Raw genomic sequence first — 57671 nt, 5'->3', positions numbered from 1 at the left:
CTCCAACACTTCGCGTTCACGGTCGCTGAGGAAGCTGAGGACGGAGCGAATTTGCTCGCGCAGCAGCTCTTTCGAGGCGGCGTCCACCGGTTCCACGACGCTTTCGTCGGGGATAAAATCGCCGAATTCGGTGGCTTCTTCGCCGTTGCCCACCGGCGTTTCCAGCGACATGGGGTCCATAGAAATACGCAGAATGTCGCGGATTTTACTGACGGATTGGCGATATTTGCGGTTCAACACCGGGTCCAACGGCTCTTCGCTGTCCATTGAACGGCGGATTTCGTCTACCTCATCGGGCGTCATGTAGTCCAATTCCAGGGCCAATTCTTCAACGGAGGGTTCGTGGCCCAGGCGCTGCACCAATTCGCGCTGCATCCGTACGATTTTGTTGATGGTTTCGTACATATGGACGGGGATGCGGATGGTGCGGGCCTGATCGGCGATGGCCCGGCTGACGGCCTGCCGAATCCACCAGGTGGCGTAGGTGCTGAATTTGTACCCTTTGGTGTGATCAAATTTCTCCACGGCGCGCAGCAGGCCGACATTGCCTTCCTGAACCAGGTCCAGCAGGTGGATGCCACGCCCCATGTAGCGCTTGGCGACGCTGACCACCAGGCGCAAGTTGGCTCGCGTCAGGCTGACTTTGGCTTCTTCGGCCAGGTGGAAGATCATAAATTCGTTGTATTTGAGGGCGACGTCGTCTTCTTCCATGCGGGCAAGGAAATAGTTCAGGTCGGGCGGACGGCCGTTTTCGGCATAATATTCGCCAATCATCCGGGAACGGTTGATGGGCAGCAGATACAGGGCGGTGAATACGGAAAAGCAGCTTTCAGCCAGTTCAGTCCATACCTCATCCTGCCCCCAGTTGCCATCGTTGAGGTAAGAGCGGATGTAGGAATGACGGCCGTCTTGCCAGCTCTGCCGTAAATGCTGTGCCTCATCCACCAGCCGGCTAAAATCTGGCGATTCCACTCCCAGCCGGGCGCTGGCCGTCAGAACGCGCTGCCACCCTTCCCAAAGCTCAGCATAATTGGCGATCATCAGGCGAAAATGGACTCTGGGACCTTCGGCTTCTTCGCCGTTCAGGTTTTTTGTCAGCCGTTCCATTTCCACCGCCGCTTTCAGCTGCGTAGACAACCAGATTTCTTGCTCCGACGTCAGCAGCGGGACCTGACCGATTTCTTTTAAGTAAGTGTGGACCGGGTCATCTTCGGTATCGCCGCCATAATAGGTATCATCATCCACGTCATCCAGGGAATCATCCAACAGGCCGGGACGCAGCAGGTTGGATGCTTCGCCCAGGTCATCCACCGTTTCCCCCGAAGCGGAAACGACGCGGATACCCATTTTTTGCAGCCGGTCATACAATTGGCCGGCCTGATCCTCATCGGCCGTCGCCAGGATAGATTGCACATCTGCTTCGTCTATCTGGCGCGAGCGGCGCGCTTTTTTGACCAGCGCCTCAATGTCCAAAAAGGGTTCTTCGTCTTCCGGCAGGTCGTCTAATTCATCATCCATGTTGGGTTCTAAATCCATCTTCTCCGCCTATTACCACATCCTTGCGTCAAGCTCAAGTTCCATCAAGGCCAGACAGGTTATCGGCAGCCTGTCTGGTTTAACCATCAGCGTCCTATGCTCAATAACGACTGAGGGCCGCGTCTTCAGCGCGGCGGCGGCTGGTGGCCGACATGGCGTTTCTGGCCTGGTCTAGCCCATTCTTAGTCACAGACAATTCCTGCAACTGCGCCATGTACTCCTGGTAAGATTCTGCATCGGCTTCTTGTTTCGCATCGGCGACAAATCGCTGCAATTCTGTCCGTAACTGGCGTACTTTTTCGATGCGCCAATCCAGCACAGCAAGGACAAGCTGATCGGCCAGACGATCCAGGTTTGTATCGAGTGTAGGGGCGAGCGTTTGGAGATATTGCACTCGATCCAGCAAGGGATGGCCTAAACTATCGCACAAATCCTGAATCGTGACAAACGAACCACCCTTGCTCCAATGAACCATCTGCGGCCAGAGGGTACGGTCTTCGGTGGCGGTGAAATCGGCCGGCGCAACAGTGGGCTGGTGGGCCTGACTGAGGGCCTGGTTCACGTCGGCCAGCGCTTTGGGGTGATGAAGTATCTGGCTGAGGAAAAAGGCCTCCTTTTTTTTGATGGAGACATGGCCTCTGCCCAGCCCGCCATCCATTTCGCGGAATTGACGGACAGCGGCCAGTTCTGGCGCTTTGGTGGTTGGCAGGGGTGTGGGGTTCTGTTTGGCCGACGGCCGTTGCCGTTCCGGGCGGCGCACCTGGCGCAAAGTTCGTTCATCTACGCGCAGGGCCAGAGCCAGTTTGCTCCAATAGCCGTCACGCTCCATGGGGTTTTGAATGTCTTCGATGAGCGGGATAACTTGTTGGGCGACGGCCGTTTTTGCCTTCAGGTCGCCCATATCCAACTCCTGCGTCAACACGCCGATGACATATTCCACTACCGGTTTGGCTTTAGCCAGCAGCAGCGGCCACTGCGCTGGGTCCTCACGGATCAGCTTGTCCGGGTCATTGCCTGGCGGCAGGGTGACAATGCGAATGTCCGCTTGCAGGCGGCTTTCGTGGCGCACCAGATTGTGCGGATCAAATTGGGTGTCGAACTCGCGGTCCAATGTCTGGCGGGCCACTTCCAGGCTGCGCAGGGTCGCTTTGGCCCCGGCGGCGTCGGCGTCCAGAGCGATGACAAAACGTTTGGTGTATCGTTTTAGCTGCTCCAACTGCGCCTGGGTCAGCGCCGTGCCCATCTGGGCCACCACGTTTTGGAACCCGGCCTGCCACGCCTGCATCACGTCCATATAGCCTTCCACAATCACCGCCTGCCGCGCTTCACGGATGGCGCGTTTGGCCCCATCGAGGCCGTACAGCAGGTTGCTTTTGTTGAACAGGCCGGTTTGTGGCGAATTGAGATACTTGGGCAGGCCATCCGGGTCTAACGTGCGCGCACCAAAACCAACAACACGGCCGTTACCATCGCGAATCGGTATCATCAGCCGGTTGCGGAAGCGATCATAGCGCGTGCCTTTGTCCGGGTTGTCTGTCAGCAGCCCGGCATCCAGCAAAATCAGGTCGTCGTAGCCCTGGGCGTTAAAATGGGTGCGGCACTGGTCCCAGGAATCCAGGGCAAAACCGATCTGGAAATGAGCCTGCGTCTCCGGGCTGAGCAGGCGGTTGGCCACGTACTGCCGCGCCGCCTCCGCCTGGGGGGCGTGGAGCAGCAGTAGGTGAAAATAGTCCGCGGCCGCGGCCAACAAGTCGCCCAAACGGTCTTCGGCCGCCTGGCGCACCTTGTTCACTGGCGCAGCCGCTTCCAATTCCACACCCGCTTTTTGCGCCAGAACGCGCAGTGTTTCCTTAAAATCCCACCCTTCCCGCTTCATGACGAAGGAAAAGATGTCGCCGCCTTCGGCGCAGGCGCCAAAACAGCGCCAGGTCTGGGTTTCTGGGAAGACGTAAAAGGCAGGGGTGCGGGTGTTGCTGTGGAAGGGACAAAAACCAGCGTAAGAGCGCCCCGATTTGCGCAGGTTAACGGTCTCGGAGACGAGATCTACAATGTCTAGTCGGCTTTTAATTTCCTCAGTGAAGCTCATTTTTCTGATTCACACTCATTTGGGCAGCTTTTTCAGCCGCCAGATTATAACCCAGCCGCCTTGAATGTTCGATAGATTGGCCAAGAATTCACGTTTTTTGGCATGGTTCATCAAGCAAGACATCTTCTTTACAAATTTGCGCTGCGTTGTCATGCTGAGCGGAGTCTTCGGAGCGAAGCATCCCGCTCCCGCCAGAGGAGGGGGATGCTTCGGGGACCTCAGCATGACGCGCTTTCTTGCCAAATTTGTAAAGCACATATCGCCTGGAATGAACCATGCCCGTTTTTTTCATCTGCGAACGGCCGTCGCTTTCAGATACAATCTGGTGGATTGGCAGCACGGAGGATGAATGGTCGAACAAACCGCAGACTTGGTAATCATTGGCGCGGGGGCGGCCGGGTTGATGGCCGGAATTTGGGCCGGCCGCACCGCGCCCGGCCAACGCATCCTTATTTTGGATGGGGCGGGTAAACTGGGAGCCAAAATCCTGGTGTCCGGCGGTGGGCGCTGCAACGTCACCCATGATGAAGTCAGCGCCGATGCTTACGCCGGCTCCTCACGCAACGCCATCAACAAGGTACTGCGCCAGTTCGACGCCGCGCAAACTGTCGCCTTTTTCCGCGAATTGGGCGTAACGCTGAAGCGGGAAGAGACGGGCAAACTGTTCCCCACGACGGACAGCGCCCATACCGTGCTGGCCGCGCTGCTGGCCGGAGCGCGGCAGGCTGGCGTAACGGTGCGCCATCCCTATCGGGTAGAGCGGGTGGAGAAAACGGCCGTCGCCTTCCAACTTTCCGGCGCGTGGGGCACACTGGCAGCCCGGCGGCTCATCCTGGCGACCGGCGGCCAAAGCCTGCCCAAAAGCGGCTCCGATGGGCACGGTTATCGGCTGGCGCAAGCGCTGGGCCACAGCCTGACGCCGCGCCTCTTCCCCGCCCTGGTCCCACTGACTTTGCCCGAAGGACATTTTATCCGCGACCTGAGCGGCGTCACCCTGCCGGCCAGGCTGACATTGTGGAACGGCCGCAGCCACAAACTGGCCGCCTTCACCGATTCCACGCTCTGCACCCACTTTGGCCTGTCCGGGCCGGCCGTGCTGGACATCAGCCGCTATTTTCTGGCCGCGCAGGCGGACGATCCGGCCAGCCAACTCACCATCAACTGGCTGCCGGCCATGCCCCCCGAACAGTTGGAGCGCGACTTGCAAACGCTGACGAAGATGAGCATCGGGCGTTACTTGCGCCAACATCTGCCAGAACGCCTGGGCGTGGCGTTGTGCCAGGTGGTGGGGGTGGATGGGGCCACGCCGGGCCATCAGTTGGCGCGGGTGGGGCGGAAAGGATTGGTAACGGCCGTTACACAGCTGCCCCTGCCCATCAGCGGCCATCGCGGCTACAACGTCGCCGAAGTCACCGCCGGGGGCGTGCCCCTAGCCGAGCTGCACCTGAACAACATGGCGTCGCGCCTCTGCCCTGGCCTGTATCTATGCGGCGAAATTTGCGACGTAGACGGCCGTATCGGTGGCTACAACTTCCAATGGGCCTGGTCCAGCGGTTATCTGGCCGGCAAAGCCGCCGGCGCGGAAGCCGCCCCAGGCGTCGTGCCCGACGCCAACCCCTGACAAACACCGCGAAAAATCGCCGTCCTCAAAGATTTTTCACATTCGCATGGATTTTTCTACGTTTTTTGCATAATTTAATCAATATTATTCTTGACATGATAATATTTTTGATTTATGATGGCAGCATCACACAAATTTATTATGGATTGTGTTAATTTTCTTACAAACGGAACAACATTTTATGAAGCATTACACATTAACCGAAACGTTAGAAAACGAAAAAGGGCAGCTTCACTTGTTGGTGGAAATTGGCGAGGTAACGATTCGGCCGCACGACGGCCGTGACATCATCATTGAGGCCGACCTGCGCCACATGACCATCGCCGTCACCCGGCAAGAGGACGTGGTTTCGCTGCGCGTGGAACAAGAAGAGGGCGAATGGCTGCAAAAAATCGGCCGTTTGTTCAGCGCCGACGGCCACCCCAAAGCCGTCGTCACCATCCATGTGCCCCCCACCTGCGCCATCTATGCCAAAACCATCACCGGCAAAATGGTCATCAGCGACATCGCCGCGCCGGTCACGGCCACCGTCGTCACCGGCAAAAATGAGCTGGCAAACATCGGCGGGCGCATTGACGCCCGTGCCACCACCGGCGAAATCAGCTACAAAGGGCGGTTGGCCGACGACCACCACCGCTTCGAGGCTGTCACCGGCAGCATTCGCCTGAGCCTCACCGGGGAACCGAACGCGCAGTTTGACGGCCGTGTCGTCACCGGCGACGCCCACTGCGATTTCCCCCTCGCCCAACCTAAAACCACCAACGGCTTCACCGGCAAACACCTGAAAGTCACGCTCGTCGACGGCGCAGGCACGCTAAAAGCCCGCGTCATCACCGGCAGCATCCGCGTACAACAAGCGGAAAGCAAAGAAGCTGTTGGCTTGAAGCCGTAAGCCGTATTTCGTGTTCCGTGTTCCGTTAGTATTTACCAGAGGTAGCACCCTACTGATTACGGCTCACGGCCCACGGCTCACGGATTACCGAATACACACATTAGGAGACTTCTATGAACCCTGTTATCGGCCAATGTCCTATCTGCCACGACACCCTTAGCGTCACCCGGCTGCACTGCCGGACCTGCGACACCACCATCGAAGGACATTTTACTCTGGGCCGGTTGTATGAGCTTTCCGCCGAGCAGCTCAATTTTGTGGAGATTTTTATCCGCTGCGAAGGCAAAATCAACCGCGTCGAACAGGAATTGGGTATGTCTTATCCGGCGGTGCGCGCCCGCCTGACAGAAGTTATCGAAGCCATGGGGTATGAGGTGGGCGAACCGGAACGCGCACCCATTTCCCAGGCTACCCGCCGCGAAGTTCTGGCCGAAATCAGCGCCGGAACCATCAGCGCCGATGAAGGGCTGCAAATTTTGCGCGGCGGCGTTTAATGTTCATTTAGCAATCTGTGTCAATTAGGGCAGGTTGGTTCGTTGGTTTGTTTTGCAAACTCAGCTAACTCACCAACCAGCCAACCAACTTCCCAATGGAGGCAATCATGTCTACAACTGATCGTAAAGAGATATTGGATTTATTGGCGGCCGGTAAAATTTCGGCCGCGGAAGCCGCGGAGATTTTGAGCAATCTCGCCACCGCGCCAGAGGCGCCAGAAAAACCATTAAAAGTAGAGATGCTGGACATGGAACCAGAAGCGCCAGAAATGCCGGCCAAACCGCAGCCACCGCAAAAGAATGGGCTGCGCTGGTTTCACGTAAATGTACGCAATCTGGAGACTGGCAAAAATAAGGTAACGGTTAACATTCCTCTGCCGATGGTAAAGTTTGGCCTGAAAGTGGGCCGCCACTTCTCGCCAGATCTGGAAGGGCTGGATTGGGACGACCTGAACGGCATGTTGAAGGAAACCGGGCAGGGCGTCCTGGTGGATGTGATGGACGAAGAGAGCAACGAACACGTTCAGGTTTATATTGATTAGGGACGGTGTTCAGTGTTTATGCGTGGCTTAACAGCTTATAGCTTATAGCTAACAGAGGTAATTATGAGTCAAGAACGAATTGAATTGGGCAAACTGCCCCGGCTGACGGTTGCGTGTCACGGCAATCTGGTGGTGCGTGGGTGGGATGAAACGGCCGTACTCATCAAGTCTGGCGAATATGAAAGCCATGAAGACGACAACGGCCTGTCCATCACCAGCCACGGCGACCTGAAACTAACCGTACCGACCAACACTGCCCTGACTGTCCAGGCCGTGCATGGCGACCTGGTCGTTAAACAGGTTCACAGCGACCTCAGCCTGGAAGAGGTGAACGGCGACGCAGTCCTGGCCGGCGTCAGCCATGTCAAACTGGGCGTCGTCCACGGCGACCTGTCGGCCAAACAAATAGACGGCTCGTTAAGCGCCGAGACGGTCAACGGCGACGCCGTTTGCCGCCAGATTGGCGACGTGGCTCTGGGAACCGTGCATGGCGACTTATCGGTGCGCCATGCCAATGGCAGCCTGAGTCTGCACAGCGGCAGCGGCGATGTGAACGTAGAATATGTTGCTGGGGAGGTTGCCATCCAACAAGCGCTGCGCGACGTGAATGCGCGCAACGTGGGCGGCCGGCTGCATTTGCAGCAGGTGAACGGCGATGTGCGGCTGCGCGGCGGCCTGGGCGAAGGCGAGCATTTCTGCCAGGCCCACGGCGACATTGTGGTGCGCTGGCCGGTGGAAATGCCGGTGAACATCGAAGCAAGCGCGCCCGGCATCAAAAACAGCCTGCCCCTGGAAGGCGTACTCGAAGAAGAAAACAGCCTGTCCGGCAGCATCGGCGCCGGCAAAACCCACCTGAAACTGGTAGCCAACGGCCGTATCCTGCTCAAAGAAGGCCGTCTGGTAAAGGAAGAATGGGAAGCAAGCGACGACGAATTTGCCTTCGATTTCGGCTTCGATTTTGACAACATCGGCCAACGCATCAGCCGCGAAATAGACGCCCAACTGGGCCGCCTGATGGCCGGGCTAGACGCCCAACTCGGCCCAGACTTCGCCGACAAGATGACCGAAAAAATCACCCGGCAAACCGAAAAAGCAGTCGCCAAAGCGGAACGCGCCGCCGAACACGCCCGGCAGCAGGCCGAGCGCCATGCGGAACGCGCCCGGCAGCAGGCCCAACGCCAGGCGGGGCAGCAGCAATGGCAAACCCGCTGGGCGGCGCCACCGCCACCACCTATGCCGCCAAAACCGCCCAAATCGCCCAAACCACCCAAGCCTCAGGCCACGTCCAAGGCCACGCCAGAGGAACAGCTTAAAATCCTCAAAATGGTCGAACAGGGCATCATCTCGCCCGAAGAGGCCAACACATTGCTGGAAGCGATTGAAGGATAGAGCCAGAGCGAAAGCGAGAGCGAGAGGAAGAATTCGGGGAATACTCTCGCTCTCGCTCTCGCTATTTTCCAGGGAGGTTGTTCCGTAAATTTGAGGTAAAATCAATGGCTATGGTCATTACCATACCGGCCCAATCGCGGGTCAGCCGTGGGCCACGACCCATCAACCCGAATAAGGATATTCCTCAAGTTCTGGAACTCCTGCAAATTGCCTTTGGCGATTCTTTGGACGCCGAAGGTCAGCGGGCGCTGCATGGGTATTATGTGCCCTATATGCAGCCGGCCATTTTGTGGCGTTTGAACCCGGCGGCCAGCCGCCTGTCGCATGGGTATGTGTGGGAAGAAGACGGCCGTATCGTTGGCAATATCACCCTGCTCACCACCCAGGAAAACGGCCGTTACCTCATCGTCAACGTCGCCGTCCACCCCGATTATCGCCGCCAGGGTATCGCCCGCGCCCTCATGAACGCCGTCGGCGACCGCGTCCGGCAGCGCGACGGGCAAGAAATCTTGCTGCAAGTAGACCACAACAACCAGCCGGCGCTGGACCTTTACGTGGACCTGGGCTACAGCAATCTGGGGGCCATGACCGCCTGGACGGCCGCAGCCGGTCGGGTCCACGCGCTGGAAAACAACAGCGCCCATGATGTGCGCGAACTGCGCAGCCGTGAGTGGCAGCAAGCCTACCGCCTGGATTGCCTGGCGCTGCCCCCCGACCTGAGCTGGCCGGAGCGCCTGCCTTCAGATGCCTATCGTCTCGGTTTTTGGCGGCGGTTAGCCAATTTTGCCAACGCCCGAACAACCGAAACGTGGACGATAGCTAACAACGAGCAGCAGTTGATCGGCCTGGCCAGCATTTGGAGCGAATGGGGACGCGCCCACCAGCTCATCTTGCGCGTTCATCCGCAGTGGGCCAGGGAACTGGAACGGCCGTTGCTCGGCAAAGCGCTGCGCCGCCTGCCCTACCTGCCCCGCCGCAACGTGCGCATAGACCATCCGGCCAACGACACGCTCACTGGTGAACTGCTGCGTCAGGCCAACTTCAAACCACAGCGCACCCTCATCCACATGCGCCTGGGTTTACGCTAAACGGCCGTTACCCATACACACAAGGAGTCATAACCATGGCCACCACAGAAGAACGGATTCAAATCCTCAAAATGATAGAAGAAGGCAAAATCACCGCCGCCGAAGGCGCTGAACTGCTGCGCGCCCTGGACCGGGACAGCCAAAACCCCAAAGCAGAACCCCTGCGTGGGGCCAGCGCCGCCCGCTGGTTCCGCGTCCGCGTCACCGACATGCAAACCGGCCGCAACAAAGTCAACGTCAACCTGCCCATGGGCCTGGTAAACGTGGGCATCAAAATGGGGGCGCGCTTTGCCCCAGACATGGAAGGCAAAGAATACGACCAGATCATGCAGGCCATCCGCAGCGGCAAGCAGGGCAAAATCATAGACATCACCGACGAAGACGGCGAGCGTGTCGAGATATTTGTGGAGTAGGGCAAACGGCCGTTTGCCATTTTCCCTACCCTCTTAAATTTACAATTTCCCCGCCTGAGCCTATAATCTTGTTATGGGCACAGGCTTATGAGCGACTCAACGCAGTTCAACCAACTACACGCATCCCCGCCTGAAAGCGACGGCATCATCCCCGAAGCCCATCAGGTGAGTCACCGCAAACTGCGGCAAACCCTCGCCTCCCTATTCGACGCCAACGAATTCCGCCTGCTCTGCCACGATTTAGGCGTCAACCACGACGACCTCGGCGGGCCAGACACCGGCCTCTCGGCGCGCATAGACGCCCTCATCCTGCACATCAACCGCCGCCAACGCCTGCGCGTGCTGCTGACGGCAGTGCGCGAAGCGCGGCCGGCCCTCATCTGGGACCAAATCCTGGTAGACCAAAACAACCCCGAACCACTGCCCTCCCTCGTCGCGCCGCGCATTGCCCAGGCCGACGAAGGCACGGCCGATACGCTGCTTGCCAGCCAGGGCTTCGCGGCGCTGCTAAAACTGCTGCGCCACCCCGAAACCCGCGAGGCAATCATCCGCTTCCAGAGCGATTTCCAGGCCGCCTCCGGCCGGATTAACCTGATGAACGACCTGAAACTGGCCCATGACTTGTTTCAGGAATTGGAAAATCGCTACTTCCTCATCGAAAATGATCGCAAACGGCTGCCAGCCGACGACCTGGCCTGGGACGGAGTGGCGATCAACGAGCCAGAACTTAAAAGCCAAAATTGACGATTTGCTGACCCTGGCGCAGCAAGCCGCCTTTGCCGAGGAGTCCGATGTGTGGCCCACACAAGTGTGGGCCACGCAGTTGGCGAAGGTGCGGGAAACAATGCGCACGGCCGTTGAAGAAGCCGACCTCGACCAACTCAGCAGCGCCAGCCGCCTACTCTTTCGCATTATTAACCGCCAACCCTCCCGGCTGAACGCCCAACTAATCATCACCACCAAAGCGCTGCGCCTGCAAAACCTGGCAACGGCCGTTACCACCATCTGCGCCAACATAGACGCCTCCAATCTCGAAGGCTCAGAGCTGGTCAGCCAGATTCGGCAAGACAGCGGCGCACTCGGCAGCATAGACGCCCATCTTCAACGCCTGGCCGCCGAACACGACGCCTGGCAAGCCATAGAAGACGAACTGCGCCGCGTCGAAAGCACCCTGGACAGCGGCCTGGGCGAACTCCACGAAGCCTGGCCAGACCTGCAACCCATGACCGGCCGCCTGCTGGCCGACAAAACCGAAGCGTGGGCCAGCGACCTGCAAACCGTCATGGCCTCTCTCGGTCAGGCCATTGAAGAAGCGGTGATTGTGACGGCGCGGCGGCTCTTTCGCCGCTTTCGCAGCCAGATCGGCCGTCGCTTCCGCCAGGTGGATGTCGAATTATTAAGCCTGTGCCACGACCTGCAAAAGGTCGGCGAATCGCTGGATTTAGTGCTGAGGACAGTCAAATGAGCCATCCAGACCAGACAACAGCGGAAACCACCCCCTTCCTCTCCCTCATGTCGGTGCGCGACACCCACAGCGGGTTGTTGCAGCGCCGCCGCCAGGGGGAAGATGAGGCGTTTTATACGGCCGTCACCCAATTCATGCAGCGCGCCCAAACCAGCGGCATCTATCTGGACAACGACAGCGACCGCTGGGCCGTACAAACCCTGATAGACTACTGGGAAAATCAGCTCTACCATGCCGGACTCAACCCGCCGGCCGAAAGCCTGCTGGCCGAATTTGACCCCACCACCGAGCCGGAACTGCCCGACGAACTCTGCCCCTACGTCGGCCTGGGCGCATTCCAACCGGCCGATGGACCGCGCTTTTTTGGCCGCGAAGACCTGGTGGCCGATATGCTCCACGCCCTGCAAAACCACCGCCTGGTCACCGTTCTGGGGCCATCGGGCAGCGGCAAATCTTCCATTGTATTGGCCGGGCTGCTGCCCCGTCTGGCCCAGGCCAGCCCCGATGGCGGCGCGCCCTGGCGCATTTACCCGGTGCTAAAGCCCGGCTCCACGCCGTTGGCCCATCTGGCCCTACTGCTCAAACCAGATGGCCTGGACCCCGGCGACTGGCTGATTGACACGGTGGAGCAGCTGCGCCAGGATGCCGGGCAGTTGACAAAGCTCATCCAGGCGGCCGGGGAACAAACGGCCGTCCTCGTCATAGACCAGTTCGAGGAAACATTCACCCTGTGCCAGGACGAGGCAGAGCGCCAGGCTTTTCTGGACAACCTGCTGCGCCTGACCCAGAGCAGCGGCCAGCGGCACACCGTCATCCTGACCATGCGCACCGATTACGAAGGCCAACTAAGCAAATACCCGGTGTTGCAAACGGCCGTTGCAGCCTGCCAGATTCGCGTCACCGCCATGAATGCCGGCGAGCTGCGCAGCGCCATCGAAAAACCGGCCGAATCCATCGGCCTGAAATTTGAAGAAGGATTAGTAGACGCCCTCATCCGCGAAATTTTAGGCGAACCGGCCGCCCTGCCCCTGCTGCAATTCGCCCTGCTGCAACTGTGGGAAAACCGCGAGCGCCGCCGCATCACCTGGGAAGCCTACCGGCGCATCGGCGGGGTGATGGCCGCCCTGGATAACACCGCCGAAGCCCTCTACAACAACATGATCCCCGAAGACCAGGTCGCCACCCGCCGCCTGATGCTGCGCCTGGTACAGGTCGGCCAGGGGCTAGAAGTCACCCGCAACCGCGTCCGCCGCCGCGCCCTGTACCAGGCCGGCGAAGCCCACGACCGCATAGACCGGGTGCTGGATAAACTGGTCCAGGCGCAGCTTGTCCACCTTTCGGCCGGAACCAGCGCGGAAGACGACCAGTTGGAAGTCGCCCACGAAGCCCTGGTGCGCAATTGGCCGCGCCTGGTGGATTGGCTCGACGAGGAGCGCATCCACCTGCGCCAGCGCCACCGCCTGACCACCCAGGCCGACGCCTGGACCAACAACAACAAAAACCGCGACCTGCTGCTGCGCGGCCCGGCGCTGGAAGAAGCGCTGCAATTCAGCGATCTTAACCCCCTGGAACAGGCGTTTATCGAAGCCAGCCAGGCAGAAAAACAGCGCATTGAACTGGAAAAAGAGAAGCAGCGGCAGCGCGAGCGCCGTTTTAGCCTGATGTTGGGCATCTTTGCCATTGTCGCCATCATCGGCGTATTGTTCTTGTTTCAGGCCAATCAGACGGCCGGCGCGGCCCAGGCAACGGCCAACGCTGCCCAATTCGAGTCTCTGGCCGCGCAGCTAACCGCCGACGCCCTGGCGCAAAAAGGAACCCGCGAATCTGGTTACGCCAACGCCACCAGCACCGTTGCCAGCGGCACCGCCACCTCCCAGGCCGACACCATCGCCACCAGCCAGGCACAAAACGAAATCCGCATGACCGAAGAGGCCCGCGCCACCAACGAAGCGATTTGGGCCGCGTCCACCGCTCAGGCAGAGGCCATCGCCACCGCGACGGCCGCCGCCGAAGCCACCGCCACCCGCAGCGGCGATACCCAACGCCCCACCGCCACCCCCGGCCGGAGCGAACTCGATACCCTCTATTTGCAAAACGCCCAGCTTGGCGCCCTGTTTCGTGACCGCGACAATATGTTGATGCTTTACATCACCGGCAACACGTTTTTGATGGGTGGGCTGGCCAACGACCCCGACAAGCGCGACAACGAGCTGCCGCTGCATAAAGTGAGCGTGCCGGACTTTTACCTGGACGCCTACGAGGTCAGCGTGCAGCAGTACGCCAGCTTCCTCAATGCCATCGGTGGGTATAAAGGCAAATGTGGCGACGGCCGTCACGACTGCGTAGCCACCGGTTTTGAGACCAGTTTCACCATGCTGCTCAACAACGTCAGCTTCTACGAACCCAAAGCCGGTTTTGCCAGCTACCCCATCAACTGGGTCTCCTGGTATGGGGCCAACGATTACTGCCAATGGGTCAACGCCCGCCTGCCCAGCGAAGCCGAGTGGGAATACGCCGCCCGCAGCGTCAACGGCCGTCTCTTCCCCTGGGGCGATACACAGCCAACCCGTCAGTTGGCCCTGTTTGGCATCAACCCCCGCATTACCGACTATTTCCAGGCCCTGAAGCCCGTCAACGCTTATCCCGATGGCGTCAGCCTGTTTGGCGCCTACAACATGGGCGGCAGCATGTGGGAATGGGTGGCCGACTGGTACACCCCCAACTACCTGGCAGCCCCGGCTGATGGCTCCGCTTTTCTTCAGGACCTCAGCGGCCAAAAAGTGATTCGTGGCGGCGGCTGGACCAGCCCTGCCGGTGATTTGCGGACCGCGCGGCGGGTTGGTTTGCCGCCGGTCGTTAACATTGATGAAAATTCACTGCTCTACTGGAGCGTCGGCTTTCGCTGCGCCCGCGACGTACAACCATGAACCAATTCATTCGATTCGCCAACCTCGTTGAACTACGTGATGCCCACACCCAACTGCTGCACCGGCAGCACGCCCTGCCCGATGGCGACGATTTGTGGCCGGCTGTCGCCCATTTCATCGGCCAGATTCAGGCCAGCGGCGTGTTGTTTGCCGGCCCCGATGAGCGCCAAGAAGCGCAAACGCTGCTGGACTTCTGGCGCGGTGAACTGCGCCGCGCCCATCAGCCTGTGCCAGACGCCGCTCTGTCCGCCTATAACCCCGACCTGACGCCGGACCTGGACGACAGCCTGTGCCCTTACGTAGGGCTGGACGCCTTTCAGTCCAGCCACAGCGGCTACTTTTTTGGCCGCGACCAACTCATTGGGCAAATGTTAGCCAAGCTGGAACACGGCCGTTTCCTGGCAGTTATCGGCCCTTCTGGCAGCGGCAAATCATCGGCGCTGCTGGCCGGGCTGCTGCCCCGGCTGCAAGGCGGCGCGCTGCCCGGCAGCGAAACCTGGCGCTATTACCCACGTCTGGTCCCCGGCGCCAACCCACTGCAAAGCCTGGCCCGCATCCTGCGCGCCGACTTCGCCAGCCACGCCGACTGGGAACAGGCAACCGGCGACGCTTTCCGTAAAAACCCGCACCAACTGGCGCATATCATCAACCGCGCCGCCGCGCCAGACGGCCGTCCCGCCGTCCTGATCATTGACCAGTTTGAAGAAATCTTTACCCTCTGCGCCAGCGAAGAAATCCGCCAAATCTTCATAGACAACCTGCTCAACCTCATCGCCGACACAGCCGCCCGCCACAGCCTCATCATCACCATGCGCGCCGACTTTGAGAGCCAACTCATGCGCATCACCGCTTTCCAACGGCCGTATGAACAGGCCCAGGTGCGCGTCACCCCCATGAACGCCGCGCAGCTGCACGAAACCATCAAAAAGCCGGCCGACAAAGTGGGCCTGCAGTTCGCCGATGGTCTGGTGACAGAGCTGATCCGCGACGTTTTGGGCGAACCGGCGGCCTTGCCCCTGCTGCAATTTACCCTGCGCCAATTATGGGAAATGCGCGAAGGCAACTGCGTGACATGGGCCGCTTACCACCAGTTGGGCAGTGGACGGCAGGCCATCGCCAACACAGCCGACGCCTTTTACAACCACCTCACGGCAAACGAACGGGAAACAGCACGGCACATTTTGCTAACGGCCGTGCGCCCCGGTCCCGGTCTGGAAGTCACCCGGCAGCGCGTGCGCCGCGCCACCCTCAGCCAGATCAACCAGCCGCCAGAGCAAATTGACCGGGTATTGCACGCCCTGATCAACGCCCGGCTGATGACCCTGCTGCCCGGCGAAAACCGCGACGACGACCAGCTAGACCTGGCCCACGAAACCCTCATCCGCAGTTGGCCGCGCCTGATTGGCTGGGTGGAGGAAGAGCGAGTCGGTCAGCGCCGCCGCCTGCGCCTGGGCGAAGCAGCCGAACAGTGGCAGCAGCTCGACCAGGACCCCAGCGCCCTGTGGCGCGGCCTGCTGCTGCAAGAAGCCGATGGCTACACCGACAAAAACAGCCTGGAAGAAGCCTTCGTCGCCGCCAGCCTGGCCGCCGAACAAAAAGCGCAAGAAGAAAAAGCGGCGGCCTACATCCAACAGATCGAACAGGCCCGCGCCCTGGCCAAAGCAGAACGCCTGCGCGCCGAAGAGCAGCAAAAACGGGCCGAAGACCAGGAAGCCTTCGCCGCCGAGAGCGGCGCTTATGCCCGGCGCTTGCAGCGCATCACCGGGCTGCTGGCTGTCGTCGCCATCATTGCCATGCTGGCCGGCGGCTGGGCGGCGCTGAATGAGCAGCGCGCCCAGACCAACGCGGCCATCGCCGCCCAAAACGCCGCCCTGGCGGCCACCAGCGAAGCCGTGGCCGTGGCCAACGAGGCACAGGCGATAGCCAATGCCGCCCTGGCCGCCACCCGCGAAGGCGAGGCCATCATCAGCGCCAATGCCGCGGCCACCAGCGAGAGCCTGGCGGTGAACAGCGCCAACGCCGCGGCCACCAGTGAAGCCATTGCTCTGGACAGCGCCGCCCTGGCGGCCACCCGTGAAGCGGAAGCGCAGGCCAACGCCCAGGAAGCGGAGCATCAATTCCGCCTGGCGACATCGCGGGAATTGGCCCGCGCCAGTGTGGACAACCTGGCGAACCGGCCGCGGCTGGCGCTGGCGCTGGCCCTGGAAGCGGTCAACATTACTTTTGCTCAGGACCAGACAGCTTCGGCCGAGGCGGAGGACGCGCTGTACCGCGCCCTGCAAGCGTCGCAGCTGCAGATGACCCTGACCGGGCATGACGGGCCGATCACGGCCGTTGCTTTTAGCCCAGACGGCCGTTTCGTGGTCACCGGCAGCAGCGATACCAGCGCCCGGCTGTGGGACGCGGCCAGCGGTCAGCCTCTTTTCACGCTGCAAGACCACCAGCGGGCGGTGAACGATGTGGCCTTTAGCCCGGACGGTTCGCGGTTGGTATCGGCGGGGGAAGACGGCCGTATCGTCGTCTGGAATGTGGCAACCGGGGCGCGTGTCCTCAGCCGCAGCGGCGACAATGGGGCGATTCGGGCCATCGCCTTCAGCCCGGACGGCGCCCAACTGGCGGCGGCCAACGACGACGCCACCCTGCGCATTTGGGACACCGCCAGTTACAGCTTCCGCTACCTTTCCTTCGGCCACAACGACGCCCTGACCGACGTGGCTTACAGCAGCGACGGCCGTTTGCTGGCTACCTCCGGGCGCGACGGCCGGATCATTTTTTGGAACCCGGCCAACGGGTTGTCGGTCAGCGCCATCGAACCGGCCACTTTTCAGGACGCGCCGCTGGTCATCCAGGCCATCGCTTTTAGCCCAGACGGACGGCAGTTGGGCACGGCCAACGGCAACGGCACGGCGCGCATTTGGGATATAGAGGCCAATCGCTGGCTGGACACCTTTGCCGGGCACGCCAGCCCGGTCAACGCCATCGCCTACCACCCCGACGGCCAGGCGCTGATCACCGCCAGCGCCGATGGCACAGCCAAACTATGGCGCATAGACAGCGGGCAGGTGATTGATTCGCTGCCGGGCGGCGCGGGCAGCCTGCAGACGGCCGCCTACAGCCCCGATGGGACGCAGATAGCCACAGCCGGGCAGGATGGCGCGGCGCGTATCTGGAACGCCGAACCGGAATTTGAACTGCTGCTGCTAACCGACCACAGCGGCGCGGTGCGGCGCGTCAGCTTTAGCCCGGATGGGTCGCTGGCGGCCACCGGCGGCAATGACCGGACGGCGCGCGTTTGGGACGCGGCCACCGGCGCCAGCCGGCACACCTTTAGCGACCACAACCAGGTGGTCAACGACGTGGCTCTAAACGGCGACAATACCTGGCTGGCGTCCGCCAGTGATGATTTTAACGCCCGGCTGTGGGACCTGACGACCGGCGCGGTGCGGCTGCCGCTGTTGGTGCATGGCGGCCCGGTGAACAGTGTGATGTTTAGCTCAAACGGCCGTCTGCTGCTGACGGCCAGCGATGATGGGTTTGCCCGCCTGTGGGACCTGGGCGCTGATTACGCCGGGTCCACCGTGCAGCAGCGCTTCGACAACCAGGGGCAGGCGGTGAATCGGGCTGTCTTCAGCGCCGATGGGGCGCGCATCGCCACGGCCGGCGGCGGTGGGTTGGCGCGGGTCTGGTCGGCTGAAGGGGATCTGCTGCTGACGCTGGCCGGGCATACGGGCGCGGTGAATGATGTGGCCTTTAGCGGCGACGGCCGTTTCCTGGCATCGGCCGGCGACGACAACACGGCGCGGCTGTGGGACCTGCAAACGGGTGAACTGGTGCGTATCTTTTCCGGCCATGCCGGGCCGGTGTTGGGTGTGTCGTTTAGCCCCGACGGGCGGCACATCGCCACTGCCAGCGCCGACCGCGCGACCAAAATCTGGCTGGTGGAGGCGGGGCAGGCGGTGCGCACGCTGGTGGGGCACACCTCCACGGTGCTAAGCGTGGCCTACAGCCCGGACGGCGGCCGGCTGGCAACAGCCAGCGCCGACAGCACCGCCATCATTCAGGCGATGGATGACCTGACGACGCTGTTTGATCTGGGTCTGGCGCGGGCGACGCGGGAGCTGACGCCGGCGGAGTGCCAGCAGTATTTACGGGGACGGCCGTGTTTGGTGGTGGGGGATGGGGAGTGATGGAGAAAGCAAAAACGGCCGTTTCTCTTTTCAGAAAAACGGCCGTTTTCGCGTTGGGAGGGTGAGGAGAAGAAAGGGGAAGCCGAAGGGGGGCCAGCGCCTCGCGGCGTTGGCTGTGTTGGGGGGGAAGAGGATGTTTGGAGCAAATCGGGTCGTATGTTTGCATGAGTATATTAGCACAGACGTTCTAATGCGTCAAGGTGAATATGCCATTTTGCGGCCCGTTCTGCGGCCCATTTTACCCACCTGCCCACCCGGCGTTCAAGCCGCCAGACAAAAAAACGCCCCGTAAACGGAGCTATAGATTATTAGAAAAACATTTTGGCTGGTAGGGGCGACCCTCGTGGTCGCCCTCTGGCGAATGGGCGGGCACAAGGCCCAGCCCTACCCAAAATCATCATCTGAATGTCTATAAAAGCCGGGTTTACCCGGCGCCCTCTTCTGCCGGGGTGTTCACGCCCCGGCAGACAACAGCCCGGTTGTCCAGGCCCATCGCCGCTCAGACGGCCATCTTGGCCCGCTTCACCATGCGGGCGCGCATATCGTGGCGCAGGTCGCGCTTGCGCAGGCGCAGCGACTGCGGCGTCACTTCCAGCAAGTCATCGTCGCCCAGGTATTCGATGGCGTCGTCCAGCGACAAGATGCGCGGCGGCGTCAGCCCTTCGGTGATGCCGGTGGGCGTGGCGCGGTGATTGGTGAGGTGCTTGGTCTTGCAGACATTGATCACCAGCTCATCCTCGCGGATGTGTTCACCCACAATTTGCCCGGCGTACACCTCGTCGCCCGGGATAACGAAAAAGGCGCCGCGCTGCTGCAAATTGGTCAGGGCGTAGGCGGTGACTGTGCCAGATTCCAGGGCCACCAGCGACCCCAACGGCTGGGTATTCAGGTCGCCGCGATACGCCTCGTAGGCGTGGAAGAGGGTGTGGAAGATGCCTGTGCCTCGTGTGGCGGTGAGAAACGGCTGGCGGAAGCCCAGCGTGCCGCGTGTGGGAACCAGATATTCGGCGTAAACCGTGCCATCGTCGCCATAACGAATGGCGATGACCTGCCCTTTACGCCGCCCCAACATTTCGCTGACCGCGCCGTAATAGTCGCTGTGGACTTCCAGGAAGATGTGTTCGATGGGTTCCAGCAGGCCGTCGGGGCCATCTTTAAAGATAACTTCCGGCCGGCTGACGGCAAATTCATAGCCTTCGCGGCGCATCGTCTCGATGAAAATCGCCAGATGCAGCTCGCCGCGCCCGGAAACAACAAATTCATTGGACTTGTCGGTTTCCTGCACGCGCAGGGCGACGTTGCTCTCCAGTTCCAGGTCGAGGCGTTCGCGGATCTGGCGGGTGGTGACATAGCGCCCTTCGCGGCCGGCAAAGGGGCTGTCGTTGATGCGGAAGGTCATGCGCACTGTGGGTTCTTCCACGGTGATGGGGGGCAGCGGCCGTGGGTCGTCAAAATCGGCAATCGTATCGCCAATGCCCACGTCCGGGATGCCGGCCACCGCCACAATATGGCCGGCGTGAACCACATCGTGGGGCACACGCTGCAAGTCGCGGAACAGATAAACATTGGTCACTTTGCCCTGGCGCAGTTCCCCTTCGGCGGTGATGTGGGCCACCGTTTGGCCGGCGCGAATGGTCCCACTGGTCAGCCGACCGATGGCAATTTTGCCGACGTAGGTGCTGTATTCCAGCGTCGTCACCAGCAGTTGGGTTGGCCCGTCTTCATCTACCATGGGGGGCGGCAGGCGGTCAATAATGGTCTGGAACAAAGGCGACAGGTCATCGGCCATGTCGGTAGGGGAATAGCCGGCCCGCCCTTCCAACGCTTTGGTGTAAACAACGGGGAAGTCGGCCTGGTCTTCACTGGCTTCCAGGTCTATGAACAAATCGAAGGTGGCGTTGACGGCATATTCGGGCCGCGACATGGGCCGGTCTATTTTGTTGACCACCAGGATAACCTGGAGGCCGCGCTGCAATGCCTGGCGCAAGACGAAGCGGGTCTGGGGCATGGGGCCTTCTACCGCGTCCACCAACAGCAGCACGCCATCTACCATATTCACCACCCGCTCCACCTCGCCGCCAAAGTCGGCGTGGCCGGGGGTGTCTACCAGGTTGATGGTCATGCCGTTGTAGACGATGCCGGTGTTTTTTGCCAGGATGGTGATGCCGCGTTCGCGCTCCAGGTCATTGGAGTCGAGGATACGCTCGGTGACTTGTTGGTTTTGGCGGAAGACGTTGGCCTGACGCAACATGCCATCCACCAGCGTGGTTTTGCCGTGGTCTACGTGGGCGATGATGGCGATATTACGAATGTCGTTTTTGGGTTGTAACATGACTCTTACCTTATCATACGGCCGTCGGCTGCCAGACATGAACGTCCGGGCAATGAAACAACGCCGGGTAAACCCGGTTTCCCAGTTGAACCGATTTATTTTGACGGCCGTGTGTATTGAAAATTGACGCAAAAATGCCCGACCAACACTGTGATCGGGCGATTGGAAACTATTGTATGGTAAGGAGGAGAATTAAGCAATGAAACGGCCGTCCTGTTTACCTCCCCCTCAGCCAAAGCTGCGCCGCAGCCCGCCGGCTACGGCTCCAACGAAGAAAAATAGTCGCGGATGTAGCCCTTCATGCCCAAGGGGATGTAGTCACCGGCCAGGGCTTCCGAAGCGGCGTTGCGATAATCGCCAAAGACCTGGGAATAAGGCACAGAACTGCCCTGGGCGCGAAATTCGGTGGCGCTTTCGCTGAGCAGCGCGCCGCAGTTGGCCGGGTTGGCCCGGCAGGCGGCCAGTAGTTCTACATCAATGCCCGGCTGGTCGCTGAGGCCGCGAAATTCCGGCACAAAGATATTTTCGGCATGGCCGCCGCCCGGCCCAGGGCCACCGCTGCCGGTTCCCTGCTCGCTGCTCGCGCCCAGGCCCTGACCATCACCCTGACCATCACCCTGGCCTTGTCCCTGGCCCTGGCCCTGGCCTTGTCCTTGTCCAGTTCCCTGGTTCTGCCCGGTCTGACCGGTCTGGCCGCCTTCGGCCGTTGGCTGCCCCTGCCCCTGACCGGTTTGCCCGGCCTGGGCCACTTCTTGCCGCCCCTGGGCCAACTGCCCGGCGGCGGCCTGGGCCTGCTGCGCGGCGGCGTTTTCTTGCGCTCGCTGTTGCAGCGTTCCGGCCGCCTGGCGCAGCGCATCCTGGGCCGCGGCAGTGTCGCCATTTTGCAAAGATTGGGCAGCTTCGGCCAACTGCTGCGCCAGTTGGTCGTCTATGCCTTGCAGGGCAGCGGCCGTTTGCGCCAGGTCGGCGGCCAGCGCCTGCTGCTCCGCCTGGCTGAGGGCGGGCAGGCTGTCGGCCAGTTGAGCGGCGGCGGCGGCGGCGCTGAATAAATCGCCCGCTTGCAGGCTTTGGCCCAACTGCTGCCCGGTGCTGTTTTCGGCCAGGGGCTGGCCCGCTTCTTGCAAGCGCTGGCGCAGGGCGCTGGTGTCGTTGTCGGCGGCCAGTTGGCGCAGATCGGCTTCGGCTTCAGAGAGGGTGGCGATGGTCTGTTCCTGGGAGGCATTGCCGGCGTTCAGGGCTTCCAGGGCGTTTTCGATGGGTTGGAGCAGTTCAGCCTGCTGTTCGTCGCTGAGGGCTTCGTTTTGCCGGATGTCGGCTTGCAGCGCTTCCAGCGCGGTAATCTGGTCGGCGATGCTTTGCTGGATGGCCCGCCCCTTTTTGAGCGGGGTTTCCTGGGGATTGGGCAGCAGGATAAACAAAAGGAGCAGTGTGGCGTAAATGAGCAGAAAGAACCAATCGCGCCGGTTGATTTGCAGCGGCAGCTGGCGGGCGGCGTCTACGCGGGCAACGGCCGTTACCGTGTCTTCCAACTGCTGGCGGGCGATGTCCGGCGGGACGGTTAACGCGCCGTGATGGATTTCGACGGCCGTTACCGCCCGCTCCTTCAACCCAAACTGCCGGTCGGCAAACCGCGCCTGCTGCGGCAAAGAAACCCGGCGGCCAAACACGATCAACAGGCCAACCAGCAAACCGGCCAACCCCAACCCGGCGGCCGCATAAGCCAGTTGTTGGTTGTCCAGCAGCGGCCGTAACCGGGCCACCACCGCCAGCAACAACGCCAGCAGCAGCCCGACCAGCAGCCCTTGTGGCAGCCACAACAGCCCATCACGTAGCCGCCGACGGCCGTGCCAACGGCGCAGTTGTGTTACCAGGTCTTGAAAAGAAGCGTTCATCACTTATCCGCAATTTGCCGCACACGGCGCACACTTAACCAGTATAAAAGCACAGCCAGCAAGCTGTAAAGCAGCAAAAAGATAGGCCAGGGGGACGGGAACCACAGTTTAGGGCTGCCCGACACCGTCGTCTGGAAAAAGAAAATGGCATCTTCTTCCAACAGCATCACCTCGCTCACCAGCAGCGTTGCCGGTAAATTCGTCGCCGCCAACAGCAGTCCCAGATACAACAAGGCCACTTCGCCCGCCCAACTCAGAGACATGCCGCTCATAATGGGGCTGGCAAACAAGGTGAACAAGAAGACCAGAAAGGGAATACCGGCAATCATAAACAGCGCCCCGGCAAAGGTGGCCACGCTGGCCGCCTGGGTGCTGCGCAGGGCGCTGGAGCAATACAGCCCCCACAAGGCAAAGGTGATGGCCGCCATCAGAATGATAACCTGCGATACAACAAGTTCCACCAGCGCCACGCCGCCCAACAAAAAGGCAATGCTTTGCAGCGGGATGGAGGCGATGATGAGCAAAAAAACATAGCTGAGGGCTGAAATGAGTTTGCCCAATACCAGCGTATTGGCCGAAAGCAGCGTCGTGCGCAGCAGATCATAGGTCTGCCGCTCTTTTTCGCCGCTGATGGCCCCCACAGTGAACGATGGCCCGACAAAAATGACCAAAAAGACCTGGACGGTTAGTACCCCGGCAAAAACCGCCTTGCCCGCCTGTCGGGAATCGGGGCCATAGGGTCCGTTGGCGGCCGAAGCATAGGCGGCATAGATGAGGGTGATGAAGGCGCTCATCGCCAACAGATAGGCCGTCAGCACGACAAAGCCGCGCCGGCCACGCATCCGGCTGCGCAGCTCCTTCATCGTCACCGGATTTCGCCACACAGATTGCCGCCAATTTTTAGGTTGTTGCGTTGGTTCGCTCATAGGTTGTTGCCGGTAGTTGGCGGCGGGGCGGCTGGCGGGTGATACCCGCGCCGCCACTCACTGCTCGCTACGCATAATTTAGTTTTTTCGCTTGTTGGGTCAGCCCGATGGCTACGGCCGTTACCAGCAGCCCATTCACCACCAACGGCCCAACGGTGGGCAAGAGCATGACGGCCGTTTCGCCCGCTTCTGTATAAAACAAAATTGCCAGCCAGAGGGCGCTGTTGTTAAACAGTTTCAGCAGCACAACGGCCGTATACGCCGCCACCAACGCCATCATCGCCGACTCAACGACAGTAGACATATACAGCCCTATCACCGCCGCCAAGATCACTTCCAGCCACGGCCGCAGCGTCGTCGCCAGGCCCAACAGCCAGCCCCAGGCTGCCTGCGAGCCGCCAAACAGGCTGATAGACAGCGCCAGTATGCCCCCTTGCAGCAAGCTGAGGGCAAACAAGGCGGGCCAGATGCGCAGCCGCGACAACGCGCCGGACAGTTTGGCCCACAAAATCACCGACATCGGCATCGGCGTCAGGCGCAAAATGTCCCAGGTTCCCTGCGCCCGCTCCTGGCTGATGGTGGGGGCTGTCAGCGCCGGGGCCATAAATTGACCGTAGAGGGAAACGGCCGTTAACAAAAAACCGGGCAAACACAAAAAGCAGGCCGCCGCCAACAAGCCATCGTCCCCAGAAAGCAGCGCGGGGTTCAAAGCCCCGGCGCAAAAACCAAATAGTATGGCGCCAATGATCATAAACGGCGAATAGCGGGTCAGTTGGGCGTAAAAGGGATTGGGATTGCCCCAACCGCCCCGCTCCCGCAAATACACAGGATTGCTCCGCAGCGCCTGCCACTGCCGCCACCACTTCAATTGATAATCCCCTGCGTCACATGCAGGAAAACATCTTCCAGATCACCTGTTTCTTCGTGGAAGCCCAACAAAGGAATGCCCCGCGCTATCACGTCGGTCAGCAAGCGGCTTAGAGCCGCATCGTCGCCGGCAAAATCTACGCGGATGGTGTCCGGTGGCAGATCCGCCTCGTTGTGGGTGGTGATGTTGTGGATGTCGGCGCGGCCCAGCAGCAAGGCTTGCAGCGGTCCCGTCTCGCCCATCACCCGCATCTGGACGAGACGGTGGGCGCGAAGCTGCCGTTTCATCTCGGCCATGTCGCCGTGGGCGATCAGCCGCCCGGCCTCGATAATGCCAATGCTGGTGCAAATATCGGCCACTTCCGACAAAATGTGCGAGGAGAAGAAGATGGTTTTGCCCATGTTTTTCAGCTCGCGCAGCAGTTCGCGCATCTCAATGCGGGCGCGCGGGTCCAGGCCGCTGGCCGGTTCGTCCAGGATGAGGATTTGCGGATCGTGGGCCAGGGTGCGGGCCAGGCAAAGGCGCTGCTTCATGCCCCGGCTCAGGCTTTCCACATAGGCTTCTTTTTTGTGACCCAGGTCCACCAGGGCGAGCAAATCGTCAATCATCCCGGCGCGGGTGGCCGGAGGAATGTCGTAACAAGCGCCAAAAAAATCCAGGTATTCCCACACCTTCATATCGTCGTAGACGCCAAAAAAGTCGGGCATGTAGCCAATCACGCGGCGCACGCTGCGCGGGTCGTCGGTGACAGAGTGCCCGGCGATCCATGCTTTGCCGCTGGTGGGCTTAAGCAGCGTGGTGAGGATGCGCATGGTGGTGGTTTTGCCCGCGCCGTTGGGACCGATAAAGCCGAACACGTCGCCTTCTTCCAGCTTTAAGTTCAGGTCGTTTAGCGCCGTCAGTTCGCCGTATTGTCTGGTTAAACCCTGGATTTCGATGATTGTTGACATAGTTTGATTTGCCTGGTCTTGATTGATTACGGCCGTAACTCCCCCACCAACACCGGATACACAGCACCCAGGTCCAGGCCGCCCACGCTTTTGTTCTCCAGGCGGAGTTGGACGGCGTTATTGTCGCCGATGAAGCGTTGGGCGTTGGGCACGGCCGTTGTGCCCCAGGCGGCGTCGGTGATGGTTGTCCAGGAGCCGGCCGACCAGTCCCACAATTGGATGCCCGGCGTCGGGCTGCTGCCAGAGGCGCTCGGCTCTAACTGCACGCTCAGCGCCGTCACCGCCAGATTCGCCAATTCCGGCCAGGGGCGGTAGACCACCTCCATCCAGACGCCCGGCGGCAGGTAGACGTTTTGGATGCTGCGCGCATACAGACCGTTATCGGCGACAATCTCCCAGTTTAGCAGTGTGGAAGGGACGGTGACCTGGCCGCCAGAAAATTGTTCGGCCAGAGGGATCTCGATGAGGTAAAGGGTGGTAGCGGTACGGCCGTTCTCCCCCACCGCCAGGGCTGCATCCAGATAAGCCCCATCGGTCCAGGCCACCAATGTGACCGTCGGCGCAACCTGGGTAGTGACGCCTGAGTTTTCTTGTTCCATCGCTTGCAACAACTGCCAGCGCGGGAACGCCTGCCGGTCATTGTAGTAATCGCTGGTTCCTAAAATGATTTCGGCGTTCATCAGCAGCGGCGAACCGAAACTGGGGCCAAAGCTGAAAGCCGGCAGCCCGGTGACTGTGGAGGCCACACCCAACACTTCCAAGCGGTTCACTTCTGCGCCTGGCGCCAGGTCGCCCAGGGCAACGGCCGTACCGCCCATCAGCAGCGTCACATTTTGCAGCGTCATCTGGCTGTGGTTGCGGATGGTGGCGGCCAATTCCACACGGCCGTCGGCAATTTGCAGCGCGGCGTCGGCCGTGATGGGCAGGGCCGGCTGAATGCTGTCGGCGGCGAAACTTTCCACGTCGCTGACGTCCACCCGCACATCACGCAAAATCACCTCGCTGCCACGGACGATGGCCCCCACGTTGGTCGCTTCGCCAAAGCCGGTAAGCAGCGGCCGGGCCATGGCGCCGGCCGGCAAGACCACATCATAGCTGCCGCGCCGTGGCGAATATAGACCCAAAACGGAATGAACACGCATCGCCGGGCTGTCGGCCGAGCCGTAGGCGACGGACATTTCGTTGATGATGGTGGTATTGCCTTTGATCTGGAAACCGGTGAGATAAGCGACAAAGCTAAATAGGAGGACGAGGGCTGGAATGGTGAGCCAGGCGAGTTCGCGCCGGTTGCGCCGCTTGAGAACGATGTAGTTGACCGGCCCAACGACCACCACGTAAACAAGCAGGTAGAAAGCCAGCTGCAACACCGAAGGTAAGGCCAGGGAGGGGAGGCTGCCAACGGCCGTATTTGCCGCATAGTTGTTACGAATTCCCACCGACCAGGGGGAGAACGGCGGCAGCCGGTTGGCTACCTCGGCCCAAAGTACCGGGCTGCCGTTCCAATCTAACAGGGGGGCCAGGCTGGGGTCCAGCGCCAGGAAGTAGATGGCTCCAAGCCCTTGGGGCTGGCGCGCCAACAGCGGCAAAGCGTCTTGCCGCCAGAGCATCTCGCCGCGGCGCAGGCTGCTGCTGGTGACAAAATAGGGGCCAGGGTCGCGGAAGGGATGGCCGGCGGCGGCGCTGAGCGCCGGCAAATCGGCCACCGATTCGCTGCCGGTGAGGCTGACGGGGAGGAAATCGGCCAGGGGGACGGCCGTTTTCTGCCAGCCTGGCCCGCCGGCGACAAGCAGCTGCCCACCCGTTTCCACCCAGGCGGTCAGCGCCGTCTGCTGCGCCGGGGTCAACTGACTGCTATCTACATCGTGCAAGACAAGGACATCCAGAGCGTTCCAGGCCGGAGACAGGTCGGGCAGATCATCCAGGGAAAGGTAGGCGACGGCCGCTTCCGGGCGGCTGGCGGTGACGCTTTGCAGGAAATCGAGGTCGCCCGGCGTCGGGGTGACAACGCCGTAAAGGATGCCATCCACAGCCAGTTGGTTGAGTTTGTTACTGGTGGCGCTGAGTAGAAAACGGCCGTTGGCGTCTTGCAAGACTACTTGAATTTCGCTGGTGAAGCGGGGCAGGGAAACGTACATCGTCACCCGCTTGTTCGATTGGGTGGGCAGGCTGATGGGGGCGGCATAGACGACACGGTCGCCGTTGGTATCGCTGCCAACGGCGATGCGCAGTTCGCCTTCAACGGCCGGGCCGGTATTGGCGGCGGTAATGACTACCGGAACCCAAAAATCAGACTTGTACACGCCATCATAACCGGCGCTGGCCGCCAGGGTGAGGCCGTTGTCTGGCGGTTGCTGCGCCTGGGAGACGGCCGTGCCCCACCAGAGCATAGGCAGCAGGATGAGTATGAGTAGAAGCCGTTTGTGGATAAACATAGAGGTATTACGCTTTTGCGCCACCGTTGGTTCCATTAGAGAAACTCAATGCGGTAAGCGTCAATGGGCAGGTCTGGGCGGCTGTTTTCCAACCAGGCGACAGCTTTTTCCAGCAGACCATGTAGATAACCGGTATCATTGCCGACGGTGGCCAGGGCGATAACGGCCGTTTGCCACACATCCTGGTGCGCCACCTCCGCCACCGCCACGTTAAAGTGCTGTGGCAGACGCGCCAAAACAGATTTTACAATCTGCCGCTTTTCCTTTAAAGAAGAAACACCGCTCAGGTTCAAAGTAATGACACAGGTAGCCACAATCATGGTCCCAATTGTCCACCAGATAGCCCAGGGTGCAAATCAAGGGTAACTATGCACCCCGGATGCACAGAGGGCACGTGCAAGAATTTAGTCCACAGCTTTCACAGATTACACAAATTTTTATCCTCAATCTGTGAAATCTGTGTAATCTGTGATAACCCTTTTTGGTTCTGGCTTGTCCAGGTTAGTACCTTACGAGCCAACTTCTTGCACAGTGAGCAAGAATATTTGTCAAAGATTGCGCAGATGTCGCAGATTTTTATCTTCAATCTGCGTAATCTGTGAAATCTGTAATGATCACGATTTGGTCAATGTCATTCTGAGCGGAGTCTTCGGAGCGAAGAATCCCTATTTGTCGGCAGCAAGGGGATTCTTCCTCGAAGACTCGTCAGAATGACAGCGCTTCCAACCAAATCGTGACCATTACAGTAATCTGTGAAATCTTTGATACCCCTTTTTGGTTCTGGCTTATCCAGGTCAGGTACAATCCAGGAATATAAGACCGGCATGAATCCCATTGATGTTCTATATCTTCCTCGACGCAACTGTGTTTAAATTGATGTAGTGTGTCAGCTGCGGCCCCTGTTTGCCGCCCAGCACACCAGATGATAAGGTTGTCTTGAGGTAAAGATAAGGTTCAACAAGGGCAAAAGAGCTTATACTACTACTCAACACAGGTTTGTCTATAGCCTAATAGAAAGTATCTGCATGATAGGGATTATCTTATATGAGTGAACAACAGAAAGTAAGAGAAGGCAGCAGCATCGGCGTATTTTTGCGCAGCCTGGTGTTTGTCACGTTGATTGTCTTCCTGGTATTGGGGTCTGTGGCTGCGTATGCCGTCATTGCCGGGGCCAACAAGGTAGACCAGGGGGTCGTTCAGCCGATCAGCGACCTGGTACGGAGCCTGATTGTTCCGGCGACGCCGGTTTACATCCCCAGCCCAACGACCATCGTCACCCAAATCAACAATTTGTCGCGGCTGGAAACGGCTTCCATTGAGATGGAAAAAGTGGTCACGGCCGAACGCAATCAGGAAGCATTGTGGGGATTGTTGGGCGAGTCGTTGGTTTTTGTGGCGCATGGTAAGGTCATTGCCGGGGTTGATTTTGCCGAAATGTCGGTGGAAGACATTCAGGTGTATGGACCGGATACGGTGATGGTTCACCTGCCAGCCGTCAAGACATTCGACGACTTACCGGCGCTGGACACCGGCAAATCTTATGTTGCCAATCGCAGCACCGGCTTGCTGGCCGGGACAGACGCCACCCTGGAAACCGAGGTGCGCCAATTGGCCGAAGCCAAAATCCGCGAAGCGGCTCAGGACAGTGGCATTCTGGAACTGGCCCAGACCAACGCCGAAAGCTATATGCGAAACTTCCTGGGAAGCCTCGGCTTCACCAACGTCACGTTTACAGACACCACCCCACCGCCACCGCCCGCGCCTTACGTGCAGGAAGTGCCGAAGGGGTATATCTTGGTTACGCCGACGCCGTAGGATCAGTAGTCAGTGTTCAGTAATCAGTGTTCAGTAGTCAGGCTACTGAACACTGAACACTGAACTCTGTACACTGACCACTTTCTCATCCAGAATAGTTCCAGCCAAGTTGGGGCAGGGTCAGGGTGTCGTCTACGTCGCCCTCTTTAAGGACAGCGCCGCCGACCACTTCGCCGATCAGGATGTCGTGGTCGCCGCCGACATCTACTATTTGTACGACCTTGCATTCTACATAGGCAGCAGCGTCGGCCAGGATGGGGCAGCCGGTTTGCGGCGCAGGTGTGTAGTTGGCCTGGTCCATTTTGGCCGGATTTTTGGCCCGCCCTTTGGTGAAGGGCATCATGGCGTCCTGGTCTTCCTGGTTGAAGATGTTGATGGCAAACACGCCACCTTCGCGAATGACGCTGTGAGTATAGGCTTTCTTCTGCAGGCCGACGACCATGAGGCGCGGCGTGAAGGATGCCTGTGTCACCCAGTTGGCGACCATGGCGTTAACGTCTGCGCCACTGCGTGATGTAATGGCGTAAAAGCCATATGGCAAGCGGTTTAGCGTTTCTTTGATGGGATCATCGGACATGGTTTGTTCTCCTACTCTTTTAGACCCACAGGGTTTTTGCAGCCCTTATCATTATGGCCCAAAGCGGACAAAAGTCCAGGTATACCGGGTTGGCCTCATTCTTTTTTCACAAAGGGGGTTGGTGTTGGCTTTTCTGTCAGGCGGGCGATGGGTGACGGCGATAACGGCCGTTTACGCCCTCTATGCCCTGGTGTGGATCAGCCTGGAAGGGGGGCTGATCAATACGTTGATCATGGGCGTGGGCGGCACGGCCGTTTCTGGGGCTTATCTGGCGCGGCGGGTTGTGGCTAAACGGCCGTTGGCGTTGTGGCGCTGGTTGGCAGGAACGGCCGTGCTGGGTCTGCTGTTCGGTCTGGGCTGCGGGCTGCTGACGCTGTTTTTTATGGCCGTCAAAACCGGCCTCCACGCCCACGGCCCCGAATTCACGCCCACTGAAATTGCCTGGGTCTGGCAGCGCACCCCGCTCTGGGCGTTCGTCGGCCTGCTTGCCGGGCTGGGCCTGGGGATGTTAGTTGGGAAGGATGAAGGATGAAGGATGCGTTCACTGTTTCTTGTTAATTGTTAAATTTTGCTTCCAGCGCTTCCAGCGCGGCTTCCAGCTTGGCCTGGCGCAGGCTGGTGGTCACATCGCCGCGGGTGCGTTCCAGCACGGCGCGCACCGTGTCTGTGCGGCGGCGCAGTCCGCCGGTGATCGAATCGTTAAAGTCAAACGTAACCAGGATGCTGTAAATGGCGTCCATCACATCCAGCAGCCGCTCCGCTTCGTCGCTGTGGCCGTGGCGGATAATGTCCAGAATGCGGCGGCGCAGTTCGGTGGCTGCTTCAGCCAGGCCATTGAGCCAGGTATTGGATTCTGCGCCGAGGTCGGTGGGGGTGGGTAACGGCCGTGCCCGCATAATGGCATACGTCAGGTGCGCTTCCACATACTCCTTAATGGCGTCCTGGGTATAGCCGGCAAAATAAAGATCGGGATAATCGGCCACGTCGGCGACAAAGGTTGTTTTGGCCTGGTTTAGCTCCAGCAGCAGCGTGTCGGTTGTCTCCCATTCGCTGCGGTGCATGGCGCGAATGGAGCGGGCGCACAGGCTGATCAACTCGCGTGACCGTTGGTACGCCTGGTCGCGCGCCGCGTTGACTCGTTCAAATTCCTGCCGGATTTCTTCGGCCAGTTGATCTAACTGATCCATGCGCTGTTTCTCCTATTCAGGGTCGCTTTTGCTGTCTTTGTTGTCGTCATCGCTGTCTTGCTGGGGAAAACGGAAGAATTGGTCGGCCAGATTCATTTGCTGCGGCAGGCGAATTTCGCCAAACTGCCGTTCGTAGTTGGCGATGTTTTGCGCCAGGGCCAGTTGCAGCATTTTGGCGTGCATCGGCGACATGATGACCCGCGCCTGCACCGAACCACGCGGCATGCGCGGCAGCACCTGGGCGAAATCTAACACCACTTCGGCCGGCGTATGGCTGATAAAAGCGACGTTGGCATAGACTGCCTGCAGCTCTTTGGGGATGTCTATACTTATCCGCTTGGCCGGCGGTTGGGTTTGTGGTTGGTCGTTCATCGGTTGCTCCTTGTTTCAAGTTACCTGAGCCAGCGCTCAGATACCTAATCATACCGCCAGCCGCGCCGAGATGCTACGGATTAGGCTTTGCAACTATTTACCACAGAGGCACGGAGGGCACGGAGATTGAACCTGACAAGCCTCCGTGTCTCGTGGGGCAATCCCAGAGAGGCTGTAAAGTTACTAAACTTCTATGCTACAATAGAATTGTGCCTGAATAGAACTGCAAACAAACGAGTTGCCGACAACAAAAGGCGCGAATCTACCGGGGAAGACAACAATCTGAACCAAGCAATAACGCAAACCTGAGGAAGCATGGCAGGCTTTGAAATTGTGGACCACACGGCCGATTGGTCTATTCGGGTATGGGCAGATGACCTGGCCGATCTGCTGCGCCAGGCGGCTGTGGCCATGAATTATTTGATGGTTGGTGGGGAAACGGCCGTTTCCCCCACCATCACCCGCCATCTCAGTCTGGACGCCGATGACGCGGAGGGCCTGCTGGTAGACTGGTTGGGCGAGTTGGCTTATTGGGCGGAGATGGAGCAGGTGGTGTTTGCGCAGTTGGCGTTAACGGCCGTTTCCCCCACCCATCTAACCGCCACCCTGCGCGGCGGCCCTGTGCCCGAACTTGTCAAACATATCAAAGCCGTCACCTACCACAATTTAGCCATCACCCCCACCGAACAAGGGCTGGAAGTGACGATTGTATTCGATGTGTAGCTGGAGGCAGCCATGAAACGCAGCGATTTCCGACAAATCACCCCTTACATTCACGAAATACCGGCCACCTACCGCGCCGATATGCGCGTCCCGGCGCGCTTTTACGCCGATGGCGACCTGCTGACGGCCGCCCTGGAAGACAAAAGCCTGGACCAACTGGTGAACACGGCCACCCTGCCCGGCATCGTCAAATACGCCCTGGCGATGCCCGACATCCACCAGGGGTATGGCTTCCCCATCGGCGGGGTCATCGCCACCCAACTGCCCGACGGCGTCATCTCACCTGGCGGTGTTGGCTACGACATTAACTGCGGCGTGCGCCTGCTGGCGACCCACCTGCACAAAGATGACCTGGACAGCCACCTGGACCGGCTGGCTTCGGCGCTGCAAGCCAACTGCCCCAGCGGCGTGGGCCAGGGCGGCAGCTTGCGCCTGAAGCGCCAGGACCTGGACCGATTGATGGTGCAGGGCGCGGATTGGGCGCTGAAAAATGGCTACGCCACCCCAATGGACCTGGAACGCACGGAGGAAAACGGCCGTCTGCCCCACGCCGATGCCAGCAAAGTGAGCGAACGGGCTAAAACACGCGGCCTGGACCAGATCGGCACGTTGGGTGCGGGTAACCATTTCATCGAAGTAGACGTGGTAGACGAGATTTTTCATGACGAGGCGGCGCAGCGCATGGGCCTCTTCCCCGGCCAGATTGTGGTGCAAATCCACTGCGGTTCACGCGGCTTCGGCCATCAGATTTGCACCGATTATGTGAAACGGTTCCAACAGTCAGTGCAGCGCTACGGCATCAAACTGCCGGATCGGGAATTGGTTTGCGCGCCGCTCAGCAGCCCGGAAGGTCAAGATTACCAGGCGGCGATGCACGCCGCGGCCAATTACGCCTTCGTCAACCGCCAGGTCCTGACGCACCTCATTCGGCAGAGCTTTGAGCAGGTATTGGCCGGGACGGGATTGCGTTCGACACTGTTCCAGGTGTACGACATCGCCCACAACATGGCAAAAATTGAGGTGCATCAGGTAGACGGCCGTCAACTGACCCTGTGTGTCCACCGCAAAGGGGCCACCCGCGCCTTCGGCCCCGGTTCGCCGGTGCTGCCCGACGCCTACCGCGACATCGGCCAGCCGGTGTTGGTTCCCGGCTCCATGGGCACAGCCAGTTGGGTGCTGGTGGGCACGGAGCAATCTATGACCCAGAGCTTTGGCTCCACCTGCCACGGCGCGGGGCGCACCATGAGCCGCAGCCAGGCCAAACGCACCATTCGCGGCGACGAACTGCGCCAGGAACTGGAGGCTGAAGGCATCCACATCCGCGCCGGCAGCCTGCCGGGTCTGGCGGAAGAAGCGCCATCGGCTTACAAAGACGTGGATAAAGTGATCGAGGTGGTACATGGGGCCGGCATCGCCCGCAAGGTGGCCCGTATTGTGCCGGTGGCCGTCGTGAAGGGGTGACGAGGAACAGGGAACGCAGATTACACAGATAGTCACAGGTTTTTATCTGTGAAATCTGTGTAATCTGTGGATTATTCTCAGAGGAGGCTTCATGGGTGGGCTGCACCCACCACCATGAACGAAAACCCTGGGAGCGCAGGCGTCTCGCCTGCCAGGGCGGACGGGACGTCCGCGCTCCCATTTTCAAAGGAGGGTATTTGGTCGTGAAGGTTAGCCAGAGTAATGTGGGGGTTTTTGTATTGGGATTTGTGTTGGGGATGATTATGGCGTTTGGGGGGATGGCGCTGCTGCGGCGCACGCAGCCGGCGCCAATTGTGATTGTGCCGCCCGCGCCGACAAATACGCCAGCGCCAACAGCCACGCCAGGGCCGATTCAGGTGTATGTGAATGGGGCGGTGGCGCATACGGCCGTATATACTTTGCCACCCGACAGCGCCATCGAGCAGGCGATTGCCGCCGCCGGGGGGTTTGCGCCGGACGCGAACACGGCCGTTGTCAATCTGGCGCAGCCGTTGTTTCATGGGGCGCAGGTGTATGTGCCGACGGTGAACGAAGTGGCGGCCATGCCAACGGCCGTCATCAGTGCGCCGGGTGGACAGCGGGGAACGGCCGTGACCATTTCCGATACAGGCGCGGGCGGTCTGGTCAACATCAACCAGGCCAGCGCCGCCGAACTGGAAACATTGCCGGGCATTGGCCCCAGCACCGCCGCAAGCATCATCGAATACCGCACCAACAGCGGCCTGTTCAACAGCATCGAAGAAATCATGAACGTGCCGGGCATCGGCGAAGGCAAGTTCGAGCAAATTAAAGAGCTGATCATGGTGGGGCAGTAGGTGTAGAGTGTAGAGTGTGGAGTGTGGAGTGTGGAGTGTGGAGTGTGGAGAGATTGAACTACACTCTCGTGCCTTCGTGGTGAACTTCTGTTATCTTTAACCTATGCCTCGTGATAATTGGCTTACCGTTGCTGCGGCGCGCGCGGCGCACATTCCATTTGGGCTGTTCGGCCGACGGCCGTTTACGCCGCCGCAAAAAGTAGTCATTCTGCAACCGTGCTGCATCAGCCAGGTGATGTTAACAACGCCGCTGCTGGCAGCATTGAGCAACGCCTATCCACAAACCCGCTTCGATTGGGTAGTCGGCGCCTGGGCACGGCCGGCGATCATCGGCAATCCGCGCCTGACGGAGCTGATTGACGCCGGGGCGGATAACCTGAAAGCGGCCGGGTGGACGGCCATCCGCCAGTTAGCCCATCGTCTGCAAGAAGAAGCCTACGATACGTGCATCATCCCCAGCCGCTCCAGCACGTTGGCGCTGGTGGCCTGGGAGGCCAGCATTCCGCAGCGCATTGGCCTGAACGTAAACGGCCGTGGCTTTACCCACACCATCGCTGTAAAACCAACTGCTCAGACCAAACACGCCGCCGAAATCTACCTGTCGTTGGCCGCCCACATGGGCGTGGACGTGGGCGCGGCCAGTTCGGTAGGGATGGAATTTTATCCGCCGGACAAGGACCGCACGACCGTTACCCATCGCCTGGTGGAAGAATTGGACTGGCTGGGCGACTGCCCGCTGGTGGTCATCCATCCCGGTGGGGCAAGCAACCCACAGCAGAGCGACCCGGACAAAGTGTGGCCGGCCGAACGCTTCGCCCGGCTGGCGAACCACATTGGCCGCCAACATGGGGCGCGGATTTTACTGGTGGGCACAGTCCAAGACCGGGAGATTGCCCAAAGTATCATGGGGATGACGGCCGTGCCGATTGCTAATTGGGCTGGCCGCGTCAGCCTGGGGGAGCTGGGCGGCTTGTGTGAAGTGGCCGATTTGTATATTGGCAATGATACCGGGCCGACGCATGTGGCGACGGCCGTAGGCTGCCCCACGCTGGCGATCTTTGGACCGAGCAACCCGGCTGTTTCGGGGCCTTATGGGGCAAAAGGGCAGGTGGTGGCGTTGTGGCATGATTGGCAGGCGGCGGGGGAAGCGGGACGGCCGTTTAGTTGGGATGTGGGGGTAGCGGTGGAAGAGGCGGTAACGGCCGTGGATGGGTTGTTAAGCCAGAAAACGGCGGCAAAGAGATGACCCGGGCTTGAGATTTTCCGGGCAATTGATATTGACAGCCCCCCTGGTTTTTGATAATATCCCAGTCGCTCTAGGGGGCGTGGTGTAGTGGTTAACACGTCGGCCTGTCAAGCCGAAGATCGCGGGTTCGATCCCCGTCGCTCCCGTTCCGGGTGCAAGTTGAATCAGATTCACTTGCACCCTTTTTCATTTCTGTCCTCAAGCCCTCAATCACTTCATCCGATGCCGCCGTCTCATTGTCAATGACAATGCTAAAGTCCCCATGTAAGGCGATAGCGATGACCCGATCATCGTAGACAAAGATTCGATCCACAATCTTCGCCAACAATTGCTGACGCGCTTCTTCCGGTTTCGGCACGTTTTCACAAGCATCCCAGTAAGATTGAAAGTTCTCCAGCAAATCAGCCGCCTCGACCAGATCGTCATAATCTACGGGCCGCAGCGAGTCAATCTCTTTCTGTAACTGGCTTCGCTTGCCGATGTAATTCTCCGGCGTTAGGAACCCCTGCTCCCAACTGAAGTCTATTCGTTTGACAACCTCCTCGATTTCCGCCATCCGTCGTAATGCTTCCGCATGTTCAACCCGGCTGCGGATCGCTTCCTCAACCCGTTCCTGGAACCCTTCCGGTATTTTCACCTGCACCAAAGCGCGTACCACCTGCTCGTCTACCTTGTCTATAGCTGCATAGCCTTGTTCGCAACGATGGTAGCCTCTGTCTCGCGCCATACAGCGATAATGACCTCTGTCACGACGATGATCCCAGGCGGGTCGCATTTTGCCGTAGTTGGCATCTACTAACCCTTTAGGACGGGTTGCCACACAACGGGCACAGTAAACCCTGTCGCGCAACACGTAAGTTCGTATTGTCGTCGGGGCGTTGCGCAACCGGGTAAGGTGTTGACGTACTTCCTGGCATCTTTCAAAGAGTTCATCGGAAATGAAGCCCTGATGTTTGCCCTCAAACCACTGCTTGCGATGACGATTCGACTTCTTGCCCTGCCCCAACGTTCCGGCGTAGAGGGTTTCCGCATAGGGAACGCGACCGGTATAGATCTGGTTTTGCAGTATGTCGCGCACGGTGTCTTTACCGATGGGTTTTTTATCCTGCCGCAGTTGCTGAATGACGCGCCGCCGGTTCATCCATTGAGCGATGGTCAGATCGCTATGCTCCCCTGTTGCATACATGCGAAAGGCACGACGAACGATAGCGGCTTGCCGCAGATTAATATGCAATCCCGGCTGGCGTTCTTCATCTCTGTTGTCCAGAGTGACCAGGTCATAGCCTAACGGGGGAATGCTGCCGTTGAATTCGCCTTTTGACACCCGTTGATACTTACCTCTTTTGGTCTCACTGCTCAGGTTCTTGGAATAGAACGCTGAAAAGACGGCGAGCATCTGCTCCATCATGGCAGTATAGGGGGAGTCGCTTTCATCTTCGGAAAAACCTTCGACGCAATAGAGCTTCAGGCCATATTCGTGCCGTAACAACATTTTTATCATCACGGCATGGTCATGATCTCGTGCCAGCCGATCGAATTTCCAGAACATCACCGCGTCGAAACGGCCGCGTTCGGCCGCACGACGCAAGTTCATGAACCCTTCCCGTTCAAGGCTCCAGCCAGTTTTCGCGCCATCGCTGTACACGTTAACGACCACGCCACCCCGTTCGGCAATCGTCCGGCGGCAGCGGTCTTCCTGCGCCTCCAGGCTCAAGTCATTCTGAAGTTCTGAAGAATACCGGGTGTAGACGGCAAATCGGATACGTTTATTCTGATTCGGATTCTTGTCGTTCATTGCTTCTGTTCTCCTTTTTGGGATTGGGGGCGGTTTCCCGCACCATCAATAAGACTGAGATTTCTGTCGCTTGTTTGGGTTTCTTGAGGATCGGCGCGTAAGCGCTCTCATCCACGAATACTTGACCTTGAAAAAAGGTGTATTTCGCCATAGGTTATGGCCTCCTTGTAGGTTTTCGATTTAGGGGGGAGCACGGGCTGTGTTCATAACAGTTCCTGAATCTGGTAGAGCCTCTACAGGTGTGTAGCGCTACTACTACCGCTACTACCGTAGAGGAGAATGCGAGTTGGTGCGTGTCGTCGTAGAGCTGTTGTTATTACCGCTCGTATCAAGGACTTCTTTCACGGCGCGATAAGCCGCGCCACCGTTGTAACCGAAGACGGCTCGTTCCACGGCCGCCTGACTGGGCAGTTCCCGCGCCAGTTGGCGAATGCGTTCCCGAATGGTTTCGGTGAGATTGTTAGGGTCGGCGAAGTCGGTTGGCTGGGGAACAGGGGCGATGAAGATGGGGGAGTTGCCCGCCTGGGGGCCGGTAGGTTGTGCTGGCGTTCGTTCGATGTGGACGGGGCGGATGCCCCGGTTGGTGCGCAGGATGGCGGGCCAATCCATGGGACGCGCCAGGTCGGGGTATTGGGTCACGGCCAATTTGCCCAGGAGCAGGACGTAGTTGAAGTTCTCCAGCAAGTCGCCTTCACCGCGGATTCCCAGCGTTTTGACGCGCGTACTTTGGGTGGAGACGACGAAGAAGAGGCCGACCTTGCGCCCTTCGCGCAGCCACTCACGCCACACCTCATCTACCTGGCGGCCCAGAGCAGCGACGATGGCCGGCATTTCATCGGTGGCGACGGTTAGCGGTTCAAACTGCGCCATTCCCTGCGCCCGTTGGCTGTAACGCTGGCTGAGCATGAGGCGCATCTGCTGCATGTAACGGCCGATGCTCTCAAAGTCCCGCCCACCGCCAATGACCTGGGCGTTGCCCCAACTGCCGGGCGTGTCGTGGGGGTCGAGGACGACGACCTGCGGCCGTCGGCGCAGGACGGCGAGCATGGCCGTGCTTTTGCCGCTGCCGGTTTCGCCGGCGATGAGGATGTGGCCGTGGATTAATGGGGGTAGTGGAATGGGGGTCACGGCCGTTTCCCCCTCCTCTGCCGGCGCTGGCAAAGCGCGTTGGGATGGGCGGGCGGGTAACACCTGCCAGCTATTGGCCGGAATCAGCACCCGCGGGCCGCTCACGTCGGTGACGGTGATGGGGCGAGAGCGTTGGTAGAGGTGATAGCCCACGCCGCCTGCCAGGATGACCAGCGCCAGCACTAACCCACCCCAGAAGTAGGGTTTGAGGCGGTTCATGGTTTGCCGGTATTCGAGGGCGGCGGCTTCCGATTGTCGCTGCAAGGCCAGTCTACGGGCTTCGTCTTCGACCAGATGTTGTTCGGCGATGGCCGCCTGGGCCACGGCCGTTCCTGTCGCCTGGGCCGCAATCGCTGAAAAAGTCGCTTCGGCGGACAACGCCTGTTCGCTGGCCCGCACGGTGATGGATTCGGTGGTGGCCGTTTGCGCTTGGGCGATGGTTTGGGCGGTAGCGGTGGCGATGGCAACGGCCGTTTGCGTGACCATTAACGCCTGTTGGGTGGCCTGCGCCGACTGCCGGGTTAACTCCGCGGCCTGCGCGGTGGCGGCATTGGCCGCCTGCCGGTGGACCGCGTCGGCGGCTGACAGGGTGGCGGCGGCATCCGGTGTGAGGAGATACCCACCGCCCGATGGCGCGACGCACGCGACCAACAGCAGCAAGAGCAGACTAATCCCAGGAATCCAGACTTTGTTCATCGTCCACCTCCGGCAGATAGCGCAGCGTTGGTACGTGGGGGAGTTCGGCCCAATCGGTTGTGTAGGGCGACTGTGGGATGGGTTGGCGCGGGCGGGGCGACGGCCGTTTCCGGGCCAATCGCCACTGCCGCAGGAATTCCGTGCCGCCGTGCATGATGAAGAGCAGTGAGCCAATCACCAACACCACCAAGGCCAACAAACCCGCGCCAAACCAGGCGCCGTGGCGACGGTACTTCGGCTCAACAGGCGGAGTTTGCCGGCTCTGCATGATGGTGTCGGTAACGCTGGGTGGCTGCGCCGCCTGTTCGGCCCAGGCATCAACAGCGTGTTTGCCCACGCTGCTGACTATCAGGCCGAAGGCGGCAAGGCACAGGAGGAGTAAAAGGAGAACTGACCCGAGCGATTTCATGACAAGACTTGCCACCCGTTACCGTTTCGTTGCAAACGACCGTCCTGTTCCAATTCGCGCACATAGTTGGACACGGTCGTTTTAGACCGGTCAATTTGCTGTCCAATGTGGGACAGACTGGCGTCTGGATTCTCATTCACAAAGAGCAGCAGGGTGTTCATGGCCTCCGTTTTGCTAACGGCGTCTTTTTCCGCTTTGGCCGCTCGCGCCCGTTCAATACTGACAGGCGTTTCAGCATTGTCTGGCTGAGGGCTGCCTGACGGTACGGCCGTTTTCGCCTGTGCCGTCCCGGTTGACGGTTGACGTTTACGGTCACGTTCGGCTTGTTTGACGGCCGTTTCCACATCCGTCCCCAGGATTTCTGCCAGGGCCAGGACGATGAGGGAAATGAGTCCCGTCGCCGCCAGGCCGATGAACGCCTGGATAGCATCCAGTTGCCGGATGGTCTGGCTGGTGAGCTGTTCGCCTTGCACGGCCGTAAACCCTTCGGCAATGTTGGCAACGGCCGAGACAACCACCACAGAGATAAGCACAAACAAGAAAAACCCGGTGGATTGTTTGCTGCGCCGCAGTTCGCCAATCCGCAGGGAAAGGCTAACCACGGCCGCCTCGATGCCAAAGGCAGCGATATAGCCAATAGCCGCCGGGTGTACGTAGCGGGCCAACAAGCCGCCGGTATGAACCAGGGTATAAGTCAACAGGGCCAGCAGGGAGAGAACGGTGACGCCAATCTGCACGTTTGCTTTCATCTGCACCTCCAGGAAAAGAAAAAGCCTTACCGCCGCGGCTGATGCCAGCGATAAGGCTGCTCGTAGATGGCCGAATCGGGATGGGTGAACCACCCAGAAACGCAAAACGGGCAACCAAATCACAGATATGCGAAGGGTTGCCCGTTTTGCCGGTGTCACCTACGTGACACACGTGCTAAAATTCGGCCAGCCCGTTCGCTGCTTACTCCAGCGGAAGGGTTAGGGTTGCATGTGTGTCGTCAGCACGTATGCAGCCCGTTTTCAGAAGTCATTATGTTACAATATGTAACATATTCTAGCTTTTTTAGAGCGTCTTGTCTACCGTTTAGGTCCTTTTCGCTTATCGGTAGAACTCTCGGCGTCCTGAATGTAATCCAATAGGGATTGGCGACTGATTTGCCAGACATGACCGAATTTGCGCGATTGGATAGTACCAGCACGCATGAGCCGTCGAAGATGATAGGGATGATACCCACTCAACTCGACTGCTTCGCGCGTTGTAATCCAGTCAACAGTCATGGGGCAGATTCTACCGCTTTACTCCGCCTGTGCAATTGGCATTCTCGATTATTCTGTTGTTAAGGTCCAAACTGAATGCTTCAGTTGTGCCAACTGTGCCAACCGTGCCAACTGTGCCAACTTCGGCGAAAGAGTGGCGATTTACTCCGCTAACGATTCCGGTAACGAAATACCATAGGCCGCTGTCCAACGCTTTAGCTCAGTCAAGGTGATTAACCAGTGGCGATTCCCCTGCCCACCAGAGCGAGGCGGCTTCTGCAAGCGCATTTTGTGCAGGGCTATCCCTATCTTCCGGCTCATTTGCCGCTCCAGAGAGATTTGCGCGTCGTCGGCTGCCATCTCCACCAGTTGTTCCGCCAGCTGACTGGCGCAAAACAGCCAATGCGCGCCGCCCGTGTTCTCTACATGGTTGGCACAGTTGGCACACCTGGCACAGTTGGCACACAATTGCGCCAACCCTCGAATCACCAGTGAGGTGAAATCGTCTGTTTCCAACTGCGGTCGTTCGTTTTGGTACTGCCAGGAAAGCTGCTCCAACCGCAGCCATAACCCGATACAGCCCTGCCCATCCAGCCAGCGGGCGACGGCCAGGATGGCCCGCCATGGTTCCAGATTGCGTCCGGTCAGGCGCGCTTCCTGGTTGACCACGGCTTCGACCTGCTTCATCTCTAACAGGTGGGTTAGCGCCAGCCGCCAGAGGTCGTCGAGTAACGGCCGTTTCGGATGCGGCCACAACTCTTCTTCCAACGGGTCGGCGTTGGCCCGGTAACGGTCGGGTGTGCGGATGAGCGGCACGATGATGGTGCGGCTGGCCAGCACGTTGTCCGGCAGATGGATGGCCGAGAAGAGCCGAAAGGAGAAGGTATTGACGTGGCGCGTCACCCAATTCTGGTTGGCGTCTTTCTCTTTGAGCGGGATGGTGCTGCCACGCCGGTTGCCCGCCAGGAGCAACGCCCGCTTTTCGGCGCTGGTGCTGCGGGGTTCGGCAAGGTCTTCGGCGTCGTCGAAAGCCAGCGTCGCGCCGTAGTCGGCCAGGTCGCGCAGGGCGGCGAAGGAGCCGCTGGCCTGGATCAGGTAGCCCAGATAGGACAACTCAGCAATCAGGATGAGTAGTTGGGTCTTGCCGCTGCCCCGGTCGCCGTTGGGCCAGAGGTAGCTGCTAACGGTGAAGGCGTCGAGGAACCAGGTCGCCAGGATGTAGCAGGCGATGAAGTCGGCCATCGTCTCCTGGTCGGCCAGGGAATGGTCGAAGTCTATGAAGCGGGAGATGATGGCCCGCAGTTGGTGGAACACGGCCGTTGCCTCCGCCCGATACCCCTTGGCATAGGCCTTCAATCCCGGCGTGGAGAGCAGCTTTTCAGCCAACGGGATTTCCGGCAGCACCAATTCCAGCGCCAGCTTGTCGTGCGGTTTTTGTCCGCCCTCGCCAAAGATGACGCCGTCGTCGCGGATGATGAAGAGGCGCTTTTCATGGCTTTGCCGTGGCGGGTCATGGCGGACGATGGTCCCGTCTTTCTTCTGTGTTTCCGTCTGGGTGACCCGGACGTAGCACCAGGTAGCGACGTAGGCACGGCCGTTAATCAAAGCCAACGGCCGTGTCATCCGTGCCGGCGCCTCATCGAGCAGTTCCACCTTCGGCGCAGCTGCTTTGGGTTCGGGGCGTGGGCCGACAGCCAAAGCCACCAGGTCGGGTATGCCTTTGCCGGTGGCGACCAGCCAATCGTCTACCCCTGTCTGGCCATCGTGCAACGGCGGCAGGTAGATATGGGACACAACGGCCTGTTTGCGCTTGAGGTGATCGGTGAAGCGTTCGAGCGCCTGCCGTACCCCTTGTCTGGTCATCACGTCGGAATCGAAGACCAGGTAGACCGGCCGATTCTTCCAGGCGATGGCGCCGAGGTCATTGGTAAAGGTTGTGCCGCCATACTCGCTGCGGCTTTTCCAGTTCCAGATGCCGGTCAGGGCGATGGCGCACGCGCCGCGCGAGACCAGGGCGTCGGCCTTCTTCTGCCCGTCGGTGATAAACAAGGGGATGGACGAATCCGCCAACTGCGGCCGGCAGAGCGGCGGGCAATCTACCTGCACCGTCTGGCCCTGTGGCATCTCATACTCGATGGCGTGCTGCGGATGCGTGCCGTCGGCGTGCCGTTGGCGGTGGTTTTCGACCAGGCGCGGGTTGTCGGGGCGATAGAGGGCGGAATCGGCACGGCCGTTGGTGGTATGCAGTGGGAGCAGTAAACCGGGAACCCGGCGTTGCCGTGGGGCAAAGCCCATTGCGGCCAGTTCTGCTTCGTCGGTGATGGTGCGATAGCCACGGACGGCGATCACCTCGTCGCTAATGCCGGAAGTCTGGCGCAGCAGGGTCAGATGGTGGGCAGCCAGGTCGGTCATCTTAACTCTCCCGGGTCTGCCCGCGACGGCGGATCGGCGGCGGCTCTGTCTCTTGTTCCCATTCGGGTGAGAGGACCAGCGTATAGACGTAAGCGAGCAGTTCGCGTCGTTTTTCGTCGGACAGCGGTTGCGCGCCGCTGGGGGGTGTTGCCTTTCGTTTCAAAGTATCTCCTTGGGTTGACCGGTCAGGGCTGGCTGCGCCAAGCGTCTTTGTTCAGCCTGACGCAGCCAACTTCACCGTGACCCGACCGGCCGGTTACAGGTTTTCCCAGAACTCTTTATCACCCGGGGTCAGCTCATCCTTTGAGGAGAGGTCGTCCGCCGATTTGGCTCGACGCAAGACTTCGATGACCACTGGGTGAACATCCTCCGGGTTTATCACAATCTCCAGTGGCGGTGGCATATTGATGCTGCCTCCAGGTAACCCCAAAACTTCGGCTTTTTCCAAAGCGAGAACACGCAAGGCATCGCTACAACTACGCCGCATCTGAGCGGCAACTTGCTCGATAATCTCGCGCTCTTCTTTGGACATACGGACCTGTACTGTCAGTTTTCTTTTGCTAAACATGTTTATTTGCCTCCTTTTGGCAATGGTTTGTATGGGTGTTGTCACCCGATTGCCGCAACCATAACTGTCAGATGTCCGCCTGACAGCCGAAGTTGATCAAATTGATGAAGTTGATCAATTTGACAGCCAATTGGAGAACGAATATGACGCCCTTATCCCTTCGGAAAATAAAACTCCCCACCAGATAGCCTGATGGGGAGTTTGTCTGAAGAACAATATGGTGGCGGAACGACCGTTTACGTCGTGTTGCTCACCAATTCCCACTCTTCACGATTCAAGCGCGTTCGCAGGTAGTTGAGATAATCTGTGATTTCGTCCGCAGAATGGCTGGAATACTCGTGCAGCCAGGTGACAACGTTCCAAGAAAAGGAAGGCTCGTGCCATTTCGCCAACAGGACGCCTGCTTTTTCCAACGTGTTTTTACTCGGTCCATGCTTCTGACAGAGCAAAGAGGGGTCGGGGATGGGTTTGCCCTGAACAATAGCGGCCTGACGCCGCGCCGCCATGCGACAGATTTTCAGCAAGGACTTCTTGTAAAGGCGCGGACGGATCGGCGGCGGCATCATCGAACGGTTTACCCTGGCAACTGCCAGATCGTCTAACAATCCCATTGTGGCTGTTGATGTGTGTGACCCAAGAATGGCCGTGCCATCCATCTCGGCTTGTTCCACCGTCAAATCCAATGACGCGGATTCTGGACGTGTTGCCGTCGCAATTGCAGCCGCATGAGCCGGTTTCGGCGGTTCGCCCAGAAAAATTTCCGGCTGCGAGACGTCGTCGGACGCCAGAAAAATGCCCTGGCTCACCGCCGGCGGCTGCCCGAAGGCAGTCCGCAAACGCCTCATGTAATCATCAAGAAAAGCAATAATCTGTTTCCGATTCTCTTTGTCAAACCTCTCATTTTCGCCCAAAAGCACCTGCAGATAACAGCGGCCATTCGACAAATCATGGAAGCGAAATTGCATCAGTCCCATCTCTTCAGCTTTCTCTGTCGCCAGGGGGTGACCAGCGGTCCAGTCTTGACCTGATACATGAAAGATTTCAAAGACCGTTTCGCGCACAGCCAGTTCTGCCTGTAGACGTTTCCAAAGTATTTGTCGCCACGACCATAGTTTTTTCAACAATTCCCAGGGACGTTCGGGCATGTCCTGATAGAAGGGGCCGATTACGACCTGCCACAGCGTAACCTGGCAAATATACAGGTTGGCGGCAAAGATACGATGTGGCTGAACGGCATATTGTGGCAAGACCAGGCTTTTGCCCTCCAGGTACAGCGCCAAGATCTTGATGGCTTCGGTGACAGGGCAGCAGAAGAATAACTCCAGGCGATCCCAACGTTCGACAGGGGTTCTGAGGGTATGGCAAACTAAACGCCACTCGTCGGTATCCCATTGCGGTTGAATGGGGTTGTGTGATTGTTCATTTGATGTAAATTCCATCGTTTTCCTCTGGCAAACAAGACCACGGATAGACTGGGGTAACGGCCGTTGGTCGGTGGGACCGAACAGGTCTTCGTTTCTCCTGCCATATCCGTGGTCTCGTTCATTGTGCGATACCTCCGGGGTTACTTCAGCGGTTTCTTGGGTGAAGCACTGTTGTTGGCCGAATACGGCATCTCATTACCGGGGCCTCCCTCATTGCCGCCCTGGCTATTTTCCGGGGTGTCGCTCGGCGTCGTGTTGTCCCGCTCGACAGGCAGCGGGGCCGACCGCTGCTCCATCCATTTGGTGTAAACCCGCGCTGGGTGCTCCAGCTTGAGTGGCTTGGGCGCAGCCGGCAGATTCTCGAGCTTGTCCAACGGGTTGAGGCGCTGGCCGATAAAGCGGTACTGACGGTCCTTCTCGGTGATGACAATGACCTGGTCTTTGGGCAGCGACATCACCTCCGTCGGTTTGAGCAGTGGCTCCTCGTGCATCGTCTGCCCGACGCTGTAATCCTGGTAGCCATTGACCTGTCCCGCCTGACCGCCGGTGGCGTAACGCCGGGCGCTGCTGAAGCTGCGGTTGGCGCGCCGCGTCGTGCCGTACAGAGCCGAAATCCGCCGCGCCGTTTCCATGTCATTGGGCGGATACCAGACCTGATGAGCCGTGTTGGAGAGGATGGCTTCGGTCCCGGTACGGCCGTAGATCCCTTCCAACTGCGCCAGCGCCTGGGCGTACATAAGCATGGTGATGCCATACCCGCCCACTGTGGCCAGATACGTCTCCAGATTGCGCAGCCGCACAGCCGCCAACTCGTCCACCGCCACCAACAGGCGATGTTTGGAATCTGTGTGGTTCATGTGATAACGCATCAGGCCGGCCAGGATGGCAGCCACCACACCGCCAACTCCCTGTAGTTCGGTCAGGTTGTAGGTGATGTAGATGGTGGCGTTTTCACGCTCCCAATATAACGGGATGCTGTTGAGGACGGTGCGCGGCGCGATGGTGTCGATGTGTTTCTGGTAGTTGTACAGCCGGGTGGTGAAGGTGCCATAGGCGGAAGCGACAAAGCGGTCCTGGTTGAACAGCTCCGGCGGCAAGTTGTTAGTGAACTTGCGCACCTCGCGCCGCGCCGCTGGAACACTGTCCATCGCCCGCAGCGCCAGGGTGAAATCGTCGGACGCCGCATCCAGCAAGACGCGTATCGGGTCAATTCGCCGGGCTTTGGCATAATGCCCGACCGCTTCAAACAGACTCAGGGATTTGTCAGCAAAGATACGCTGTGTATCCTGTTCGGGCTGGAGCAGCTGGTCGTGCAGTTCTTTGATGTCATCCGAGTCTTGCAGGTTGTACAGTTTAGACAGGGCAACCTCGTGGCCGGGGATGTGGTACACCGGCCCCAGATGCTGCTTGCGGAACCCGGCCGTTCGTTTGTACTGTTCGCCTTTGGGGTCCACAATAACGGCCGTTCCCGGCCAGTGCAGCAGCGTCTCGGTCAGGTGCAGTCCCTTCCCACTCCGGGTTGGTCCAGACACCAGGACATGCCCCTGGCCTTGGGCCAGGTCTACCCCCACCGTCACCGGCTTCTTTTTCCGACCAGTCGCTTTCACCGTGGCCAATGGGACGCCATTTTCAATGACCAGCTTCTCCGCGACCTCTTCGTCGTCCAATTGTCCCTGCGCTTTGCGCTGAAGAGCGGCCTCCCGCTTCTGCACGACTTCCGGGTTAGGCGTCGCATTGAAAATGAAGCCAATGGCTCCTCCAACAACAAGTCGAAGGACAATCAGGTAACGCCAGGCGACGCTGGGGTCATGGTTGGTTTCCTGGATAAAACCAGTGATCTTCAGGAAACCCCACCAGAGTCCCATCGGCCCCATCAAACCAGAATAGATTACCCGGACAACCGGTGTGTCCACAGCCCGGATGGCGGCAACATGATAATAGCTGACTACCGCGCCTATCAACCAAAACAGCAGGAAAATAAGCAAAGCTATCCGCCAGCCCTTTTTTGTAGCCGGCGGCGCGTCATGCCACCAGCGTTTGAAATAACTGTAATTGTTTTCTGATGTGTTCAAAGTTCCATCTCCCATTGCCGGGTCAACTCTTGGACCGCGGCTTGTTGTGGCACAGGTATCACCAATTCCATGGCCTGCTCCCGTTGTTGGGCGGCAAGGTATACCTGTTGACTGTGTTCCAATTCCTGACGAACCGTCAGCCACCACTGACGAAAGGTGGGGCCGGTCACGCGGATGTCCTCATCGCCGAAGGCTAGGACATGGGCATGCGAATGGTGGCTGTCCTGGTGGACGACGAGCCGCCACTCCGGGAACAAGTTCCCATCTGACCCACCCGCCTGCATCGCCCGGCCATAGGCGGCCGCTTCTAGCTGCGCCTCTTTCACGGACAGGATGAGCTGGTGGGTGTAGGGATGGGTTTTGCCCCGTTCGGCCACCCACTGCAAGACCTGCTCGTGGGTCAGCGGACGACCGTCTTCGCCATACCACACACCACGCTGCGGCCGGACCGACTGCTCGGCCGGTCGGCCACGGCCGTGGGCCAGGTAGTGGGCCAGCTTGCGGGCCGCCGTCGCCGAGGCGCGGCCGGTGGGGGTGCGGTTGGCGTGCGTTTGCAGCCGCACGACGCTTTGGGCATTAGACATCGGCCACCTCCTCCAGACGGCCGTCCAGCGCCGCCAGGCTGATGTCGCTCTGGGCTGCGTCGGAGGGGGTGTCTTGTAAGCGGGTGATGATGTCTCGTAACGGCCGTTTGAGCACCCGCTGCTGCCGCTTCCGCGCCAGACCACGCATTTCATCGTAGATGGCTCGGATACGGGCGTCGAGGGTATCGTCGGGTGCGTAGCTGACGCCCAGCCGGTTCTCGAAGTCCTGCGGATGCTTGACAGCTTCCAGGCGCACGACCTGGAGGAGCAGCATCGTGCTCAGGTCGTGGGCCATGGCGGCTTCGGCCGCCGCCAGCAGGCTGAGTTTGGCCAGCCGGTTGAAGTTGCGCTGCAAGGTTTTGTCCACCACGTCTTGCAGCAGTGGCACGAGCAGAATCGTCAGGTCGGCCTTCATGCCAATGAGCGCCAGCGTTTCGATGGCCGCGCTGAAGGTCATCTGGTGGGATTGGGCAAAGGCATGAATTTGCCCATGTCCCTTTTTTGTCAGAGTCACGGTTTTGCGTTGGGTTTTCCCATACCGTGATTGTGCGTTTATCAAGTGGGTACCTCCTCGCCCGACCGAAGCACATTCGGACAGGCGGGTAAACGAAAGCAAAGGTACGGCAAGACGGTGGTCAGACAGGGCCGACCAGCCGCCAGACACAGCCGCACAGGGCGGTTGTGCCAGAGCAGATTATTTCGTTAACCGTTGGAGGGTGTTAGGGGGCGAGAAGTAAGGCAGCGCGCCCAAAGAGGGAAATGGGCGCTTTGCTCTTGGGGGATAACTGAGGCTGGCGGAGTTGCAATTCCGTCTGGATGGAACTGCGCAGAGCCAGAACCACAGCCAACATCTGGGCCAGGTGGCGCAGAGATTGCAGCCAATGCAGGCACAGTTGCGGCAGGTAGATGAGGGCCTGGTTTTGCAGAATCAGCCCAGCGGCATGGACGCCGCCCATCAGCCAGTAGGGGGTGAAGCTGAAGGGGATGAAAGCCAGATAACTTACGACGGCGAACATCCAGGCGTTGCCCTGGAAGTGAGCCAGTGAGCGCAGCGTCCAGAAATCTGACTGCACTGTCGAACCGACGATGATGACAAAAAGGAGGGTAGCGGCGACGAAGCGGGTGGTCAGCCAGGCGTTGGCTCTGGCGCTCAGGCGCAGAGTCTGCCGGAGGGTGACCGGGGGAGAGATAGTTTCAGATGGGTGTTGCTTTATTTTTGTCATAATTATCAGAACATCCGTTTGTAACAGCACATACTTTGCCATAAATTGGCGCGAGAATCAAGTTAATAATACGTTAACGGCCGTCAGGAATGATGCGTTTGGGACGAATTGTGCATCTCTATGTTCTAAACCGAAAAATCTAAACTGGTTGTCTCCCATCCTTCTCTGCGACATACGTAGGGTTCTCATTCTACGCTGCGGTTAGCAGACGCATGATTGAGGGTGGCGGGTGGGCTGGGCGGCGTGACGCATGTCACGCTGGCGGCGTTTGCCGCCACCGGGTGGGCGGGTGGGAAATACGCGCAACCGCGAGGGTTTGGTGGACAGCACAGAGATGTCGCTAGCCAGCCACCTTCTACGGTCGTGCCCAATACAGGCAAGGTCGCATTCGACTCATCAGAGAGTTACTTATCTGTTCGATGTGGTATATGATGTCTCTATACACATCACTTGAGGTGCGAGATGGCGAGATATGCTTTGAATTTACCCCAACAGCTAAAGCAAGAGGCGGAAACCTGGGCGCAGCGCCAGGGCGTCTCCCTGAACCAGTTTATCCTCTGGGCGACGGCCGAAAAAGTGGGCGCCCTCAGCCAACGGTTGGACGACCCGCAGTTCCCGCAAATCACCTACCGGCGCGGCGCGAGTGGCATCCCTGTGCCCGTCCTGAGAGGGACGGGCATCCGGGTGCAGAGCGTGGCCATCGCCCATGAGCAGTGGCAGATGAGCGTCGCCGACATCGCCGCCGAATATGAGCTTTTGGTCAGGCAGATAGAGGAGGCGTTGGCCTTCTATGCCGCCCACCGGCCGGAAATTGAGTTGCACATCGCTTACGAAGAACGGCTGACGGCCAAACAGGATAGCTGACCCATGTTGTCCTGAGCGCCGATGGGGCTTATCTGGCGTTGCCGAGACATTGTCGGAGTGGGTGCGTGGACTATCAAGCAGCCCGATAAACCATTGCCCGCGATAGCGCATTTTGCTATCATAGTGGCGATGAACAAGCGACAGGGGAAGACCCTGGAGGCCATCTTCACCAAGCCTGTGCCGACTTCATTGGCCTGGGACCAGATTGAAGGGCTGTTCCTGGCGGTTGGCGCAAAGCCGATTGAGGGGAGAGGGTCACGAGTGCGCTTTGAATTGAATGGTATCGTCACCACGTTCCATCGCCCCCACCGCACAAGGAAGCAAAGCCCTATCAGGTGCGTGATGCGCGACATTTTTTAGAGCAAGCAGGAATAAAGCCATGAAAACAATGACCTACAAAAGCTATGCGGCGCGGATTGCCTACAGCGACGAAGACCAATGCTTCGTCGGCCATATTGCCGGGATTCAAGATGTAGTCGGCTTTCATGGCGAGTCGGTCTCCGAGTTACGCGCCGCCTTTGAAGAGGCGGTGGACGATTACCTGGAGACGTGCGCCCGGCTGAATCGCCCGCCGCAAAAGCCCTATTCGGGCAAGCTGATGCTGCGCATCCCGCCCGACATCCATGCAGCCGTAGCCATCGCCGCCGAGGTGAGCGGCAAAAGCATCAACCAATGGGCCGCCGAGCAATTTGCCGACGCTGTGCAGGCGTAAGGCGGTTTTTGGTAGACGAAAACGGCTTTCCCTTTCTCGCCTTTGGCGAAAAAGAAAAAAAGAAGGTCTGACGGGCAACCGCCAGACCTTCTCTTTTTGTACCCGTTGCGTCTAAATCACGCCAAACATCACCTGCCGCGATTCGTTGATACGCCCCAGATTGCCCGTCGCCTCTTCGAGGAAATCCACCAGCTTCCGTTCCAGCGCCAATGACTTCTGCCAGAGCTTCTCTTTGGTCAGCGACCCCGCCGGCCCTAGATGGACTTGCCGGGAGCAGATACGGCCGTTCACCCTTCGCCCCTTTTGCAGCGCCGCCACCATCTTGCCCGGCTTCCGTTTGTCCTGGCGATAAGTGATGGTGTAAATCCCGTGTGGAAAGACGACGATTTTGCGCTGCGCCAGTTGCAGCCAGCCTTCGCTCAACGTCTCAAACCACTGCACCCGCATCTCGCCGCGCAGCCGGATGACCTCTCTCCCCAACGGAGCCAACTCGGCAAAGGGCAGCAAGAAATCGTGGCGGTATTCCTGGTAAATCTTGACCAACGAATCCCATTCCAGGTCGCCAACGGCCGTTGAGACCTCCTCCCACAGATGACCAGTCAGCTTCATCGCCAGGATGAGCGCGCCCCTGTACATCTGCTCTGGATACCAGCGCTCGCTGCTCATGCCCACCAGGATGATGAGCAAATCGCGGAAGAGGTCGGCGACTTCGGGCGGCGGGCCATCTTCCCGGCCCATCACCGCCCACTCAACCGGGCGCGGCGCCAGGTCGTAATCGCGGTTGTCGGGCAGCCGCCAGGCCAGATTGTCATCGCCATTGTCGTCATCGCTGTCTATGCTGTCGGCGGTGTCTATCACACAGTAGTTGCGGGCGACGAGGGATTTCCAGCCGCCGTTCAGCCCACGGATGTGAACCCACGCATAGTTTTTCAGGGCGGTGCGTGCGCAGGTGTAGGCATAGGCCAAGGGCTGGTCACTGTTTTCGAGAAAGGCCAGCAGCGCGGTCTGAGTCATGTCTTGCCAGTGAGTGCGCCACTCACGGCCGTCAAAGCCATGTTGCTGCCCCAATTCCCGCGCCAACCCGCCAGCCCGCTGCTGAAGTTCAGCCAGAGGCACGTCGCGGGTCAGCCGGGTGGTTGCCGGGGTATCCGGCGCTTGTGAAACGATTGTTTCTGGATTAGAATGCGTAAACATGTTTTCGGCCCTCCTGCGGCCGTAAACTGAGAAGCCGGTTGAGGTCGAATCTCAACCGGCTTCACTCTTTCTCCTGACCGGACACCCGGCCAGACCAACGAAAATCAAGCTCCCTTTATTCCCCTGCCCCTCATCCCCCCTGCTCCCCATCTCCCCCACTCCCTCACGGAGCCGACGACAAGTAATCGTGCCCCTGCTCTTTGAGGGCGCGCAGGGCTACGCCCCAGGCGTCGAGGGCCTGATCGCCCTGGTGAGTTTCCCATTGGGGTTGGACGGCCGTTTGCTTCTGGCTGCTTTGTTTGCCGGGCACGCGCCGCTGGTTGGCTTTCAGGTAAATTACCTTTTGTGGGTCTGGTTTGTTCATGAGGCCTCCTCAGCAAGAGCAAGAGCTAGAGCTAGAGGAAGAGGTCGCTTCCTCCTCTCGCTCTAGCTCTAGCTCTCGCTCCTGGAATGCAAAAGAGGCAGTCTGGTGAGACTGCCTCTTTTCTAATGACATATGCGGTTATTTGATAAGGTTGGTAAACGGCCGTCAGCCTACAACGGAATCGCCTTCATTTGCCGGGGTTGGTAAGGTGGCGGGGAACGGCCGTTGCCACCAGACAGACCAACCGGCCCATCGTACCGGCTCTTCGCCCAGGCAGGCGGTGTAGCTCAGGTGCAGCTTGCCGCCGGGCATGGGCAGCGCCAGGCTGATGGTCGCGTCACGGTGGTCTAGAACGACGCAGTAGTTGGCGTCCAGGCGGAAGGGGCCGAGAACGGCCGTGCAGGCGTCTTCGTAGGGGCTGTGTTGTTCGTCGTCATGGCGCGTCCAGCGGCTGTTCATCAGGCGGGTGATGAGGTGAAAGATTTGTTCGTTTAGCATTTGGGTCTCCTTTTGGTTAAATGGGGTTTATTGGGCCAGCAAGACGCCGGCCCATTCTCGCCTGCCTGCGGCCGTAGGCCGCTTTGACTGGCTCGTCCCAAGAGGCTGCAAAGAAGGGGACAACTGTTTCACATAGTCGTGGTTTGGGGAAAATGAAAAAAACGGCTTCCTGTCAGGAAACCGGCCTTGGGGGTTGATAACGGCCGTTTTCGATTAAATCAAGGTAGCTGCTCAGTTTGGCGGCATTTTGGTATACTTGTGGCGTTAGCGTCCATCGTTTCCATGCAAAAGTTCAGGAGTGTCTCGTGGATATATTCAATATTCATTCTCAGATTATCCAGCAATACCGCGATTACGTGTCCAGTTTTCTAACAGTCGCCGATGACCAAATTGAAACTTTCATACAAAAAAACCTTATTCAAGACCGGAAACTCTGGCCTGACGCCCTGCTCCAGCTAAATCCCGCTTACGAAAAAACAGCAACGGTCACCCAACTGGTACAATCCGGTCGTCTTCATTCCGAGTGCGACCCTATTTTCCGCAACAAGCACAACCAATCCTTCCACCTCTATCGCCACCAAACAGAAGCCATCGAGATTGCCCAACGATCTGAACCTTACGTTGTGACCAGCGGTACCGGCTCCGGCAAGACCATGGCCTACTTTATCCCCATCTTCGACGCCATCCTGCGGGGAAATCCGGCGCAAAACAAAGTACAGGCTATCATTGTTTACCCCATGAACGCGCTAGTCAACTCGCAAGAAAAGGCGCTGCAAGAGCTGGCCGACCGGTACAAAGCGCGAACGGGTCAGGAGATGCCGGTGCGGTTTGCCCGCTATACCGGTCAGGATACCGACGCCCATAAGGAAAGGGTGCGGCAAAATCCCCCCCATATTCTCCTCACCAACTATGTGATGCTGGAACTGATGTTGGTTCGGCCGCGTGAAAGCCAGTTTGTTGGTAAACAGGCGTCTAACTTGCAGTTCCTGGTGCTGGATGAACTGCACACCTATCGTGGACGGCAGGGGGCGGATATTGCTCTGTTGGTACGCCGTCTAAAAGAGAATATCGGCAACCCGAATCTGCTAACCATTGGCACTAGCGCCACGATGGCCACTGGCGAGACGCGAGCGGAACGACGCACGGCCGTTTCTGAATTCGCCAGTAAATTGTTCGGCACACCTCTTAAGTCAGATAACGTGATAGAAGAATCGCTGCGGCGGCTCATGCCTGCTCCAACGACAGACAAAGCAACCTTGCGCCAGGCGGTGCAAGGGCCACTGCCGCTAAATGATTGGCTCTCATTCAGCCACCATCCCCTGAGCGCCTGGATCGAAAACTGTTTTGGCGTGCGCGAGGAGGAGGGCCTCCTGCGGCGACAAATACCCATCACTCTGCAAGAAGGGGCAGTTAAACTCGCCGCAGATACGGAACTGCTCGTAACTGACTGCGCTCGTAGGCTGCAAGAAATGCTGTTATTGGGCACGACAGTTTTTACCCCAGAGAGGGACGCCGCTTTTGCCTTTAAGCTGCACCAATTCATCAGCCAGGGCGGTTCGATTTATGCCACGCTGGAAGAGCCGGAAAAGCGGTTGCTTACGTTGGAAGGACAGTATTATGCCCCAGGAGAAGGGGAACGGCTGCTCTATCCCCTTGTCTTTTGTCGCGCCTGTGGGCAGGAGTATTATACCGCACGGCAATCAGCCAACGGCCGTTTCCTCTACCCCGACACCATGCACATGAATGACTTGTTGGATGATGATGAATTGGAAGCCTCGCAATCTGGTTACGTCATGCTCGACCCCAACGGCCGTTTCCAAAACGAAATTGAAGCTATCCCTGAACATTGGCTGACCAAAGCGGGACGCATCAACCGGGATTACCAGCCCCATCAGCCGCAGCGCGTTTACGCGCGGGCCAATGGGCAGATAGAGACCCAACCCCAGGCCGACACACAGCCGAGCTGGTTCCAGCCCGAACCGTTTATGCTCTGTCTGAATTGTGGCGAAGCGTATACCCGTCGTGATAAAAACGACTTCCGTAAGCTGGCCCGCCTCTCCAGCGAAGGGCGCAGCACCGCCACTACCCTGCTCAGCCTGACGGCCGTTTCTGCCATGCGCCAGACAGACCTGGAGCCAGAGGCGCAGAAAATCCTCAGCTTTACCGACAATCGCCAGGACGCCTCGCTGCAAGCCGGTCACTTCAACGATTTTGTGCAGGTGGCCCTGGTGCGCGCTGCTCTGTATCAGGCATTGCGCCAGCACACCGCACTGGAATTTGAGCATATCGCCCGCCAGGTAATTGAAGCCATGGCACTTTCACTAGACGATATTTCCCGCCAGGAGAATCTCGACCCCACCAGCAAACAGGCCAGGGAAACCTGGGCCGCCTTCCATGATGTCGTCGAATATCGCCTGTACGAAGATTTGCGCCGCGGCTGGCGGCTGGTACAGCCTAATCTAGAGCAATGCGGGCTGCTTTATGTGGCTTACCGTGGGCTGCCGGAACTGGTGCAGCGAGAAGACATTTGGGGCAGCGTACCGTTTATGGACAGGCTAACCGCGGAACAGCGCGCCGCTATGCTAGAGACTATTCTGGATGAGATGCGGCGACAGCTTACAATTGACGTGGATTGTCTCAAACCGACGCCGCAAGAGGATTTGCGCCGGCGCGCCGCCGAATACCTCAAAGAACAATGGGGCTTCGACGAGTCGGAGAAACTGCGCTTTGCCAGCCTATTCGTCATGCCGGGCGAGCCGCGTATGTCGGGAGATTTTAGCCTCTCCACCCGCTCTGTCGTTGGCCGCTGGTTGAAAGGCGAGATCAAGCGGGCGTGGGGCGCCGAACCAGAAGCAGACCAATTTGATAAGGTTGTGAATGGGATTCTGGCCGGGCTGCGCCAATTTGGGATTGTCATCGAACAAGAGGAAGGATGGGGCAGCCAACAGCGGCGCGGCGTGCGGCTGCGCCCCAGCGCCCTTATCTGGCAGCAGGGAATGGGCAAACCGAAGCAAACGCCGTTACGCCGCTATCGCGCTTCTGGCGGCAACTATCAGGTGGTTGAGCAGGAAGCAAACCGTTATTTCCACGACTTTTACAGAAACGGCCGTACCCTCGCCAGTTTACAAAAAATGGAAGCGGCCGAACATACGGCCCAAATCAAGCCCAAGCTGCGCATCATGCGGGAAGACCGTTTCCGGGATGGGGATCTGGCTACCCTCTTTTGTTCACCGACGATGGAGTTGGGTGTAGATATTGCCGATCTCAATGCCGTCCACCTGCGCAACATCCCGCCGACTCCGGCCAATTACGCCCAACGCAGCGGCCGTTCCGGCCGCGCCGGACAGCCAGCGCTGGTACTGGCTTACTGCGCTATGGGCAGCGGCCATGACCAGTATTATTTCCGTAACCGCGCCCGGATGGTGGCGGGTTCTGTCATCCCGCCGCGCGTGGAGTTGAATAACGCCGATCTAATTCGCAGCCATATGCACGCTATCTGGCTTTCGGTGACCGGACTGCGCCTGGGCAGTTCCATCCTGGAAGTGGTGGATGTAACCACCGAAGCCTATGCCCTTCTGCCAGAAATTCAAACGCAAATCACCCTTAACCAGGCCCGGAAAGCGGCCTGCATAGATACTTGCCGCCGGGTGTTGGCCGCCTGCCAGCTTGACGCGGCACAAGCGGATTGGTTGCACGAGGATTGGCTGGAAGCGCTTATTGAGCGCGCGCCAGAGAGTTTTAATCGCGCCTTTGATCGCTGGCGAACGGAGTTCCGCCTGGCCTGGAGCCAGTTATTACAGGCGCAAAGCCTGAAGCAGCGGGCCATGCTGCGGCGCGGCCGCGAAGCGAGCGACGAGGCCAAACAGGCGACAATGCTGGAATTTGAAGCGCAGCGCCAGTTGGAACTGCTGCGCTGTGAAAATGTGAGCGTCGAGGAATCTGATTTCTATCCCTATCGCTATCTGGCAAGTGAGGGGTTTTTGCCTGGCTATAATTTCCCGGCGCTGCCGGTGCGGGCCTATCTGGCGAAAGGGAGCAAGGATGGCGAGTATGTCGCCCGGCCTCGCTTCCTGGCCCTGAATGAGTTTGGGCCGAACAACGTGATCTACCACAATGGGGCGAAGTACCAGGTGAATCAGGCACGGCTGCCGATTCAAGACCCAGAAAGGCGCTTCACGCGGGCCAAACTGTGCTATAGCTGCGGTTATTTTCACGAAGGGGACA

At 59.2% G+C, this 57671-nt stretch carries 49 protein-coding genes, 1 tRNA gene and 2 pseudogenes (2 of these 52 cut by a window edge); 23 read left to right on the top strand and 29 right to left on the bottom strand.

What is annotated here, in order from left to right:
- Positions 1-1536: the 5' portion of an RNA polymerase sigma factor RpoD gene (gene rpoD / locus IPM39_04825; protein ID MBK8985394.1), read on the bottom strand. 159 nt of this gene lie to the left of the window's left edge; only the first 1536 of its 1695 coding nucleotides appear in the window; the start codon lies at positions 1534-1536; its stop codon lies beyond the left edge, outside the window.
- A gap of 100 nt (positions 1537-1636) precedes the next feature.
- Positions 1637-3622 carry a DNA primase gene (locus tag IPM39_04820; GenBank protein ID MBK8985393.1) on the bottom strand — a complete coding sequence of 662 codons (1986 nt, stop codon included), beginning with the start codon at positions 3620-3622 and terminating at the stop codon, positions 1637-1639.
- A gap of 349 nt (positions 3623-3971) precedes the next feature.
- Here IPM39_04820 and IPM39_04815 point away from each other — a divergent pair, with 349 nt between their 5' ends.
- From IPM39_04815 to IPM39_04765, 11 genes are all read left to right on the top strand, one after another.
- On the top strand, positions 3972-5243 hold the full coding sequence (locus IPM39_04815; protein MBK8985392.1) for an NAD(P)/FAD-dependent oxidoreductase: 1272 nt from the start codon (positions 3972-3974) through the stop codon (positions 5241-5243).
- A 181-nt stretch (positions 5244-5424) separates the two neighbouring features.
- Positions 5425-6135, top strand: coding sequence for a hypothetical protein (locus tag IPM39_04810; GenBank protein MBK8985391.1), 711 nt, complete (start codon positions 5425-5427; stop codon positions 6133-6135).
- Positions 6136-6248: 113 nt separating this feature from the next.
- Entirely contained in the window at positions 6249-6629 is a 381-nt protein-coding gene (locus IPM39_04805) for a DUF2089 domain-containing protein (GenBank protein ID MBK8985390.1), read from the top strand.
- A gap of 107 nt (positions 6630-6736) precedes the next feature.
- Positions 6737-7171, top strand: a complete 435-nt coding sequence (locus tag IPM39_04800; protein MBK8985389.1) for a hypothetical protein — start codon at positions 6737-6739, stop codon at positions 7169-7171.
- A gap of 63 nt (positions 7172-7234) precedes the next feature.
- Positions 7235-8560 (top strand): hypothetical protein, encoded by a 1326-nt coding sequence (locus IPM39_04795; protein ID MBK8985388.1) that lies wholly within the window; start codon positions 7235-7237, stop codon positions 8558-8560.
- A gap of 104 nt (positions 8561-8664) precedes the next feature.
- Positions 8665-9648, top strand: a complete 984-nt coding sequence (locus IPM39_04790) for a GNAT family N-acetyltransferase (protein MBK8985387.1) — start codon at positions 8665-8667, stop codon at positions 9646-9648.
- A 35-nt stretch (positions 9649-9683) separates the two neighbouring features.
- A complete protein-coding gene (locus tag IPM39_04785; GenBank protein ID MBK8985386.1) occupies positions 9684-10061 on the top strand; it encodes a hypothetical protein in 378 nt (125 codons plus the stop codon).
- A gap of 87 nt (positions 10062-10148) precedes the next feature.
- Complete coding sequence (locus IPM39_04780; GenBank protein ID MBK8985385.1) at positions 10149-10805, top strand: hypothetical protein; 657 nt, start codon at positions 10149-10151, stop codon at positions 10803-10805.
- Entirely contained in the window at positions 10723-11526 is an 804-nt protein-coding gene (locus IPM39_04775) for a hypothetical protein (GenBank protein ID MBK8985384.1), read from the top strand. The genes IPM39_04780 and IPM39_04775 overlap by 83 nt, the downstream gene beginning before the upstream one ends.
- A complete protein-coding gene (locus tag IPM39_04770; GenBank protein ID MBK8985383.1) occupies positions 11523-14453 on the top strand; it encodes an SUMF1/EgtB/PvdO family nonheme iron enzyme in 2931 nt (976 codons plus the stop codon). Before IPM39_04775 ends, IPM39_04770 begins: the two co-directional genes overlap by 4 nt.
- Positions 14450-18640, top strand: a complete 4191-nt coding sequence (locus IPM39_04765) for an AAA family ATPase (protein MBK8985382.1) — start codon at positions 14450-14452, stop codon at positions 18638-18640. Before IPM39_04770 ends, IPM39_04765 begins: the two co-directional genes overlap by 4 nt.
- 499 nt (positions 18641-19139) lie before the next feature.
- Here IPM39_04765 and typA read toward each other — a convergent pair whose 3' ends face one another.
- The 7 genes from typA to IPM39_04730 all read right to left on the bottom strand — a co-directional run bounded on the left by typA (position 19140) and on the right by IPM39_04730 (position 28360).
- A complete protein-coding gene (gene typA, locus IPM39_04760; protein ID MBK8985381.1) occupies positions 19140-20972 on the bottom strand; it encodes a translational GTPase TypA in 1833 nt (610 codons plus the stop codon).
- Positions 20973-21229: 257 nt separating this feature from the next.
- Positions 21230-22864: a hypothetical protein gene (locus tag IPM39_04755; GenBank protein MBK8985380.1), complete on the bottom strand. Its 1635-nt coding sequence runs from the start codon at positions 22862-22864 to the stop codon at positions 21230-21232.
- A complete protein-coding gene (locus IPM39_04750; protein ID MBK8985379.1) occupies positions 22864-23790 on the bottom strand; it encodes a hypothetical protein in 927 nt (308 codons plus the stop codon). The genes IPM39_04755 and IPM39_04750 overlap by 1 nt, the downstream gene beginning before the upstream one ends.
- A gap of 67 nt (positions 23791-23857) precedes the next feature.
- Positions 23858-24658 (bottom strand): hypothetical protein, encoded by an 801-nt coding sequence (locus IPM39_04745; protein ID MBK8985378.1) that lies wholly within the window; start codon positions 24656-24658, stop codon positions 23858-23860.
- A complete protein-coding gene (locus tag IPM39_04740; protein ID MBK8985377.1) occupies positions 24655-25608 on the bottom strand; it encodes an ABC transporter ATP-binding protein in 954 nt (317 codons plus the stop codon). The genes IPM39_04745 and IPM39_04740 overlap by 4 nt, the downstream gene beginning before the upstream one ends.
- Before the next feature lie 26 nt (positions 25609-25634).
- Positions 25635-28076, bottom strand: a complete 2442-nt coding sequence (locus tag IPM39_04735; protein MBK8985376.1) for a hypothetical protein — start codon at positions 28074-28076, stop codon at positions 25635-25637.
- Entirely contained in the window at positions 28076-28360 is a 285-nt protein-coding gene (locus tag IPM39_04730; protein ID MBK8985375.1) for a DUF503 domain-containing protein, read from the bottom strand. The genes IPM39_04735 and IPM39_04730 overlap by 1 nt, the downstream gene beginning before the upstream one ends.
- 724 nt (positions 28361-29084) lie before the next feature.
- On the opposite strand from IPM39_04730, the gene IPM39_04725 reads away from it, so the two are divergent.
- The gene (locus IPM39_04725; GenBank protein MBK8985374.1) at positions 29085-29855 is read left to right on the top strand and encodes a DUF4230 domain-containing protein; all 771 of its coding nucleotides are present in this window, start codon (positions 29085-29087) and stop codon (positions 29853-29855) included.
- An 85-nt stretch (positions 29856-29940) separates the two neighbouring features.
- On the opposite strand, the gene IPM39_04720 is transcribed toward IPM39_04725, so the two are convergent.
- Positions 29941-30432, bottom strand: coding sequence for a flavin reductase family protein (locus tag IPM39_04720; protein ID MBK8985373.1), 492 nt, complete (start codon positions 30430-30432; stop codon positions 29941-29943).
- Between the two features lie 124 nt (positions 30433-30556).
- On the opposite strand from IPM39_04720, the gene IPM39_04715 reads away from it, so the two are divergent.
- On the top strand, positions 30557-30964 hold the full coding sequence (locus IPM39_04715; protein ID MBK8985372.1) for a hypothetical protein: 408 nt from the start codon (positions 30557-30559) through the stop codon (positions 30962-30964).
- 22 nt (positions 30965-30986) lie between these two features.
- Here the strand turns inward: IPM39_04715 and IPM39_04710 are convergent, their stop codons facing one another.
- Together IPM39_04710 and IPM39_04705 are read right to left on the bottom strand one after the other, a co-directional pair.
- Complete coding sequence (locus IPM39_04710; protein MBK8985371.1) at positions 30987-31619, bottom strand: haloacid dehalogenase; 633 nt, start codon at positions 31617-31619, stop codon at positions 30987-30989.
- A gap of 12 nt (positions 31620-31631) precedes the next feature.
- The gene (locus tag IPM39_04705) at positions 31632-31991 is read right to left on the bottom strand and encodes a DUF3467 domain-containing protein (GenBank protein MBK8985370.1); all 360 of its coding nucleotides are present in this window, start codon (positions 31989-31991) and stop codon (positions 31632-31634) included.
- 315 nt (positions 31992-32306) lie between these two features.
- Here IPM39_04705 and IPM39_04700 point away from each other — a divergent pair, with 315 nt between their 5' ends.
- The 6 genes from IPM39_04700 (at position 32307) to IPM39_04675 (ending at position 37545) form a co-directional block, all read left to right on the top strand.
- Entirely contained in the window at positions 32307-32714 is a 408-nt protein-coding gene (locus IPM39_04700; protein ID MBK8985369.1) for an archease, read from the top strand.
- A gap of 12 nt (positions 32715-32726) precedes the next feature.
- Positions 32727-34175, top strand: coding sequence for an RtcB family protein (locus IPM39_04695; protein MBK8985368.1), 1449 nt, complete (start codon positions 32727-32729; stop codon positions 34173-34175).
- Between the two features lie 197 nt (positions 34176-34372).
- A complete protein-coding gene (locus IPM39_04690; protein MBK8985367.1) occupies positions 34373-35011 on the top strand; it encodes a helix-hairpin-helix domain-containing protein in 639 nt (212 codons plus the stop codon).
- A 103-nt stretch (positions 35012-35114) separates the two neighbouring features.
- Positions 35115-36257, top strand: a complete 1143-nt coding sequence (locus tag IPM39_04685) for a glycosyltransferase family 9 protein (protein MBK8985366.1) — start codon at positions 35115-35117, stop codon at positions 36255-36257.
- Positions 36258-36330: 73 nt separating this feature from the next.
- Positions 36331-36403 (top strand) — tRNA-Asp (locus IPM39_04680).
- Between the two features lie 752 nt (positions 36404-37155).
- Positions 37156-37545: a hypothetical protein gene (locus tag IPM39_04675; protein ID MBK8985365.1), complete on the top strand. Its 390-nt coding sequence runs from the start codon at positions 37156-37158 to the stop codon at positions 37543-37545.
- A gap of 21 nt (positions 37546-37566) precedes the next feature.
- On the opposite strand, the pseudogene IPM39_04670 reads toward IPM39_04675, so the two are convergent.
- The 14 genes and pseudogenes from IPM39_04670 to IPM39_04605 form a co-directional block, all read right to left on the bottom strand.
- Positions 37567-38052 (bottom strand): annotated as a pseudogene (locus IPM39_04670) (recombinase family protein).
- A complete protein-coding gene (locus IPM39_04665) occupies positions 38024-38203 on the bottom strand; it encodes a hypothetical protein (GenBank protein ID MBK8985364.1) in 180 nt (59 codons plus the stop codon). Before IPM39_04665 ends, IPM39_04670 begins: the two are co-directional and overlap by 29 nt.
- A gap of 113 nt (positions 38204-38316) precedes the next feature.
- Positions 38317-39876, bottom strand: coding sequence for an ATP-binding protein (locus IPM39_04660; protein MBK8985363.1), 1560 nt, complete (start codon positions 39874-39876; stop codon positions 38317-38319).
- Positions 39848-40285, bottom strand: coding sequence for a hypothetical protein (locus tag IPM39_04655; protein ID MBK8985362.1), 438 nt, complete (start codon positions 40283-40285; stop codon positions 39848-39850). Before IPM39_04655 ends, IPM39_04660 begins: the two co-directional genes overlap by 29 nt.
- Positions 40282-41034 (bottom strand): hypothetical protein, encoded by a 753-nt coding sequence (locus IPM39_04650; GenBank protein ID MBK8985361.1) that lies wholly within the window; start codon positions 41032-41034, stop codon positions 40282-40284. The genes IPM39_04655 and IPM39_04650 overlap by 4 nt, the downstream gene beginning before the upstream one ends.
- Before the next feature lie 318 nt (positions 41035-41352).
- Positions 41353-41553 carry a helix-turn-helix domain-containing protein gene (locus IPM39_04645; protein ID MBK8985360.1) on the bottom strand — a complete coding sequence of 67 codons (201 nt, stop codon included), beginning with the start codon at positions 41551-41553 and terminating at the stop codon, positions 41353-41355.
- Positions 41554-41694: 141 nt separating this feature from the next.
- Positions 41695-43944, bottom strand: coding sequence for a DUF3854 domain-containing protein (locus tag IPM39_04640; protein MBK8985359.1), 2250 nt, complete (start codon positions 43942-43944; stop codon positions 41695-41697).
- A gap of 1 nt (position 43945) precedes the next feature.
- The gene (locus tag IPM39_04635; protein ID MBK8985358.1) at positions 43946-44107 is read right to left on the bottom strand and encodes a hypothetical protein; all 162 of its coding nucleotides are present in this window, start codon (positions 44105-44107) and stop codon (positions 43946-43948) included.
- 93 nt (positions 44108-44200) lie between these two features.
- On the bottom strand, positions 44201-44512 hold the full coding sequence (locus IPM39_04630) for a hypothetical protein (protein ID MBK8985357.1): 312 nt from the start codon (positions 44510-44512) through the stop codon (positions 44201-44203).
- 236 nt (positions 44513-44748) lie between these two features.
- Positions 44749-45951, bottom strand: a complete 1203-nt coding sequence (locus IPM39_04625; protein ID MBK8985356.1) for a hypothetical protein — start codon at positions 45949-45951, stop codon at positions 44749-44751.
- 125 nt (positions 45952-46076) lie between these two features.
- Entirely contained in the window at positions 46077-48008 is a 1932-nt protein-coding gene (locus IPM39_04620; GenBank protein MBK8985355.1) for a type IV secretory system conjugative DNA transfer family protein, read from the bottom strand.
- Positions 48005-48592 carry a hypothetical protein gene (locus tag IPM39_04615; GenBank protein MBK8985354.1) on the bottom strand — a complete coding sequence of 196 codons (588 nt, stop codon included), beginning with the start codon at positions 48590-48592 and terminating at the stop codon, positions 48005-48007. Before IPM39_04615 ends, IPM39_04620 begins: the two co-directional genes overlap by 4 nt.
- On the bottom strand, positions 48585-49151 hold the full coding sequence (locus IPM39_04610; GenBank protein MBK8985353.1) for a hypothetical protein: 567 nt from the start codon (positions 49149-49151) through the stop codon (positions 48585-48587). The genes IPM39_04615 and IPM39_04610 overlap by 8 nt, the downstream gene beginning before the upstream one ends.
- Positions 49152-49311: 160 nt before the next feature.
- Positions 49312-49815: a hypothetical protein gene (locus IPM39_04605; GenBank protein ID MBK8985352.1), complete on the bottom strand. Its 504-nt coding sequence runs from the start codon at positions 49813-49815 to the stop codon at positions 49312-49314.
- Between the two features lie 462 nt (positions 49816-50277).
- On the opposite strand from IPM39_04605, the gene IPM39_04600 reads away from it, so the two are divergent.
- The 3 genes and pseudogenes from IPM39_04600 (at position 50278) to IPM39_04590 (ending at position 51391) form a co-directional block, all read left to right on the top strand.
- The gene (locus IPM39_04600) at positions 50278-50679 is read left to right on the top strand and encodes a DUF433 domain-containing protein (GenBank protein ID MBK8985351.1); all 402 of its coding nucleotides are present in this window, start codon (positions 50278-50280) and stop codon (positions 50677-50679) included.
- A gap of 129 nt (positions 50680-50808) precedes the next feature.
- Positions 50809-51062: pseudogene (locus tag IPM39_04595) on the top strand (type II toxin-antitoxin system HicA family toxin).
- The gene (locus IPM39_04590) at positions 51059-51391 is read left to right on the top strand and encodes a type II toxin-antitoxin system HicB family antitoxin (protein ID MBK8985350.1); all 333 of its coding nucleotides are present in this window, start codon (positions 51059-51061) and stop codon (positions 51389-51391) included. Before IPM39_04595 ends, IPM39_04590 begins: the two are co-directional and overlap by 4 nt.
- 111 nt (positions 51392-51502) lie before the next feature.
- Here IPM39_04590 and IPM39_04585 read toward each other — a convergent pair whose 3' ends face one another.
- The 3 genes from IPM39_04585 to IPM39_04575 form a co-directional block, all read right to left on the bottom strand.
- On the bottom strand, positions 51503-52585 hold the full coding sequence (locus tag IPM39_04585; protein ID MBK8985349.1) for a hypothetical protein: 1083 nt from the start codon (positions 52583-52585) through the stop codon (positions 51503-51505).
- Positions 52586-52748: 163 nt separating this feature from the next.
- Positions 52749-52949, bottom strand: coding sequence for a hypothetical protein (locus IPM39_04580; protein ID MBK8985348.1), 201 nt, complete (start codon positions 52947-52949; stop codon positions 52749-52751).
- 165 nt (positions 52950-53114) lie between these two features.
- Positions 53115-53447: a hypothetical protein gene (locus IPM39_04575; protein MBK8985347.1), complete on the bottom strand. Its 333-nt coding sequence runs from the start codon at positions 53445-53447 to the stop codon at positions 53115-53117.
- Positions 53448-53752: 305 nt separating this feature from the next.
- On the opposite strand from IPM39_04575, the gene IPM39_04570 reads away from it, so the two are divergent.
- On the top strand, positions 53753-57671 hold the 5' portion of the coding sequence (locus IPM39_04570) for a DEAD/DEAH box helicase (protein ID MBK8985346.1). 1229 nt of this gene lie beyond the right edge of the window; the window shows 3919 of its 5148 coding nt (coding positions 1-3919); its start codon is at positions 53753-53755; its stop codon lies off the right edge, out of view.

The organism is Candidatus Leptovillus gracilis (genome assembly GCA_016716065.1).
Taxonomy (GTDB): domain Bacteria; phylum Chloroflexota; class Anaerolineae; order Promineifilales; family Promineifilaceae; genus Leptovillus; species Leptovillus gracilis.
The sequence above is the reverse complement of the archived record's forward strand: the minus strand, read 5'-3'. Positions and strand labels throughout refer to the sequence as shown.

Coding starts and splice junctions, on each gene's coding strand:
- IPM39_04625 (MBK8985356.1), bottom strand. CDS start 45,951: ATGGAATTTACATCAAATGAACAATCACACAACCCCATTCAACCGCAA.
- IPM39_04735 (MBK8985376.1), bottom strand. CDS start 28,076: ATGGAACCAACGGTGGCGCAAAAGCGTAATACCTCTATGTTTATCCAC.
- IPM39_04755 (MBK8985380.1), bottom strand. CDS start 22,864: ATGAACGCTTCTTTTCAAGACCTGGTAACACAACTGCGCCGTTGGCAC.
- IPM39_04790 (MBK8985387.1), top strand. CDS start 8,665: ATGGCTATGGTCATTACCATACCGGCCCAATCGCGGGTCAGCCGTGGG.
- IPM39_04590 (MBK8985350.1), top strand. CDS start 51,059: ATGAAAACAATGACCTACAAAAGCTATGCGGCGCGGATTGCCTACAGC.
- IPM39_04805 (MBK8985390.1), top strand. CDS start 6,249: ATGAACCCTGTTATCGGCCAATGTCCTATCTGCCACGACACCCTTAGC.
- IPM39_04575 (MBK8985347.1), bottom strand. CDS start 53,447: ATGCTAAACGAACAAATCTTTCACCTCATCACCCGCCTGATGAACAGC.
- IPM39_04645 (MBK8985360.1), bottom strand. CDS start 41,553: ATGACTGTTGACTGGATTACAACGCGCGAAGCAGTCGAGTTGAGTGGG.
- IPM39_04600 (MBK8985351.1), top strand. CDS start 50,278: ATGGCGAGATATGCTTTGAATTTACCCCAACAGCTAAAGCAAGAGGCG.
- IPM39_04740 (MBK8985377.1), bottom strand. CDS start 25,608: ATGTCAACAATCATCGAAATCCAGGGTTTAACCAGACAATACGGCGAA.
- IPM39_04795 (MBK8985388.1), top strand. CDS start 7,235: ATGAGTCAAGAACGAATTGAATTGGGCAAACTGCCCCGGCTGACGGTT.
- IPM39_04775 (MBK8985384.1), top strand. CDS start 10,723: ATGATCGCAAACGGCTGCCAGCCGACGACCTGGCCTGGGACGGAGTGG.
- typA (MBK8985381.1), bottom strand. CDS start 20,972: ATGTTACAACCCAAAAACGACATTCGTAATATCGCCATCATCGCCCAC.
- IPM39_04640 (MBK8985359.1), bottom strand. CDS start 43,944: ATGACCGACCTGGCTGCCCACCATCTGACCCTGCTGCGCCAGACTTCC.
- IPM39_04650 (MBK8985361.1), bottom strand. CDS start 41,034: ATGAAAGCAAACGTGCAGATTGGCGTCACCGTTCTCTCCCTGCTGGCC.
- IPM39_04700 (MBK8985369.1), top strand. CDS start 32,307: ATGGCAGGCTTTGAAATTGTGGACCACACGGCCGATTGGTCTATTCGG.
- IPM39_04725 (MBK8985374.1), top strand. CDS start 29,085: ATGAGTGAACAACAGAAAGTAAGAGAAGGCAGCAGCATCGGCGTATTT.
- IPM39_04660 (MBK8985363.1), bottom strand. CDS start 39,876: ATGAACAAAGTCTGGATTCCTGGGATTAGTCTGCTCTTGCTGCTGTTG.
- IPM39_04665 (MBK8985364.1), bottom strand. CDS start 38,203: ATGGCGAAATACACCTTTTTTCAAGGTCAAGTATTCGTGGATGAGAGC.
- IPM39_04695 (MBK8985368.1), top strand. CDS start 32,727: ATGAAACGCAGCGATTTCCGACAAATCACCCCTTACATTCACGAAATA.
- IPM39_04710 (MBK8985371.1), bottom strand. CDS start 31,619: ATGGATCAGTTAGATCAACTGGCCGAAGAAATCCGGCAGGAATTTGAA.
- IPM39_04685 (MBK8985366.1), top strand. CDS start 35,115: ATGCCTCGTGATAATTGGCTTACCGTTGCTGCGGCGCGCGCGGCGCAC.
- IPM39_04750 (MBK8985379.1), bottom strand. CDS start 23,790: ATGAGCGAACCAACGCAACAACCTAAAAATTGGCGGCAATCTGTGTGG.
- IPM39_04780 (MBK8985385.1), top strand. CDS start 10,149: ATGAGCGACTCAACGCAGTTCAACCAACTACACGCATCCCCGCCTGAA.
- IPM39_04580 (MBK8985348.1), bottom strand. CDS start 52,949: ATGAACAAACCAGACCCACAAAAGGTAATTTACCTGAAAGCCAACCAG.
- IPM39_04615 (MBK8985354.1), bottom strand. CDS start 48,592: ATGTCTAATGCCCAAAGCGTCGTGCGGCTGCAAACGCACGCCAACCGC.
- IPM39_04810 (MBK8985391.1), top strand. CDS start 5,425: ATGAAGCATTACACATTAACCGAAACGTTAGAAAACGAAAAAGGGCAG.
- IPM39_04815 (MBK8985392.1), top strand. CDS start 3,972: ATGGTCGAACAAACCGCAGACTTGGTAATCATTGGCGCGGGGGCGGCC.
- IPM39_04655 (MBK8985362.1), bottom strand. CDS start 40,285: ATGAAATCGCTCGGGTCAGTTCTCCTTTTACTCCTCCTGTGCCTTGCC.
- IPM39_04605 (MBK8985352.1), bottom strand. CDS start 49,815: ATGACAAAAATAAAGCAACACCCATCTGAAACTATCTCTCCCCCGGTC.
- IPM39_04820 (MBK8985393.1), bottom strand. CDS start 3,622: ATGAGCTTCACTGAGGAAATTAAAAGCCGACTAGACATTGTAGATCTC.
- IPM39_04770 (MBK8985383.1), top strand. CDS start 11,523: ATGAGCCATCCAGACCAGACAACAGCGGAAACCACCCCCTTCCTCTCC.
- IPM39_04630 (MBK8985357.1), bottom strand. CDS start 44,512: ATGTTTAGCAAAAGAAAACTGACAGTACAGGTCCGTATGTCCAAAGAA.
- IPM39_04585 (MBK8985349.1), bottom strand. CDS start 52,585: ATGTTTACGCATTCTAATCCAGAAACAATCGTTTCACAAGCGCCGGAT.
- IPM39_04720 (MBK8985373.1), bottom strand. CDS start 30,432: ATGTCCGATGATCCCATCAAAGAAACGCTAAACCGCTTGCCATATGGC.
- IPM39_04765 (MBK8985382.1), top strand. CDS start 14,450: ATGAACCAATTCATTCGATTCGCCAACCTCGTTGAACTACGTGATGCC.
- IPM39_04730 (MBK8985375.1), bottom strand. CDS start 28,360: ATGATTGTGGCTACCTGTGTCATTACTTTGAACCTGAGCGGTGTTTCT.
- IPM39_04785 (MBK8985386.1), top strand. CDS start 9,684: ATGGCCACCACAGAAGAACGGATTCAAATCCTCAAAATGATAGAAGAA.
- IPM39_04705 (MBK8985370.1), bottom strand. CDS start 31,991: ATGAACGACCAACCACAAACCCAACCGCCGGCCAAGCGGATAAGTATA.
- IPM39_04800 (MBK8985389.1), top strand. CDS start 6,737: ATGTCTACAACTGATCGTAAAGAGATATTGGATTTATTGGCGGCCGGT.